Origin of the sequence: Guptibacillus spartinae (assembly GCF_028610625.1) — a bacterium.
GTDB classification, from domain to species: Bacteria; Bacillota; Bacilli; order Bacillales; family Guptibacillaceae; genus Guptibacillus; species Guptibacillus spartinae.
Genome location: NZ_JAQQWU010000016.1, coordinates 1 through 56,506 on the forward strand (window position 1 = coordinate 1; position 56,506 = coordinate 56,506).

63 protein-coding genes, 12 tRNA genes, 1 rRNA gene and 1 pseudogene (1 of these 77 cut by a window edge) are annotated in these 56,506 nt (G+C 40.8%); 10 read left to right on the top strand and 67 right to left on the bottom strand.

Annotated features, from left to right (window positions below):
* The 14 genes from PQ511_RS20095 to PQ511_RS20160 all read right to left on the bottom strand — a co-directional run.
* A 16S ribosomal RNA gene (locus tag PQ511_RS20095) occupies positions 1-101 on the bottom strand; the annotation flags it as partial.
* Between the two features lie 166 nt (positions 102-267).
* Positions 268-344 (bottom strand) — tRNA-Ile (locus PQ511_RS20100).
* Between the two features lie 8 nt (positions 345-352).
* Positions 353-426: transfer RNA gene (locus PQ511_RS20105), tRNA-Gly, on the bottom strand.
* Between the two features lie 8 nt (positions 427-434).
* A tRNA-Pro gene (locus PQ511_RS20110) sits at positions 435-511 on the bottom strand.
* A 24-nt stretch (positions 512-535) separates the two neighbouring features.
* A tRNA-Arg gene (locus tag PQ511_RS20115) sits at positions 536-612 on the bottom strand.
* A 10-nt stretch (positions 613-622) separates the two neighbouring features.
* Positions 623-708, bottom strand: a tRNA-Leu gene (locus PQ511_RS20120).
* Positions 709-748: 40 nt separating this feature from the next.
* Positions 749-833: transfer RNA gene (locus tag PQ511_RS20125), tRNA-Leu, on the bottom strand.
* Positions 834-841: 8 nt separating this feature from the next.
* Positions 842-917 (bottom strand) — tRNA-Lys (locus tag PQ511_RS20130).
* Between the two features lie 4 nt (positions 918-921).
* Positions 922-996, bottom strand: a tRNA-Gln gene (locus PQ511_RS20135).
* Positions 997-1,030: 34 nt separating this feature from the next.
* Positions 1,031-1,106: transfer RNA gene (locus tag PQ511_RS20140), tRNA-Asp, on the bottom strand.
* Positions 1,107-1,160: 54 nt separating this feature from the next.
* Positions 1,161-1,235 (bottom strand) — tRNA-Glu (locus PQ511_RS20145).
* Between the two features lie 7 nt (positions 1,236-1,242).
* A tRNA-Ser gene (locus PQ511_RS20150) sits at positions 1,243-1,333 on the bottom strand.
* A gap of 3 nt (positions 1,334-1,336) precedes the next feature.
* Positions 1,337-1,411 (bottom strand) — tRNA-Asn (locus tag PQ511_RS20155).
* 175 nt (positions 1,412-1,586) lie between these two features.
* Entirely contained in the window at positions 1,587-2,039 is a 453-nt protein-coding gene (locus PQ511_RS20160; protein WP_273853793.1) for a SprT family protein, read from the bottom strand.
* Between the two features lie 100 nt (positions 2,040-2,139).
* Here PQ511_RS20160 and cmpA point away from each other — a divergent pair, with 100 nt between their 5' ends.
* Positions 2,140-2,253, top strand: coding sequence for a cortex morphogenetic protein CmpA (gene cmpA / locus PQ511_RS20165; protein ID WP_226660038.1), 114 nt, complete (start codon positions 2,140-2,142; stop codon positions 2,251-2,253).
* 15 nt (positions 2,254-2,268) lie between these two features.
* Here cmpA and PQ511_RS20170 read toward each other — a convergent pair whose 3' ends face one another.
* The 15 genes from PQ511_RS20170 to acpS all read right to left on the bottom strand — a co-directional run bounded on the left by PQ511_RS20170 (position 2,269) and on the right by acpS (position 14,925).
* The gene (locus tag PQ511_RS20170) at positions 2,269-4,443 is read right to left on the bottom strand and encodes a Tex family protein (protein ID WP_420541741.1); all 2,175 of its coding nucleotides are present in this window, start codon (positions 4,441-4,443) and stop codon (positions 2,269-2,271) included.
* Positions 4,444-4,598: 155 nt separating this feature from the next.
* On the bottom strand, positions 4,599-5,201 hold the full coding sequence (locus tag PQ511_RS20175; protein ID WP_273853794.1) for a PP2C family serine/threonine-protein phosphatase: 603 nt from the start codon (positions 5,199-5,201) through the stop codon (positions 4,599-4,601).
* Between the two features lie 2 nt (positions 5,202-5,203).
* Complete coding sequence (sigB, locus tag PQ511_RS20180) at positions 5,204-5,995, bottom strand: RNA polymerase sigma factor SigB (protein ID WP_273853795.1); 792 nt, start codon at positions 5,993-5,995, stop codon at positions 5,204-5,206.
* Complete coding sequence (rsbW, locus tag PQ511_RS20185) at positions 5,964-6,419, bottom strand: anti-sigma B factor RsbW (RefSeq protein ID WP_048313049.1); 456 nt, start codon at positions 6,417-6,419, stop codon at positions 5,964-5,966. Before rsbW ends, sigB begins: the two co-directional genes overlap by 32 nt.
* A 23-nt stretch (positions 6,420-6,442) precedes the next feature.
* Complete coding sequence (locus PQ511_RS20190; protein WP_224599389.1) at positions 6,443-6,772, bottom strand: STAS domain-containing protein; 330 nt, start codon at positions 6,770-6,772, stop codon at positions 6,443-6,445.
* Between the two features lie 75 nt (positions 6,773-6,847).
* Complete coding sequence (locus PQ511_RS20195) at positions 6,848-7,858, bottom strand: PP2C family protein-serine/threonine phosphatase (RefSeq protein WP_273853796.1); 1,011 nt, start codon at positions 7,856-7,858, stop codon at positions 6,848-6,850.
* A 15-nt stretch (positions 7,859-7,873) separates the two neighbouring features.
* Entirely contained in the window at positions 7,874-8,275 is a 402-nt protein-coding gene (locus tag PQ511_RS20200) for an anti-sigma regulatory factor (RefSeq protein ID WP_194222496.1), read from the bottom strand.
* A 3-nt stretch (positions 8,276-8,278) separates the two neighbouring features.
* A complete protein-coding gene (locus tag PQ511_RS20205) occupies positions 8,279-8,635 on the bottom strand; it encodes an STAS domain-containing protein (RefSeq protein WP_273853797.1) in 357 nt (118 codons plus the stop codon).
* A 12-nt stretch (positions 8,636-8,647) separates the two neighbouring features.
* Positions 8,648-9,469: an STAS domain-containing protein gene (locus tag PQ511_RS20210; protein WP_273853798.1), complete on the bottom strand. Its 822-nt coding sequence runs from the start codon at positions 9,467-9,469 to the stop codon at positions 8,648-8,650.
* A gap of 276 nt (positions 9,470-9,745) precedes the next feature.
* Positions 9,746-10,096, bottom strand: a complete 351-nt coding sequence (gene ndoA / locus PQ511_RS20215; RefSeq protein ID WP_048312992.1) for a type II toxin-antitoxin system endoribonuclease NdoA — start codon at positions 10,094-10,096, stop codon at positions 9,746-9,748.
* Positions 10,097-10,100: 4 nt separating this feature from the next.
* Complete coding sequence (locus PQ511_RS20220; protein ID WP_048312993.1) at positions 10,101-10,385, bottom strand: CopG family ribbon-helix-helix protein; 285 nt, start codon at positions 10,383-10,385, stop codon at positions 10,101-10,103.
* A gap of 128 nt (positions 10,386-10,513) precedes the next feature.
* Positions 10,514-11,680: an alanine racemase gene (alr, locus tag PQ511_RS20225; protein ID WP_273853799.1), complete on the bottom strand. Its 1,167-nt coding sequence runs from the start codon at positions 11,678-11,680 to the stop codon at positions 10,514-10,516.
* Between the two features lie 231 nt (positions 11,681-11,911).
* On the bottom strand, positions 11,912-12,916 hold the full coding sequence (locus PQ511_RS20230) for a LolA family protein (protein ID WP_420541742.1): 1,005 nt from the start codon (positions 12,914-12,916) through the stop codon (positions 11,912-11,914).
* A 62-nt stretch (positions 12,917-12,978) separates the two neighbouring features.
* Positions 12,979-14,508: an NAD(P)H-hydrate dehydratase gene (locus PQ511_RS20235; protein WP_273853800.1), complete on the bottom strand. Its 1,530-nt coding sequence runs from the start codon at positions 14,506-14,508 to the stop codon at positions 12,979-12,981.
* A 57-nt stretch (positions 14,509-14,565) separates the two neighbouring features.
* Positions 14,566-14,925, bottom strand: coding sequence for a holo-ACP synthase (acpS, locus tag PQ511_RS20240; protein WP_273853801.1), 360 nt, complete (start codon positions 14,923-14,925; stop codon positions 14,566-14,568).
* A gap of 149 nt (positions 14,926-15,074) precedes the next feature.
* Between acpS and PQ511_RS20245 the strand changes: the two genes are divergently transcribed.
* Complete coding sequence (locus PQ511_RS20245; protein ID WP_273853802.1) at positions 15,075-15,836, top strand: rhomboid family intramembrane serine protease; 762 nt, start codon at positions 15,075-15,077, stop codon at positions 15,834-15,836.
* Between the two features lie 45 nt (positions 15,837-15,881).
* Here PQ511_RS20245 and PQ511_RS20250 read toward each other — a convergent pair whose 3' ends face one another.
* From PQ511_RS20250 to PQ511_RS20280, 7 genes are all read right to left on the bottom strand, one after another.
* A complete protein-coding gene (locus PQ511_RS20250) occupies positions 15,882-16,652 on the bottom strand; it encodes an STAS domain-containing protein (protein WP_273853803.1) in 771 nt (256 codons plus the stop codon).
* On the bottom strand, positions 16,639-17,295 hold the full coding sequence (locus PQ511_RS20255; RefSeq protein ID WP_273853804.1) for a cobalamin B12-binding domain-containing protein: 657 nt from the start codon (positions 17,293-17,295) through the stop codon (positions 16,639-16,641). Before PQ511_RS20255 ends, PQ511_RS20250 begins: the two co-directional genes overlap by 14 nt.
* A 4-nt stretch (positions 17,296-17,299) precedes the next feature.
* Positions 17,300-17,680 carry a hypothetical protein gene (locus PQ511_RS20260; RefSeq protein WP_273853805.1) on the bottom strand — a complete coding sequence of 127 codons (381 nt, stop codon included), beginning with the start codon at positions 17,678-17,680 and terminating at the stop codon, positions 17,300-17,302.
* A complete protein-coding gene (locus PQ511_RS20265; RefSeq protein ID WP_273853806.1) occupies positions 17,677-17,982 on the bottom strand; it encodes an antibiotic biosynthesis monooxygenase family protein in 306 nt (101 codons plus the stop codon). The genes PQ511_RS20260 and PQ511_RS20265 overlap by 4 nt, the downstream gene beginning before the upstream one ends.
* Positions 17,983-18,011: 29 nt before the next feature.
* A complete protein-coding gene (locus PQ511_RS20270) occupies positions 18,012-19,445 on the bottom strand; it encodes a PH domain-containing protein (RefSeq protein WP_273853807.1) in 1,434 nt (477 codons plus the stop codon).
* A complete protein-coding gene (locus PQ511_RS20275; RefSeq protein WP_273853808.1) occupies positions 19,438-19,920 on the bottom strand; it encodes a PH domain-containing protein in 483 nt (160 codons plus the stop codon). The genes PQ511_RS20270 and PQ511_RS20275 overlap by 8 nt, the downstream gene beginning before the upstream one ends.
* A 175-nt stretch (positions 19,921-20,095) precedes the next feature.
* Positions 20,096-20,992: a hypothetical protein gene (locus PQ511_RS20280; RefSeq protein WP_273853809.1), complete on the bottom strand. Its 897-nt coding sequence runs from the start codon at positions 20,990-20,992 to the stop codon at positions 20,096-20,098.
* A gap of 355 nt (positions 20,993-21,347) precedes the next feature.
* Here PQ511_RS20280 and PQ511_RS20285 point away from each other — a divergent pair, with 355 nt between their 5' ends.
* Complete coding sequence (locus tag PQ511_RS20285; protein WP_273853810.1) at positions 21,348-21,986, top strand: O-methyltransferase; 639 nt, start codon at positions 21,348-21,350, stop codon at positions 21,984-21,986.
* Between the two features lie 43 nt (positions 21,987-22,029).
* Here the strand turns inward: PQ511_RS20285 and PQ511_RS20290 are convergent, their stop codons facing one another.
* Entirely contained in the window at positions 22,030-23,019 is a 990-nt protein-coding gene (locus PQ511_RS20290; protein ID WP_273853811.1) for an NADPH:quinone oxidoreductase family protein, read from the bottom strand.
* A 130-nt stretch (positions 23,020-23,149) separates the two neighbouring features.
* Between PQ511_RS20290 and PQ511_RS20295 the strand changes: the two genes are divergently transcribed.
* Positions 23,150-23,734, top strand: coding sequence for a TetR/AcrR family transcriptional regulator (locus PQ511_RS20295; protein ID WP_273853812.1), 585 nt, complete (start codon positions 23,150-23,152; stop codon positions 23,732-23,734).
* Positions 23,735-23,743: 9 nt separating this feature from the next.
* On the opposite strand, the gene PQ511_RS20300 is transcribed toward PQ511_RS20295, so the two are convergent.
* The 4 genes from PQ511_RS20300 to uvsE form a co-directional block, all read right to left on the bottom strand.
* Complete coding sequence (locus PQ511_RS20300) at positions 23,744-24,097, bottom strand: VOC family protein (protein ID WP_273853813.1); 354 nt, start codon at positions 24,095-24,097, stop codon at positions 23,744-23,746.
* Positions 24,094-25,104 carry an S-adenosylmethionine:tRNA ribosyltransferase-isomerase gene (locus PQ511_RS20305; RefSeq protein WP_273853863.1) on the bottom strand — a complete coding sequence of 337 codons (1,011 nt, stop codon included), beginning with the start codon at positions 25,102-25,104 and terminating at the stop codon, positions 24,094-24,096. Before PQ511_RS20305 ends, PQ511_RS20300 begins: the two co-directional genes overlap by 4 nt.
* A complete protein-coding gene (locus tag PQ511_RS20310; RefSeq protein ID WP_273853814.1) occupies positions 25,104-25,814 on the bottom strand; it encodes an SDR family NAD(P)-dependent oxidoreductase in 711 nt (236 codons plus the stop codon). Before PQ511_RS20310 ends, PQ511_RS20305 begins: the two co-directional genes overlap by 1 nt.
* A 370-nt stretch (positions 25,815-26,184) precedes the next feature.
* The gene (gene uvsE, locus PQ511_RS20315; protein WP_273853815.1) at positions 26,185-27,150 is read right to left on the bottom strand and encodes a UV DNA damage repair endonuclease UvsE; all 966 of its coding nucleotides are present in this window, start codon (positions 27,148-27,150) and stop codon (positions 26,185-26,187) included.
* A gap of 148 nt (positions 27,151-27,298) precedes the next feature.
* Here uvsE and PQ511_RS20320 point away from each other — a divergent pair, with 148 nt between their 5' ends.
* Together PQ511_RS20320 and PQ511_RS20325 are read left to right on the top strand one after the other, a co-directional pair.
* Positions 27,299-28,156: a DegV family protein gene (locus tag PQ511_RS20320; protein WP_273853816.1), complete on the top strand. Its 858-nt coding sequence runs from the start codon at positions 27,299-27,301 to the stop codon at positions 28,154-28,156.
* Between the two features lie 152 nt (positions 28,157-28,308).
* A complete protein-coding gene (locus PQ511_RS20325) occupies positions 28,309-30,252 on the top strand; it encodes an oxidoreductase (RefSeq protein WP_273853817.1) in 1,944 nt (647 codons plus the stop codon).
* Between the two features lie 52 nt (positions 30,253-30,304).
* On the opposite strand, the gene PQ511_RS20330 is transcribed toward PQ511_RS20325, so the two are convergent.
* The 5 genes from PQ511_RS20330 to mscL all read right to left on the bottom strand — a co-directional run bounded on the left by PQ511_RS20330 (position 30,305) and on the right by mscL (position 33,605).
* Positions 30,305-31,060 (bottom strand): nucleotidyltransferase domain-containing protein, encoded by a 756-nt coding sequence (locus tag PQ511_RS20330; RefSeq protein WP_273853818.1) that lies wholly within the window; start codon positions 31,058-31,060, stop codon positions 30,305-30,307.
* An 89-nt stretch (positions 31,061-31,149) separates the two neighbouring features.
* Positions 31,150-31,479 carry a tRNA-binding protein gene (locus PQ511_RS20335; RefSeq protein ID WP_273853819.1) on the bottom strand — a complete coding sequence of 110 codons (330 nt, stop codon included), beginning with the start codon at positions 31,477-31,479 and terminating at the stop codon, positions 31,150-31,152.
* A gap of 45 nt (positions 31,480-31,524) precedes the next feature.
* Complete coding sequence (locus PQ511_RS20340) at positions 31,525-32,193, bottom strand: nucleotidyltransferase domain-containing protein (RefSeq protein WP_273853820.1); 669 nt, start codon at positions 32,191-32,193, stop codon at positions 31,525-31,527.
* A 72-nt stretch (positions 32,194-32,265) separates the two neighbouring features.
* Positions 32,266-32,970 carry an alpha/beta hydrolase gene (locus PQ511_RS20345; RefSeq protein WP_273853821.1) on the bottom strand — a complete coding sequence of 235 codons (705 nt, stop codon included), beginning with the start codon at positions 32,968-32,970 and terminating at the stop codon, positions 32,266-32,268.
* A gap of 95 nt (positions 32,971-33,065) precedes the next feature.
* The gene (gene mscL / locus PQ511_RS20350) at positions 33,066-33,605 is read right to left on the bottom strand and encodes a large conductance mechanosensitive channel protein MscL (protein ID WP_273853822.1); all 540 of its coding nucleotides are present in this window, start codon (positions 33,603-33,605) and stop codon (positions 33,066-33,068) included.
* 141 nt (positions 33,606-33,746) lie between these two features.
* On the opposite strand from mscL, the gene PQ511_RS20355 reads away from it, so the two are divergent.
* Positions 33,747-34,961: a DUF819 family protein gene (locus PQ511_RS20355; RefSeq protein WP_273853823.1), complete on the top strand. Its 1,215-nt coding sequence runs from the start codon at positions 33,747-33,749 to the stop codon at positions 34,959-34,961.
* 51 nt (positions 34,962-35,012) lie between these two features.
* On the opposite strand, the gene PQ511_RS20360 is transcribed toward PQ511_RS20355, so the two are convergent.
* The 6 genes from PQ511_RS20360 to PQ511_RS20385 form a co-directional block, all read right to left on the bottom strand.
* On the bottom strand, positions 35,013-35,762 hold the full coding sequence (locus tag PQ511_RS20360; RefSeq protein WP_273853824.1) for an SDR family oxidoreductase: 750 nt from the start codon (positions 35,760-35,762) through the stop codon (positions 35,013-35,015).
* A 111-nt stretch (positions 35,763-35,873) separates the two neighbouring features.
* Entirely contained in the window at positions 35,874-36,338 is a 465-nt protein-coding gene (locus PQ511_RS20365; RefSeq protein WP_273853825.1) for a thioredoxin family protein, read from the bottom strand.
* Complete coding sequence (locus PQ511_RS20370; RefSeq protein ID WP_273853826.1) at positions 36,335-36,772, bottom strand: disulfide oxidoreductase; 438 nt, start codon at positions 36,770-36,772, stop codon at positions 36,335-36,337. The genes PQ511_RS20365 and PQ511_RS20370 overlap by 4 nt, the downstream gene beginning before the upstream one ends.
* A 126-nt stretch (positions 36,773-36,898) precedes the next feature.
* Positions 36,899-37,999, bottom strand: a complete 1,101-nt coding sequence (locus tag PQ511_RS20375; RefSeq protein WP_273853827.1) for a M24 family metallopeptidase — start codon at positions 37,997-37,999, stop codon at positions 36,899-36,901.
* Positions 38,000-38,117: 118 nt separating this feature from the next.
* A complete protein-coding gene (locus tag PQ511_RS20380) occupies positions 38,118-38,657 on the bottom strand; it encodes a hypothetical protein (protein ID WP_273853828.1) in 540 nt (179 codons plus the stop codon).
* Between the two features lie 298 nt (positions 38,658-38,955).
* Positions 38,956-39,123 carry a hypothetical protein gene (locus PQ511_RS20385; protein ID WP_273853829.1) on the bottom strand — a complete coding sequence of 56 codons (168 nt, stop codon included), beginning with the start codon at positions 39,121-39,123 and terminating at the stop codon, positions 38,956-38,958.
* 162 nt (positions 39,124-39,285) lie between these two features.
* Between PQ511_RS20385 and PQ511_RS20390 the strand changes: the two genes are divergently transcribed.
* Positions 39,286-40,188 carry an aldo/keto reductase gene (locus PQ511_RS20390; protein ID WP_273853830.1) on the top strand — a complete coding sequence of 301 codons (903 nt, stop codon included), beginning with the start codon at positions 39,286-39,288 and terminating at the stop codon, positions 40,186-40,188.
* Positions 40,189-40,289: 101 nt separating this feature from the next.
* On the opposite strand, the gene PQ511_RS20395 is transcribed toward PQ511_RS20390, so the two are convergent.
* The gene (locus tag PQ511_RS20395) at positions 40,290-40,694 is read right to left on the bottom strand and encodes a DoxX family protein (RefSeq protein WP_273853831.1); all 405 of its coding nucleotides are present in this window, start codon (positions 40,692-40,694) and stop codon (positions 40,290-40,292) included.
* Positions 40,695-40,788: 94 nt separating this feature from the next.
* Complete coding sequence (locus PQ511_RS20400) at positions 40,789-41,553, bottom strand: divergent polysaccharide deacetylase family protein (protein ID WP_420541743.1); 765 nt, start codon at positions 41,551-41,553, stop codon at positions 40,789-40,791.
* Positions 41,554-41,674: 121 nt separating this feature from the next.
* Here PQ511_RS20400 and PQ511_RS20405 point away from each other — a divergent pair, with 121 nt between their 5' ends.
* Both PQ511_RS20405 and PQ511_RS20410 read left to right on the top strand, forming a co-directional pair.
* On the top strand, positions 41,675-42,409 hold the full coding sequence (locus PQ511_RS20405) for an arylamine N-acetyltransferase family protein (RefSeq protein WP_273853832.1): 735 nt from the start codon (positions 41,675-41,677) through the stop codon (positions 42,407-42,409).
* Between the two features lie 97 nt (positions 42,410-42,506).
* Positions 42,507-43,019: an acyl-CoA thioesterase gene (locus PQ511_RS20410; RefSeq protein ID WP_273853833.1), complete on the top strand. Its 513-nt coding sequence runs from the start codon at positions 42,507-42,509 to the stop codon at positions 43,017-43,019.
* Between the two features lie 333 nt (positions 43,020-43,352).
* On the opposite strand, the gene PQ511_RS20415 is transcribed toward PQ511_RS20410, so the two are convergent.
* From PQ511_RS20415 to PQ511_RS20470, 13 genes and pseudogenes are all read right to left on the bottom strand, one after another.
* Positions 43,353-43,682, bottom strand: coding sequence for a DUF1516 family protein (locus tag PQ511_RS20415; RefSeq protein ID WP_224599452.1), 330 nt, complete (start codon positions 43,680-43,682; stop codon positions 43,353-43,355).
* Positions 43,683-43,836: 154 nt separating this feature from the next.
* The gene (locus tag PQ511_RS20420) at positions 43,837-44,988 is read right to left on the bottom strand and encodes a mannitol-1-phosphate 5-dehydrogenase (RefSeq protein WP_273853834.1); all 1,152 of its coding nucleotides are present in this window, start codon (positions 44,986-44,988) and stop codon (positions 43,837-43,839) included.
* Positions 44,989-44,990: 2 nt separating this feature from the next.
* The gene (locus PQ511_RS20425) at positions 44,991-45,428 is read right to left on the bottom strand and encodes a PTS mannitol transporter subunit IIA (protein ID WP_273853835.1); all 438 of its coding nucleotides are present in this window, start codon (positions 45,426-45,428) and stop codon (positions 44,991-44,993) included.
* Position 45,429: 1 nt separating this feature from the next.
* The gene (locus tag PQ511_RS20430) at positions 45,430-47,562 is read right to left on the bottom strand and encodes a BglG family transcription antiterminator (protein WP_273853836.1); all 2,133 of its coding nucleotides are present in this window, start codon (positions 47,560-47,562) and stop codon (positions 45,430-45,432) included.
* A gap of 18 nt (positions 47,563-47,580) precedes the next feature.
* Positions 47,581-47,895, bottom strand: a complete 315-nt coding sequence (locus PQ511_RS23805; RefSeq protein WP_430622293.1) for a PTS sugar transporter subunit IIBC family protein — start codon at positions 47,893-47,895, stop codon at positions 47,581-47,583.
* Positions 47,896-47,916: 21 nt separating this feature from the next.
* Positions 47,917-49,347: pseudogene (locus tag PQ511_RS20435) on the bottom strand (PTS mannitol transporter subunit IIBC); the annotation flags it as partial.
* Positions 49,348-49,478: 131 nt separating this feature from the next.
* Positions 49,479-49,601: a hypothetical protein gene (locus PQ511_RS20440; RefSeq protein ID WP_273853838.1), complete on the bottom strand. Its 123-nt coding sequence runs from the start codon at positions 49,599-49,601 to the stop codon at positions 49,479-49,481.
* A gap of 28 nt (positions 49,602-49,629) precedes the next feature.
* Complete coding sequence (locus PQ511_RS20445; RefSeq protein WP_273853839.1) at positions 49,630-51,744, bottom strand: heavy metal translocating P-type ATPase; 2,115 nt, start codon at positions 51,742-51,744, stop codon at positions 49,630-49,632.
* Between the two features lie 102 nt (positions 51,745-51,846).
* The gene (locus tag PQ511_RS20450; RefSeq protein WP_273853840.1) at positions 51,847-52,560 is read right to left on the bottom strand and encodes a ZIP family metal transporter; all 714 of its coding nucleotides are present in this window, start codon (positions 52,558-52,560) and stop codon (positions 51,847-51,849) included.
* A gap of 130 nt (positions 52,561-52,690) precedes the next feature.
* Positions 52,691-52,897 (bottom strand): copper chaperone CopZ, encoded by a 207-nt coding sequence (gene copZ, locus PQ511_RS20455; protein WP_273853865.1) that lies wholly within the window; start codon positions 52,895-52,897, stop codon positions 52,691-52,693.
* Between the two features lie 21 nt (positions 52,898-52,918).
* A complete protein-coding gene (locus tag PQ511_RS20460; RefSeq protein WP_273853841.1) occupies positions 52,919-55,324 on the bottom strand; it encodes a heavy metal translocating P-type ATPase in 2,406 nt (801 codons plus the stop codon).
* Positions 55,325-55,337: 13 nt separating this feature from the next.
* Positions 55,338-55,664, bottom strand: coding sequence for a metal-sensing transcriptional repressor (locus PQ511_RS20465; RefSeq protein ID WP_273853842.1), 327 nt, complete (start codon positions 55,662-55,664; stop codon positions 55,338-55,340).
* A gap of 130 nt (positions 55,665-55,794) precedes the next feature.
* On the bottom strand, positions 55,795-56,506 hold the 3' portion of the coding sequence (locus PQ511_RS20470; RefSeq protein ID WP_273853843.1) for an arginine deiminase family protein. It continues 251 nt past the right edge of the window; the window shows 712 of its 963 coding nt (coding positions 252-963); its start codon lies beyond the right edge, outside the window — the gene reads right to left on this strand; it ends in the stop codon at positions 55,795-55,797.

Here is a 56,506-nt window from a genome sequence, read left to right on the forward strand (position 1 = left end):
CCGCTAAGATCAGGGAGCAAGCTCCCATCTCTTCGCTCGACTTGCATGTATTAGGCACGCCGCCAGCGTTCGTCCTGAGCCAGGATCAAACTCTCCGATAGAAAGCTTAATCTAGCTTTTAAAACATTTTGTTTCCGTAGAAACAACTACTTACATGGCGTTTCGTTCAGTTTTCAAAGATCAATTTTTCTTTCAATGTCGTTTTCAGCGACCAAACCATCATACCATGATGAGATAATCAATGTCAACAACTTTTTTTAGAAAAGATGGTGGGCCTGAGTGGACTCGAACCACCGACCTCACGCTTATCAGGCGTGCGCTCTAACCAGCTGAGCTACAGGCCCATCTTTAATGGAGCGGGTGATGGGGATCGAACCCACGACATCAGCTTGGAAGGCTGAGGTTTTACCACTAAACTACACCCGCGTAAATGATGGTCGGGAAGACAGGATTTGAACCTGCGACCCCTTGGTCCCAAACCAAGTGCTCTACCAAGCTGAGCTACTTCCCGACATTTTGTTAAGTAAAATAATTATGGTGCGCCCGAGAGAAGTCGAATCCCTAACCTTCTGATCCGTAGTCAGACGCTCTATCCAATTGAGCTACGGGCGCATATTCTATTTGGTGCGGTTGAGAGGACTCGAACCTCCACGGGGTCTCCCCCACTAGCCCCTCAAGCTAGCGCGTCTGCCATTCCGCCACAACCGCACATCGTAACTTGATGAAACGTTAGCATTAAAAAAGAAATTGGTGCGGGTGAAGGGACTTGAACCCCCACGTCGTAAGACACTAGATCCTAAGTCTAGCGCGTCTGCCAATTCCGCCACACCCGCAAATTAAGTGGTGAGCCATGAAGGACTCGAACCTTCGACCCTCTGATTAAAAGTCAGATGCTCTACCAACTGAGCTAATGGCTCAACATGGCTGGGCTAGCTGGATTCGAACCAGCGCATGACGGAATCAAAATCCGTTGCCTTACCGCTTGGCTATAGCCCAACATTTTATATAATCAGGTTTATTTTAATAGTAATGGCGGTCTCGACGGGAATCGAACCCGCGATCTCCTGCGTGACAGGCAGGCATGTTAACCGCTACACCACGAGACCTTTATAACTGATTACATATCATGTTGTTGAAACGTTTTATTTTCAAAATCATGTTGGTGACCCGTACGGGATTCGAACCCGTGTTACCGCCGTGAAAGGGCGGTGTCTTAACCGCTTGACCAACGGGCCATAAAAATGGCGGAGAAGGAGGGATTTGAACCCTCGCGCCGCTCGCGCGACCTACACCCTTAGCAGGGGCGCCCCTTCAGCCACTTGGGTACTTCTCCGTTTGGCTCCACAGGTAGGATTCGAACCTACGACCGATCGGTTAACAGCCGATAGCTCTACCACTGAGCTACTGTGGAATAATGTTTAAGTTGTTGTCTCCGTTATCGGCGACATTTACTATAATAACTCATCCAGCAAACAAAGTCAACAGCTTTTTGTAATTAATTTTTCACTATGTATTCGTTTGGGACGTGCTCTCCGAAGAGACTTTATTAATTTACCATATACAATCTAGGTCGTCAATAACAAGTTTCAATAAACTTGTATTAACTTCCCTCTGCACTTTCCGCATACGTAACGTGAAGTATCCATCTTTCTTTTCCTTCTATACTTCGTCTTACATTCTCTACACTCATAGTAATACTTGAATGCCTCTATTCTCCTTTGACCTGGCACCACCTGACAATATCGAGAGCCACCTACTTCTTTTAGAAGGCGTTTAAAATCTTGATCCTGATGTTTGTACCCTTTTTTCTGAAGGTGCAAATGATAATGGCAAAGCTCATGTTTAATAATGCCTACAAGTTCGTCTCTCCCGAACTGGTCATAATGCTTTTTATTGAACTCAAGATTGTGAGAGCGAAGCAAATAACGCCCTCCAGTCGTTTTCAATCGTGTATTGAATACTGCCTGATGGCGAAAAGCAAGCCCAAAAAACTTCTCAGATATCGTTTCAACTAACTGTTGCAATTCCCTTTCAGTCATATGCCTTTCTCCTTTCTCTTTCGAACACATACAAGCCGTTTCTCATAAACTAATGTACATCATCATTTACAACGTGTCATTACTTAAGGGGGAGATGAAGTTGCCTGTTTGGTTCAAGAAGCAATTGAAACAAGCTTACCTTGAGAAAAATCGACATCAAATCAAACTATTAAACCAATGCTGGTTTTTCTATAAAAGAAAGCACCACCCCTGAGGGCAGTGCTAGTACTTATGATGGTTGAAGCATTGTTAAAGCGATACGCTCGCGCTTAAGGTCCACTTGATCAACCCACACAGTCACCACTTGTCCGACGTGGACGACTTCCATTGGGTTTTTCACAAAGCGATTTGTTAACTTCGAAATATGAACAAGCCCATCTTGTTTTACTCCGATATCAATAAAGGCGCCAAAGTCAACAACATTCCTAACTGTACCTTCTAATTCCATACCCTGTTCCAGGTCTTCCATTTTCAAGACATCCGTCTTTAAGATCGGTTGCGAAAGTTCGTCTCGAGGATCTCGACCAGGCTTTTGGAGAGAAGCCACAATATCTTTTAACGTGATTTCACCTATATTAAGAGCCGCGGCCGTATCTTTCATAGACAAGTCAGAAAGAGACTCCACAAGTTTTTCTGTTCCAATATCCCCAAGCTTACAATCGATTCGTTCTAAGAGAGCTTTTGTAACGTCATAGCTTTCCGGGTGAATTTCAGTTTGATCAAGAGGCTGCTTCCCTCCCATGATTCTAAGGAACCCGATACACTGTTCGTATGTTTTCGCGCCTAGTCTTGGAACCTTTTTTAACTGCACTCGGCTTGTGAACTTACCGTCTTCATCTCGTTTTTTTACAATGTTCGTAGCAACCGCCCTAGACAGACCCGCTACGTACTGTAGAAGCGATACTGAAGCTGTATTCACATTAACGCCAACCTGGTTTACAGCCGTCTCTACAACAAAGGTTAGTTGATCATTTAATTTTTTTTGTGATACATCGTGCTGGTACTGCCCAACTCCCACCGATTTCGGATCAATTTTCACTAGCTCTGCCAGTGGATCTTGAATCCTTCTCGCAATAGAGACGGCTGAGCGTTCTTCGACTTGAAGATCAGGAAATTCCTCTCTTGCAAGGTCAGAAGCTGAATAAACACTCGCGCCTGCCTCATTTACAATAAGATAAACCACTTTTTGCTCAACTTCTTTAATGACATCTGCAATAAACTGTTCTGTTTCACGTGATGCAGTACCGTTTCCAATCGCAATCATTTCAATATTGTACTCATTGATCATTTTAATCACAGCCGCTTTTGACTTTTCAACTTCCGATTTCGGTGGTGTTGGATAAATGACCGATACGTTTAACATCTTTCCTGTATCGTCCACAACAGCTAGTTTACACCCCGTTCGATAGGCAGGATCCACACCAAGAACTCTTTTCCCTTTCAATGGCGGCTGTAGTAATAGATGCTTTAAATTCTCGGAAAAGATATGAATGGCCTGATCTTCAGCTCGTTCCGTTAACTCTTTTCGTATCTCTCTTTCTACTGAAGGTTGAATAAGTCGTTTGTAACTATCCGTAATAGCTTCTTCAAGGATCGCTACACAGTCTCGTTTCTGATTTTTAATGGTTTTTCGTTTTAAATAGTCGTGAATGGAATCAGTTGGAGGCGTAATGGATGCTCGTATAACTTTTTCCTTTTCTCCTCTATTAATGGCAAGAATCCGGTGTGGGACTATCTTGGATATGCCTTCTTGATAGGAATAGTACATTTCAAATATTTGTTTAGGATCTTCCTCTTCCGATTTAACCGTCGTTTGAAGGAGTCCGTGTTGAAATGTTCTCGCTCTTATCCATTTTCGAGCTTCAGGATCATCGGAAATCCATTCTGCGATGATATCCTGCGCTCCTTGAATAGCATCTTCAACTGTAAAAACTTCCTTTTCATCTGATATGTAATCCTTAGCAATCACTGATGGATGATCACTCCCATCTTCTACAATCCAACGGGCAAAAGGTTCTAACCCCTTTTCTTTAGCAATCGTAGCCTTTGTTCGCTTCTTTTGTTTATATGGACGATAGATATCTTCTACTTCTTGGAGCTTTGTAGCCGCTTTTAATTGCTTCTTTAGTTCATCTGTTAGTTTATCCTGCTCTTGAATAAGACGGATCACTTCTTCTTTTCGCTGATCCAAATTCTGAAGGTAGGTCCACGCTTCTTGTATATCTCTTAGCTGAACTTCATCGAGACCATCAGTTAACTCTTTACGATAACGGGCAATGAAGGGTACGGTATTCCCATCATTTAATAATGTAATTACTTCTCTTACACTTCGTTCAGCAAGCTTTAAATTTTGAGCAACTTTACGAAAATGTTCTGATTGCTTTTGCTCTACTGTCATTTCCAAAACAATTCCTCCTTAAGAGCCATTCCATATTAGTATCAGTTTACCGGATAAGTTGATTTGTTAAAAGCTTCCCTCTAAAAAACCATCATGAATCTTTTCCTTATTTTTAAATGAAAATAAAAAAAGTTCTTCCTATATAAAAACGGAAGAACTTTTTATACTGTTTTCCCTACAAGGAGAGTGATGTCATCATTTGTAGATGGAAGCGTATCGGTTAAATGTTGAAAAGACTCATGCACGGAATCAAAACGAGCAATCATCGAATAATTTTTTGAACTGATTTGAACGCCATCAGAGTATGCGACAAACGAAGAACCTGAAGGATAATCAATTGTTTGCACTTTCACTTTTTGAAGCTTACCTGACAGGTACCCTGAATACGAGATCGGGCGAAGAATTTTTCCATCTGGTCGATAGATGATCAAATTAATATTCCCAATTCCACTATACTCAAGTTGTCTTGTATTTAAATCAAGCTTAAAAACGGAAAGAACACATCCACGTTTACCTCTCATCTCTTCATTTGCACGATTCATTAACGATTCAACATCTTCGTCTTGGTGTTCCTTGACTGCATTAATAGCAGCTAGAGAAGAATCCTTGGCCATATCACCGCTGCCAAGTCCATCTGCTACAGCACAAATGAAATAATCAGATGTTTCAGCTACATAATAGCTGTCCCCACACATTTGATTGCCTGCCTTTGGCTTTTGATACGCTGCCACCGTAAGCTTTTCAAATTCATGATGATGAATCATGACTAGAAAGCCTCCGTTGGTTCAATTCGAATCGCTTGCCTTAGCTTTTCAAGCGCTCTTCTTTGTAGGCGGGAAACATGCATTTGTGAAATTCCGAGCTTCTCACCCGTTTCTTTCTGACTCATATTCTCAAAGTACGTACAATTCAAAATTTCTTGTTCTCTTTCAGTTAGAACTGCAAAAGCTTTCTTAAGAAGCATCTGTTGGTCTACTAGATCAAATCCTTGTTCTTGATCGCCAACAAGATCGAGTAAGGTAACGGTGCTTCCTTCTTGGTCTGCTTCAATTGAACTATCGACAGAAAGTGCTTGATAACTTTTGCCCATTTCCATTGTTTCAAGTACTTCTTCCTCAGACACATTTAAATACTCAGCAAGTTCGTCGACCTTAGGAGAACGTTGAAGTTCATTCGTAAGTTCTTCGACTGCTTTTTTAATACGAGGCCCAAGCTCTTTGATCCTTCTTGGAACATGAACGCTCCATGTTTTATCTCGAATAAACCGTTTGATTTCTCCAACGATGGTTGGGACAGCAAAAGACTCAAAGCTTCTACCGAATTCAGGGTCGTAACGACGAAGCGCTGCAAGTAATCCGATCATCCCGACTTGAGACAAATCATCGTGAATGCTTTTCCCTTTAGAAAACTTACGGGCGAGTGATTGAACGAGATCCTGATATCGCTCCACTAACTTCAGTTGAACAATTTCATCAGTCGGATCCTTTTGATATTGTTCAATCCATTCATATACCTCGTTGTTATTGTTATTGCGGGGATGATGAGATTGTGTCGGCATCTACTTCCACCCCATCTCTGTGGAGGAACTTCGTCATCATGACTACTACTCCGTCCTCTCCACTGATTTCCACTTTATCCATCAGTGATTCAATCAGAAAGAGTCCCAATCCTCCCTCACTGAGTTGTTCGACTGATTTATCACTATCTACTGGTCCTAGCTTTTCGGAAACCTTTGTATAGTCAAAGCTTTGACCACGATCTAAAACCATCATTTCTAGACGATCTTCATAGATACCAAAACCAATGGTGATTTGTCCTTTTTCATCTTCTTTATAAGCGTGGTTAACAGCATTCGTACATGCCTCTGATAGAGCAATCTTAATGTCTTCAATTTCATCGTAAGAGTAACCCATTCGGTTTGCAATTCCTGATACCGTCAATCTTGTTACACCAACAAATTCTGCTTGTGCAGGGATTTTCATTTCAACAAAGTCTGAAATGTTTATCACTTTGATCCCCCCTTTACGTCTTCAATGTCGATCACTTCATCAAGTCCAGTGATTTCGAAAAGACGCTGTACGCGTGAAGTCATTCCTGTCAATTTCAACGAGCTACCGTGCTCTTTAGATGATTTCAGCGCACCAACAAACACACCTAAACCTGTGCTATCCATATAATTAACATCACTAAGATGAACGAGCGTCTCATGACCTTCTTTACCAGTTAGCGGAAGTAGAGCTTCTCGTAACTGAGGCGCTGTGTAAGCGTCAATCTCTCCACCTATATGTAAATGATGTGTATTCTCATGATCTTCTTGTTTGATCTGTAAATTCATAATATTACCCCCTGTTAGGTTGCTTCTAATTTTTAGTTAAAACCATTATTTCCTTATTCCACTTTTAGAAAGAAGTTAAACCTCGCGTCGTAAAATAACAAGGGTGAAATCATCTCTGAGTTCAAACTCTTGCAAACGCTCAAGTTCACGGTAAACCTCTTCCACAATTTCTTGTGCTGAGAGGTGAATATATTTACGAATCAACGCTACGATTTCATCACGTTCAATAAAACCATTTGTCGAACGGCATTCAGTAACACCGTCAGAAAGCATGATAACCATATCATTTCCATTAAGTACCCGCTGGTATTCTTGATAGGAGGTTTTCTTTGATACTCCTAAAACAAGCCCTCTTGTAAAGAGCTCTTCAAATTCATCTTTTTGCGAATCGTAAAAAAAGCCCGGTTCGTGACCGGCCCCAGCGTAATAAAATGAATGAACCCTAGGATCATATAAACCATAAAACATGGTAATAAACATGTTAGGATCAACATTTTGTTCCACAACGCGGTTAAGGTTCTCAAGAACAGCTCCTGGCTGCATTCGCTGCTCAGGCGCACTGTCCATTGTATACTTAATCATACTCATACAAAGTGCAGCAGGAATTCCTTTACCGATGACATCGGCGATCGCTACACTTACGCAATCATTTTCATCTTGAACAAAGTGATAGTAATCCCCGCTCATTTTCTGGGCGGGTTTACTAATAGCACCAATCTCAAGACTCGGAACTTCTGGTTTATCCCCTGCAAGCAACGTTTGTTGCATATTTGCAGCAATTTCAATTTCAGATTCTAGCTGCTGCTGACGACTTCGAAGGCTTTGATGCTCTCGATAGGCAAACCCATACCCAATCATCATCTCAAGCAAAAAGTCATACGAGTTCTTAAGCGGCTCAGGAATATCAGGAAATAATTCCTCTAGAACACTTACGTGGAGACTGACTGCTTCTTCTGGGGATATCTTCTGTTCAATCATCTTCCGACTAAACTGCTGTCCCTTATATAACGTTTGTTCCGATTGCTCTTCTAAATAGTTTACTAATATTGCTTTATATTTTTGATATTGAAGATCTCGGTCGTCCATTATGCTCTATCCTCCTTAACGGAGCCATTTAATAGAAGTGATCACTGTTCCTTCGTTCTCTTTTGAATCAATTGTAAACTCATCCATTAATCGTTTAACTCCAGGAAGACCAGCTCCAAGACCACCAGAGGTTGTAAAACCATCTTCCATGACTTTTCTGATGTCTTTTATTCCCGGGCCCGAATCGGATGCTTCGATTTTAAGTCCTAATTTACCACCGTTTTCCACACGTTCAATGGCTACTTCGCCACTTCCGGCATAGAGGTATATGTTACGCGCGAGTTCAGAAATAGCCGTTGTAATACGAGCTTGATCGACCGTGCCGAAGCCAAGTTCTTTCGCAATATTTCTCCCAGACTGTCTCGCCTTCACGATATCCCATTCATTTCGAACTTCCACACAGGATTGGATATTCATAACTTATCCCCCCAATTCCTGTTGTAATTTCTCTAACCCCTGTTCTAAATCTAATGCAGTTGGGACATTTTTCATCATAATACCTAAATCAATTAGCGTAATAGCGACAGCAGGTTGAATTCCTGTCAGTACTACTTTTGCCCCCATTAAATTTGACATGCGCACTACATCGCCTAAAACTTTAGCAATGAAAGAATCAATCATATCAACAGATGTTAAATCAATTACAACGCCCTTTGCTCCTGTTTCGTGAATCTTCCCGAGCAAATCCTCCTGAAATTGAAGTGCAGTTTTGTCATCGAGATCAACTTGAATTGTAATTAATAAATATTGATTCAGTTTTAATATAGGAATTCGCATAGTCTTCCCCCCTTACTCAATCTCAATCATTTTGCGTTTTGTCATTTCTAATGCAGTTTTCATGCCTTTAAATAACGTGCTTTTCGTTGGGAATTGACCAAGATCAATCCCAAGGTTAACGATTGTTTGAGCAATTTCTGGTCTAATTCCAACTAAAATACATTGTGCTCCAACAAGGCGAACGGCTTCTGCGGCCTGTATAATATGATGAGCAACCATCGTATCAACAACCGGGACTCCGGTAATATCAATAAGCACCACTTGTGATCTGTGTTTTATGACACCTGTTAACAAATTCTCCATTATCAACTTTGCTCGTTCAGTATCAATGGTTCCAATTAGTGGCATGACACTAATATTTTCGAATACTGGGATAAGAGGAGCTGATAACTCTTGAAGAGCCACTTTCTGGATTGAAACAGTGTCTTCCCAATTTTTTGCACTTTCATTAATGAGCTGATTCACAATAGGGTCAATCCAGCGATCGATTTCATCATACATACTGTATACTTTTTCATTGGATTGATTCGCATCCAATAGCACGGCTAGAATAATTCGACGGAAGTTTTGCAACCCTTGTGTTATATAACTCAGTCTCCAACCAATCTTCATTAAATGTTCAGCAAACTCGGTCATTCGATCAGTTGGCTTATGAACATTTTGTTCGATATGGGTGTAAATAATTTCAAACAGCTCTTTGTTCGTTTCTTCATAAGCTGCATCCGTTATTGACTGTAGTCGATGCTCATCACGAACCCTTTCCATTTCATCCATCCATCTGTTATAGATTCGCTCACGACTTTCATTCAATAATTGTATAACTAACTTGTCCATCTTGCTCCTCCCTACGATCTTTCTACATTCATTTATCTTCTCATTACAAGAAATGTCTCGCAATCATTCTGCTTTTCTAGTCTTAGCACATTACATCATTTTCATCTTAACACACTTTTCGACATAACTAGAAAATTCCCTGCTATCCCTACTACTAATTGTTCGTATAGAGAAGGGATCAATATGTCCCTATTCATTTCTGTAGCTTTGTCATTATAAGAAACGATACAAAAAAAACTGCTCATAGGAGCAGCTTCGCTTGGTTATTATACGTTTTCAAAAATCAATAAGTCCAAGGCTGATCTGCAGGGCTTCTTGTACCCGTTGCATCATACCCTCATCAAGGTGAGTGATTTTATCAGTTAGACGCTGTTTATCAATAGTACGAATTTGTTCTAGCAGTATAACCGAATCACGTTCAAATCCATAGCGCTTCGCATCGATTTCGACATGAGTGGGAAGCTTTGCTTTTTGAATTTGTGCCGTAATTGCAGCAACAATGACAGTAGGACTAAAACGATTCCCAATGTCGTTCTGAATAATCAAGACGGGTCTTACGCCACCTTGTTCAGAACCTACAACAGGAGAAAGGTCAGCAAAATACACATCACCTCGTTTGACAATCAAGCCATTACACCCCGCTTACTAAGCGGTCCACGGTGTGCTCTGCTTCCTCCTCAACAAGAAAGGCTTCTGCTGCAAGGTTCAAGTTAATCTTAGCCATCTCCATGTACCCCTGGCGCATGGCGTCACGAATTTGTCGCTTCTTTCGTTCGCGAATATACATTGTCGTGGCCTGTGATATGAACTCGTTACGATCAAGCTGTTCCTGTTGAATAATACCATCCACCTCATTTAAAATATGTTGTGGGAGAGTTACAACAATCGATTTTTTGTTTGCCTCTGACACAAACATACACCTCCGAAGCACTGCTACTCATATTGTATTCCACCATTAATCTTACCATTGCACGCGACGCATTGCAAAACAACTTTCCACAAGACTATTTCACCATATTCTTGCAAAATCCTTCTTTTATTTTACTATTTTTTTAAAATTGTATTCATTACGCCTTTTTTTTCTCCATATTCTTTAAAAAGTCTCGGTACACGCGGTCCAATCATACAAGGAATTTCATAGTTTATCGTCTCAAGTCGCTCAGCAATGTCATCTATTGTAATTTCTTCTGAACCTTCTTTTCCAATCAGCGTCACTTTCGTACCGACCTCTATTTTTGAAGGCAAGCGAACCATGAATTGATCCATACAAATGCGTCCAACGATTGGAGCACGCTCCCCGTTCACCAAAACATACGCATCACTTAGCTTGCGTATCCATCCATCAGCATATCCAATTGGAATCGTTCCAATCCATTCTCCCTCCGATGTGTGATACGTAGAACCATAGCTTATCGGTTCACCAGCCATCATTTTCTTCACATGTACAACCTGACTGTATAAACGAAAAGCAGCATTTAATTTAAAAGGTTGAATGGATTTCATTTCTTGAGATGGACTCAAACCATACATTGAAATACCTAAACGAATTAAATTCCCTATTCGTTTCGGAACGCGAATTGATCCTGCGCTATTTCCAAGATGAACCCACTTTGGTTGTAAACCGTTTTCTTTAAGAAATGAAGCTAACTTTTCAAATTTATCTATTTGAATTTCAATAAATGGATTGCCTGGTTCATCAGCTGTTGCAAAGTGCGTATAAAATCCTTCTACATAAAAAGAAGAATGTGTTGCCAAGCACTCAATGAGCTGTTTAGCTTCATCTTCTTCCTTTATTCCAAGTCGCCCCATCCCTGTGTCAATTTTTAGATGGATGTTTAGTAGCGTCTTGCCCAAGATACTAGCAGCTTCCTCTAACCATTTTTCTTGAAAAACAGTAAGGGTTATGCCATTCCTAGCCGCTACTTCTGCATAAATTGGCGGAACCCACCCCAGTACAAGAATTGGAGCTTCAATGCCTGCTTCACGAAGAGCAATGGCTTCATCTAGAATAGCCACAGCTAAATATTCAGCACCAGCACGCAAAGCCTTTTGTGCTACAGCCACAGCTCCGTGTCCATAACCATTCGCCTTTACAACAGCCATAACTGAAACTTCATTCGATACATATTTTTTAAATGACTTTACATTCTGTTCAATAGCATCTAGATCTACCTCAGCCCATGTTCCACGGTAAAACTCCTGATTGTCCATTCCAACTTCCTCCCACAACAATACACTCTGCCCTCTATTTTAGGAGATTTTACGAAAAGCGCAAGCGGCTTGTTTTGTTCGGACAATTGCTGAAGCGACTCGAGGAACGCTGGACAAGAAAAAAGCAAGCGCCTCGTTTATCCCCGACTAGCTTAAGGGAGATCTCAATGTGAACCAGCTTCTTTCCAAAAAAGGTTCAGCCATTAATCATAGCTGAACCTCTTTGAAGTATTATTTAATTTCCGTCATGCCGTACACTGACCTCGCAACGGCGGCCATCTCTTCCTGAGATAAATCAGTTGACGCAAGGAAGAAATCAACCCCATTATGATGCCAGGACACTGTCGTATCTGTCATAATCCCCATTGTAAATCCTAAATCAATTGGTTGCCCATCACTAACGGTAACCGGAGCACTCGTTTCGAGGGCAGCCTCGCTTTTCTCTTCAATTAATGTGAATGATTTTTCACCAGTAAAGCTTAGCATCACTTTATTGGTTGCCACTTCTTTCTCATCCGTTAGCCCCGTTCCTTGTGGTTCATACATTGGATACACGACTTCAAAAGGCTCATTTGTCGTGGCTAATACCGGTACTTCTAGCTGAGCTGCTGTCATGTTTCGCTCCATATCAAAAGCACCTTTATCAAATGAAGCATTGAATTTCATATTCGAAAATTCAATATCAACAAGTGGCTTTTGATCCTGATTCATAATCGTTACTTTTTCTGGGGCAAGGTCTTTTTTATTTAATTGAATCGATTGAGTGGACAAGTTCTTATTCTGGTAATTTGTTTTCGTGGTAAACACATAATCATTTTCCTTCGCTTCAAATTGAGCGCCAGAATCATTTAAGATATCCTGTACGAGCGTATTATAGAGATAAGCCTGACTCCCGTTTTCAGGCCAATCACTTTGGAAACGAAAACTTTTATTTAAGGCAGGGGTAAGCACAAAAACCCCTTCATCGTTTCGTAAGATGATTTGACTTTGTTCTTTTGATTCATTTTTCAATTCCACTCGATAATAAGATGGCTTTTGGTACCAAATCTCCACATCATAACGCTGGGGTTCTTCTCCTGTTTCAAGCGTCATATTAGCATTAACTTTATAACCTTCCATTTCGTTCAGTTTCTTATCTAGATCCTTCACAACGTCTTCCTGACTTTTTTGACCGCAACCTGCAAGGGCTACAAGCATGAATATACTGATTAGTAGAACAGCACCGAACTTTTTCACTCTATCCCCAACTCCTTTGCCTCATTTAAAACGACAAAGGAGGTTCCTGTGTGGTGAAAAACCTATCCGTGATGTTGCTTCAGAAATGAATGCAGAACGGTTGGTATTGTAGCAATGACGTCTGTTGCCAGTACATCGAGAGTAGAATGAGCTGTTTGCACCAGAGTGTCTGCTGATTGGCCATGTAAATAAACCGCGTTGCTAATCCCCTCTTGAATGGATCTGCTGTGCATGACAAAGGCAAGTATCATGCCGGTTAACACGTCACCCGAGCCTCCTTTAGCTAGCGCCGGATTACCTGTTGTATTCACAAATTGACTTCCATCAGGGGCAGTCACAATCGTATAAGGGCCTTTCAACACAAGATAAACACCGAACTCTTTAGCAAATGCACGCGATATCTCAAACCGCTTGCTTTGCACTTCTTTAATCGACAAACCAGTTAACCTGGCCATTTCACCAGGATGAGGTGTCAATACAGTTGGTGCTTTTCTTGTTTTCAGACGTTCCTTCAATTCTGATAAGTGATACAATGCATCTGCGTCCAAAATAAGGAGCGAATCCGTCGTTAATGTCGTTTCAACGATTTGCTTACACCCCGATTTCCTTCCAAGTCCTGGTCCAACGGCAATACCATCAAAAGAGGCCAGATCCTCTGAAACCTCACCAGAGAAAAATCCACTGTTGGATGGCCACCCCTGAAAGATTGTTTCAACTACGGACCCTGCTGTCACCGAAAGGATCTCCTCTGGAACAGAAGCTTGTATTAAACCAGCTCCACTTCGATAGGCTGCTTTCGCTGTCATAATTGGAGCGCCAACCATTCCTCTTGATCCTCCAATGACCAGACCTTTTCCATGGCTTCCTTTATGAGAGGATGCCGATCGATTAGAAAGCGTGCGATGAACATCTGATTTTTCCCAGATCATTCGATCACATGATGAGAAAGCTGCTTGGGGAAGACCAATGTTAACCACCACTAATTCTCCATAGAAATCGGCATCAGGGTAAAGAAAGGCTCCTATCTTTGGACACTGAATCGTATACGTGAAATCAGCACGAATGGGATCGCACTTCTCATCGTATCCACCGTTAGCCTGTAAACCACTCGGAAGGTCCACTGATAATACCATCGCAGAGGATGAATTCACCTGCCGAATCACTTTATCATATGGTGATCGTACAGCCCCAGCTAGACCGATCCCTAATAGGCAATCAATGATAACGTTATACTGTGGAAGAGAGTCGACAAATGCTTTTCCATCTTCGTATGCCTTCCATTTGTAGGTGAGGTTCTGATAAATGTCTAGATGGATTTTAGCATCGCCCTTTACTTTAGATTGAGGTGGGATTAACCAAAGATCCACATCAAATCCAAGTTCTTTTAGATACCTTCCAAGTACAACGCCGTCGCCTCCATTATTCCCTGTCCCAATCAATAGAGCGATTCGCTCATTCTTACGGAGTTTGCTCTTCATTGCTTCAAATAGGGATTTCCCCGCATTCTCCATCAACATAGCACCAGCTATTCCAATCTCCTCCATGGCAAACCGGTCCGCTTCATACATTTCTTCTCCGGATACGATTCTCACAACAGGTCCCTCCTGACCGTGGTAAATTATATGAGGCAAGTCTTCATCATATGCAGACTAGCTTGACGAGCATTCAATAATGATTTGCGCTACCGCATGTTTCTTTGTATGCGATATAGAAATATGTACGATTTCAGTTGCATCCTTTGTTTCGATATATGGAGCCCCATCCGTCGATTTTTGGACGCAAATATCTTGCCAACTAAGCTTACCAATTCCTGTTCCTCTTGCTTTTGCATAGGCCTCTTTAGCCGCAAAACGCCCAGCAAGAAATTCAATCCTTCGATGGCCATTTAATAAGTGATAAGTAACTAACTCACTTTCTGTTAGAATACGTTTTGCAAAGGAATCCTTTCGTGTAACGGCTTTTTTTATGCGATCAAGCTCAATCATATCAATACCAATTCCTTTAATCATGACAAAACTCCTTCGTACTAAATCTTAGAAAGTTAGCATAGTGTTTTCAATAGTGATTTTTGATTGAGCTATGCTAAACTAAAAAGAAATAAACATTCTTCTTTCAAAAATTAGTCTTTGTAATAGCGTTCAAGAAAGGTGGTCGACCTATGTTTATACGAAATGAAGATTTTCGCTCATTTATTCGTTACTATCCTATCATCTCCATACTTATTGGTATACATATCCTCCTCTTCATTCTCGTAAACCTGTTTGGAATGTTCTCGATACTGAGGCTCGGTGTAGGTTACAATAGAGCAATTGAACTTGGAGAATACTGGAGACTCGTCACGCCAATCTTCCTTCATGGAGGATTTGCCCACGTCCTCTTCAATTCCTTTTCGCTCTACCTCTTTGGACCTGCTCTTGAACAAATGCTTGGAAAAGCTAAGTTCTTGATTGGATATTTCGGGGCTGGCATTATTGCAAATATCGCGACCTTCTATTTGCAAGATAGTAACTTTAGTCATGTCGGCGCTTCAGGTGCAATCTTTGGATTGTTTGGGATCTATTTCTACATGGCTTTTTACCGCAAAGAATTAATCGACCAGGCAAATTCTCAACTCATCCTAATGATTCTTGGAATTGGTCTTGTTATGACGTTCATCAGTCCAAATATTAACATTCTGGGGCACCTCTTTGGCTTTATTGGAGGAGCCGCCCTTGCACCGATTCTTCTAATTGGGGCAAAACCCTTTATTAACCGTGGAATTATTCGTGTAAGACGCACAGCAGATAGTGGAGAAATTCGCTTCAAACCAAATCGATGGCAGCGGAGAAAAATACGGCATGGTTCCTCTGGTGGAGGGAAAATTATCTGGGGTATTTTTATCGCTCTTGTCGTCCTAGGGTTTATTGCACGCTACTTATAGTTAACAATGTAAAAGACCAGTGATGATTACTTCATCACTGGTCTTTTACATTGGTGCCTCATTTAAATAATAATGAACGGCATTTTTTAAATTTCCTCTAATATCAAAATTTTGATTTAATACAAAATCATGATTGGCTAGATGCCGAGCATGATTAGGTTTAATGCCGCATAGAATTGGCGATACTCCGACGACCTCAAGCATACTACAGAATGAAATCAGTGCGAGCACACCACTAGCCTGTACATCACCAATCCCACTAAAGTCTAAGATCACCCGCTCATAATCTCCATCTTGAAGCGTTTGTAGCAAGTGATGTTCGTTCACATGAAAGAGGTTTTCCTCAAGCTCTCCAAACAAGGGAATAATACCAAGTGTTGCTGAAATGGGGAGAAAGGGGCTTGAAAGCTGCTTCACCTTCATTAAAGCTACTTCAAGCTCTTCTTTTTTATCGAGGAGATCAAAATTTGTATCAGCAAGTCTTTCCTGCTGTCTTTGAAGTGCCTCTGAAAGCTTTTCCAATCGTTCATCTTGCCTTACACATACCAGCTGCCCCCCGCCATTCATTGACCACTTAGCATAAACGTGAAACAAGGAATAAGGGGACTGTGCAGTACCCATCACCAATTCAACTTCTGATTCTTTTAAAAGGGGATTTAACATTTTGGCAGCTTTTTTACGACTATCCATATCGACTAGCTCTAAAAAAGAAGAACGTGGAGAGAAAGCTTCAGTGGCAAGCTTTGATTGTGAAAGAATATTTAGCTCTTCATCAACTAAAAAAGCTGGCAAGGGATGATCATTAATATCGAACATTTTTCATACTCCCTTTCCGCTCTTCCAGCCATTCACGAACACGATGTAAATCAGGAACTAACGTTGTATGTTCAGAACAATACTTAGCCAAATTGTACTGTGACGTAAGCCTCCCTCCAACTAAGACTTCTGGAGGGTTTTTCAACGCTTCAAGCTCAGTCACATAACGATTTAATCGCTCAGCATGATACAAGATTGCAACCGAAATTCCAACTACTGAAGCTCCCCATTTCTCCGTTTTTTCTACTGCGTATTCTAGAGGCAAGTTTGCTCCGAATAGCTTTGTTTGCCAACCATATTCTTGAAACAACAACGATATCATTTTTAAGCCTAAGTAATGCTGTTCTTGCTCAATGCAAAGAAAAAGAGCTTTCGGACCATTTTCGTTCTTATTCGTAATCTTCCTATAATGAGCATATCGAGAAAGAACATAATCACACGTAGTAGTAGCTAAGTGCTCGTCCGCAACTGATATTTCATTTTCTTCCCACAGCTTCCCAATGCGTTGCATGGCTTTCGTGAGAGCTTCAAAGGTTAAATGACTGTTTGCCATTAGTTCAGCCTGGTCTGTTATTCTTTCCCATGCTTGATCTTGATCCCCTTCAAGAAAGTCATCTGTTAACTTGTTGATATCTATCGTCACATGCTCACCTCTTTGTGTACAAAGAACTTTCAACTGTCAGTTCTTCAAGCTCTGCAATCCCTTTTTTTAACGTGCTGAGATAATCATCTTTTTCATCAAATGATTCTACTGCACCTATCTCATTCTCCAGGCGCTTAAAATTATCAATTAAGTGCTCGGTTTTCATTCCCCTTGCAGTTAGAATGTTGTTCAGCCACAAAACATAGTCAACAAAAAAATCATCCGAATCCAGATTTCTTGCTGAATTCAGGTGCTTAATATGATGATAATTATCTTCGCGACATTTCACACGTCCCTGTTCCCCAAATCTCTCCAACAATTCTGGCATATCACGGTAGATTCCCTGCACAACCCGGTCAATAATCACGTCAATTTGACTCGTCATTCAGCCACAACCTTAAAGCGCGATACCTTTGGTTTTATTGCTGCAAGTTCTTGATCTGGATATTTCTTTTCAAGGTCATGGATCTCTTTATAAGAAGGACTTTTAATCCAAGTTAAAAATGCTTCTTTCGTTTTCCATTTCATCTGCACCGTTAGTTCTGAAGGTTTACTTTCATTTTGAAGGAGCCTGAATGATTCAAACCCATCAAATTCATCCACTCGTCTAGAACGTGATTGATAAATGCCTATCACTTCATCCACTTTTTCTTCAGGCACATTAATGACAGAATTCACAATGTACATATATACCCTCCTTACCAATAAGTTATCCCTTATTTCTCAATTTTTTTAGAGCGGAAAGAATACCAATTTAAAAGCTGCTCTCCACTTGAACTTTCAATATCTTTCACCTTAAATTGTTTTCCAGCAAGGCTTGATAAGATCGACACTTTAAAAGTCGTTAATTGTTTGGGATTCTGGAGGATCGTTGTCTCCATCTCCATCGATTGAATATTTTTTCGAGCTACATATACGGTCGTTTTTGATATTTGTCTAAATTGAAGAAGAGCCACATCTTTTTTGATCCCAAAGCCTGCATCATGATAATGAAAATAACCAATAACACAGCAGATTGGCAACAACAAGAGCGAGTAAGCACCGTAGGGAACAAGATAAGTTAATACTCCTACTGGTATTATAACCGGGAGGAGGAAGCGTATGAGATATCGTTTTTTTGCTCGTAATGGCAAGGATGACCGTTCTTCATGGATCGCCATCTCCGGTAGGATTTCCCTCAATAGTGTTTTCACTCTTTTTCGTTTAACGAGAGGAAATAAAATGGTCGAAAACTGTTCTTCTTTTCCTCCTCCGCCACCGCTTTCTACATAAAGGGCAGAATAACCAAATGGTTGGCGAAGGATGCCTTCAACAACCCGAATGGCCTGAATGCGATGAACAGGAATGGTTAATTGGCGCTTCTCAAGAATCCCTCTATTAATAATGAGATCATTTTCATGACGAGTAAGAACGAAACCACCATATTTTAAAACCGTTCCAATGACTGAAAAAAACCATGATATCAAGAGAAGAAAGGCAACTGCAAGTAATAGTAATGGAACCGTAGCATCCAAGACTCGCTCGGTAACACTTTCATAAAAGCGGTTCGGAATGAAATCGTCCACTTGTGAAGCAATTGCAGCTACGAAAGAAAGAACAACACCTATCCCTCCAGAAGTCGATGCAGTAATGAGTAATTCACGCCAAGAAAGCTGATAAAGTACCGGCTGTTGTTTTTCCGCTTCTTCCATCGCTTCTTCCTTCACGGCTTTTCTTTTTTGGTAAAGTTCACTTCTTAATAATTCAGCGTCAGTTCGTCTTAACGCCGACATCACCACTTCCGGTTCCCCACCACCACCGGCTGTCTCAATTTGAACCTTTACGAGTCCAAAGGCACGTTGGATTAGTCCTTGAGAAAAATCAATCGATTGAATTCTCTCTCGAGGGATAAATCGTTTTTTACGAAAAACAAACCCCTGATGGATGCGTAGCTCATTGTTTTCAATGTGGTATGTATAAAAAAACCATCCTAATACCCCATTACCTAGTGTGAACAGAAGCAGTGAGCCTATAATCAGAAAATGCCACCAAGAGTACCCTTCTCCTCCCCCAACGAACACAAAGAAAATCAACGGAAGGGCCGCTTCTCTAGCTGCCTTTACAACGGATAACAGCATAGCTACCGGATGCAATCGCTTTTTTTCAAACATCTTCTTCCGCCACCCTTGCAAGAATGGAAATACGATTTCTTAACTCATCTGCCACATCGTTTGATAGAGCGGGGATTTCATGGGTCGTAGCGGCTGTTGAAATTGTTACCGAGGAAAGCTGATATGCCCTTAATAGTGGTCCTTGTCTCGTGTCTACATGTTGCACTCGAACCATAGGAATTAACGTTCGTTTCACTATGATGACGCCATATTTTAGTTCAATTTCGTGTTCAGTAACTTCGTATCTCCACCTTTTCCATCGAAGCTTTGGAAGCAACCATGTTTGGAGAAGGGCAAATAGAAGAGCAAGTGTACAACCTACCGCAAGTAGCCATATAGGGAGAGGTCGTAAAATGAAATGAACGACAAATAAACCACTAATGAAAAGAACGGCAATAAATGAAAAGATTCCGCCAGTTATTTGCCATACTTTTAACCCTTTGGGGTCTATTTTTTTTGAAGGTTCCAGTCGCATTCGTTTCCTCTCTTTCCATAGAATGATCATTTCATAATGATTAGAATAATTATATCATTCTTAGGTTGTGCCTTCTATTCCCCCGCTCGAGCTGAAAGAAAAGAAACAAACGATAGAAAATTTGACATCAAATAAAAAAACCTGAACCATTTAGGCTCAAGCTTCATTCTTGTTATTAAAAGCGATTGGATACGTAAGGTCGCTCTGACTCTCTCATACTAATGATTTCTTTTTGTTGATGGTCCCAGATTGCTAAGATTTTCGTGTCAGCATTATAAAATGTTAAATGTTGCTCTGAACACTGAACGAGCTCAGCACTTGGGATTGGAAATTTCTCTTGGCGCCCTGTTTTGGAACAGATGTAAACCAACTGATCGCTTTTCCCTGTTCTTCTGTTAATACCATGAACGATCAAATGTCCGTTCCAGGAATGAATGGTTCGTGGTGAGAAATCTAGCTTAAAGGTATGTTTAACCTGGTACGTCTCATCAAGAAGAAGGACTTGATCCTGGTAAGAAGAAGAAATTGATAGAGCAGCAACATATATGCCTTCTTCAGCAACCATCATGTTTACTGGAGAATAACCGGTTTCTAAAGGGATTACCTTCTTACCTGCATCACCAAAGGTTGTTAAAAGGGCTTCATCCCCTTCCACATGATAGGAGGAGACAAGAAGCTCGTTCCCTCTTCGTTTCAAATCACAAAAGATTCCATTCACATGCCACTGATGTGTCATACGTGGATCTTTCTTTGAAAATTCATAAATCCATCCATTCCATTCTTCGCCTTCACAAGCGATACAAATGGTTTCAGGGTATTCATAAAAACTTGGTTTGCCATTTACTTGGAACGTTCTCAATTGAGCAAGGCTGTGAACAAAGACATAAACCTCTACATGGTTGGGCGAAAGTTGCTTAGTAAACCAATAATTTTGATTGGAGTCTCTCACAACATTAGAAAAGCCTTCTTCACTCGCAATTGGTAGTTTGGGTACATTGACCCGCTCAGATGTTTGGGTAGTGCGCTTTTGCCCATCAGATTTTAGTGCTTTGCTCCCTTGCTCAAATGGCATTCTGAACTCTCCCTTCATAATCAGCTACCTTCTTCCATTTAGGCAAGTAGGAAAAAGGATAGATATTTACAACCGATCCTTGCTGTTATTACTAGTTTAACAAACAATTCGTCAAGGGGGTATTGGGAAATAACAATAACTTTCGTAGGATTATTAGGATGATTTGTTTCCTACTTTCCCAAGTATTGATCCTCCTTATAGGACTTTTTTCCTCACCTTATCTATTGAAGTAGATTGATAGATGATCAATCTCTTTTCTATGTTCATTCACAAGGGTGAGTTTAACCTTGACAGTCACCCTTCCCTGCATAACAATGAGTACGAATCCACTAATACTAGGAAGGATGAGATCCGCTTGGCACGTAACCACGATGAGTATATTCAACAACTATTCGGAAATGAAGACGAAGCACTGCACTCAGTCAATGAAAGTATTCGTAGAAATGGTATGCCTGCTATCTCAGTTAAACCAGAGGTTGGACGCTTTCTCTCTTTACTTGTCCGCATTGCTAGACCTCGAAACATAATGGAAATTGGAGCCCTCGGCGGCTATAGTGGGATGATGCTTGCAAGCGCACTCGATAAAGAAGGTTCATTAACATCACTCGAATTAGAAGAGTCGTATGCAAATGTGGCGAAAGATAATTTGAATCGAGCAGGGCTTGGAGACAAAGTAAAATATGTCATTGGCCCCGCCCTTCAAAACATGGATTCTTTACATAGTGCTGGGCAGCAGTATGACTTTTTCTTTATTGATGCTGATAAAGTAAATTATCCAAATTACTTTCAAGCAGCGTTAAAATTAGCCACACCAGGAGCGGTGATTGTAGCAGATAATACCCTCCAGGGGGACAGGGTTATAGATAAAAATGACACGAGTGAAAGTGTAGAAGCGATACGTACATTTAACGAACAAATCGCATCTGATGAAAGAGTGGAAGGGATCCTCCTCCCTCTTTGTGATGGACTAACGGTTTGTAGAGTAAAGTCGTAACTTACAAAAAGAAAAGAAGCAGAGCGATGCTCTGCTTCCTTTTTTAAAACGCAACAATTGTTCTGCCACGAACTTTTCCACTTAAAATATGGCTTAAGACATCTGGTAGTTCGTCAAGCGTAATTTCGTTTTGGATTGCCTCGAGATGCTCAGACGGCTTGTATTCATCTGCGGCTTTCTTCCAAATATCTTTTCTCTTTTCCATCGGGCAGTAAACCGAATCAATTCCAAGTAAATTAACTCCTCTTAATATAAATGGAAACACGGTCGTTGGAACCTTAGGACCACCTGTCAGACCACTAACAGCTACAGCACCGCCGTACATCGTATTACTCAGAACTGCCGCGAGCGTATCTCCTCCAACTGGATCGACGACGCCTGCCCATTTCTGCTTCCCAATTGGTTTAAATCCTTCTGGGGCAACTTCTTCTCTGCTAACAATCGTCGTTGCACCTAACTCTTTTAAATAGTTATGCTCAGAATCTTTCCCTGTGCTGGCAGCCACTTCATAGCCTTTTTTCGCAAGAATCGCAACGGCCATACTTCCTACTCCACCAGTAGCGCCCGTTACAAGAACCGTTCCTTTTTCAGGTGTCACTCCTGCCTGTTCGAGTTGATAAACAGAAAGCGCTGCAGTGAACCCTGCTGTACCGTAGACCATTGCTTCTTTAAGAGACAACCCATCAGGTAGTGGGACAATCCATTCAGATTTCACTCTAGCATATTCACTAAAGCCGCCATAATGAGAGACACCCAGCTCATAGCTTGTGACAATAACCCGATCGCCTTCCTTCCAATCTGGATGATCGGATTCAGCTACAACGCCTGCTAAGTCAATTCCTGGAACGTGAGGATAGTTTTTGACGATATTACCTTTTGGATGTGCCGCTAATCCATCTTTATAATTGACGCTCGAATAATGAACTTTGATTAGTACATCACCTTCAGGAAGGTCTTCCTTCGTTAGTTCCTGAATGGCTACTTGTGTATCTTCTTCAATTTTGTCGACTACTAACGCTTTAAATTGATTCATTTTCACATTCCTCCTTAAGCTTTCTTTCGGAACAAGCTTAACAGAAATTATTCTGACCGGTCAATTAATCTGAATTCTTTAATCATGCATCGAATTTATGTATAATAAGCTCAGTAAGGAGAGGAATACAATGAATCGTAAAGCAGAGTTGAAGCGGCAACAAATTATTAAAGCAGCGTATCAAGCCGTTTCTGACAAAGGTTACGAAGCTGTAACACTACAAGATATTGCGGATTATGCCAACGTGAGTAAAGGCGTGCCGAACTATTATTTCCAAAATAAAGAGGACGTTCTTGCGCATCTTCTCGCTCAAATTACAGAGCGAATTTATAAGAAAGAAAAAGAAGCGGTTGAAAAAGAAACTTCTGCACAGGAGATGCTTCAAGCTTATATCAACACTGTCTTTGTTAGCCCTGAGGAAAACGAAAAATTCTACCGTGTTTATTTGGATTTTCTAGCACAGGCTACAAAGAACAACCGTTATCGTGAAATTAACGCACGCTTTTACCAAAATTGCGCTTCTATTTCTAAGGAGATTTTAACGCAGGCAAGAAAGGAAAATGTCTTTGTCGTCATTGATTTTGATACGGCTGGACGTGCCATTCGTACAATGATTGATGGGTATATGATTCAATGGATGATGACAGGAGATTACACCCAACATCGTTCCTATAAACAGGCATGTTATCAAGCCATCACCACCTACTTATCCTAATGCGGCTCATTATTTGAGAGCCGTATTTTTTTCAATCCATTCCACCTCTTCTCCATTCGGCCCAATTGCATAAGCGACCTTTGTTCCGTGTAGCGTGTAGCGCTCTACTTTAGTAAACACCCTTCTGTATTCTTGTAAAAACAGATCAAGATTTTCTATTTCAAAAGCAAGGTGACCAGATAGCCTAACACGTTGTTTAGTAACTTGTTCGACCAGTTCGATCATCACCCCGTTTTTCTTTAGGAATACTGACCTTTCCTCATGTGAACAATACGTTTCTACCCTAGTAAAGCCTAATTCCTCATAGAAAGAAACGGAAGCTTGGAGATCAAGCACGTCAATTGCAGCGTGATGTAACCTCATTGACCCACTCCTACTATCAGATTGACATCACCAAATTCATGCCAGAGATACTCTTCTTGAAGGGCGACCTTATAGGCTTTATCCAACCTTTCTTCCGACACAAAAGCACAAAGCATATCTAAATGACTGGCTTCTGGTTCATGAAAACCAGTGAGGAGCCCATGAACAGCTTGAAGATTGGTTTGTGAACTGATGTATAGGTTTGTCGATCCTTTTCCATATTTCACTTCTGTATCAAATGCAGATTCAAGGGCGCGTACAACGGTGGTTCCAACTGCAATAACTCTACGCCCCTCTTTTAATGCTTTATTTACCGTATCAGCCGTTTTTTTAGGAATCGTATATTCTTCCCAATTTTCATATGGATTCGGAGACCAATTCTCCGTAAGCAAATCACTTATTCCTGTATGAAGTGTAAGGTAGGCAAGCTGAACGCCCAATGTTTCTAATTCGAAAAGCATTTTCCAAGTAAAAGCTCGACCAGCAGAAGTCATCTCAACAGAACCAGGAACCGAACTATAAACCGTTTGATAGGCTTCAAGTGGCCATGGGTCATGAATATATTCATAGCGAATTGGCACGCCAATTTGATAAATGTCATTTAGTAGTTCCGTTCCTCCTTTTGAAAAAGATAGATGATCATAAGCTCCCGCATTCTTCTCCATAATGGCGCTTAATGATTTCGAAAACCAAATCGTTTCACCATTTTCTGCAATCCCTTCAGCGACAATCACAGCCCATTTCTTATCGTCCATCCGTCTTGCAAGCCGAACAACCATTTTCTCCCCTTTTTCCGTAACCCCCTCTAATTCTGCAGGTAACGTACGACTATCATTGAAGACGATCACATCTCCTTCTTGCAAGAATGATCCTAGCTCGAAAAATTGCGCGTGCTTAACTTCTCCGTCCTCTAAAACCATCATCCGAACACCGTCTCTTCGTCCAAATCGATGTTCAGGCGGCACGTTCGCGTGAAGCTTTTCAGGTAAGTTAAAAGGGATTCCCATCAAAGATCACCATCCTTTAAGCGTTGAGCTTCCACTCTCACACCAGTATCATTCGATTCCGCTAAATGAAGAAAGACACTTGTTACACTCTCAGGTCGTGCCAATAAATAATCACAATCCGGTACAGCTTTCTCATGCATCGCTGTGTCCATCTCTCCTGGGTCGACCATATTTACTCGAATGCCTAGCCCGCTTAGCTCATCAGCCCAAGTCTCTGTCATCCCTTCAAGCGCAAATTTTGAAATACCATAGGCACCCCATCCAGCATAGCCTGTTCCTCCGGCTTCCGAAGTAACATTAATGATGGATCCCTTGTTTCTCCGGATCATTCCAGGTAAGACACGTTTCGTTACAAGAAACGGCCCTTCAGCATTGACCCTTATTACTTCTCTAAATTCAATTGGCGAATAATCCAATAAAGACGGAATTGGAGAAGGTCCCAGATATGATGCGTTATTGATGAGAACATCAATATTTCCATAAGCATGCTCCGTTACCGCCACAAACCGTTCAATCTCTTCTGCCTTTGATGCATCCGCAACGATCGCGATCACTTCTGTACCATTTCCAATCAGGGCATCTCTCACCTGAAAAAGCTCCTTTTCTCCTCTTGCACAAATTGAAAGCCGGTACCCTGCATCAGCAAAAGAAAACGCCAGTGCCCTACCAAGTCCTTTAGACGCTCCTGTAATCATTACCGTTTTCTCCATCGTTCTTTCCTCCCCTTTCTTTTTCCTATTTCTAGTTTATCGAGACAAATAAAAGTAGGCTTCGGGGATTCGTTGTAGAAAGGGCTACTGAATAAGTCCTGTATTCTTGTGAAATTTCTACATCTTTTGACTGAGTGATGGGATAAGAATCAGCTACATGAAAAGAATAGCCCCATCAAAATTAGGATAAAACCTGATAGAACGGACACGCTAAACTCATGTAAGGAGGGGATTTTATGGCCAAGGAGAAAAAGCGTGGTATGAAGAAAGAACTCTCTCAGGCAGTAGAACACGCCAATGCAACAAAACCTTCAACGAAACAAAGAAGTAAAAAGATCACAGAATAAAACCGGGCATGCATTGCCCGGTTTTACTTTATTTTAAATGTTGAAGCGTCAATGAGCTCAATATCATCCCGTTTCTTAATGTTTTCCATTAATTGAAATAAAGCTGCATCTTTTTGCTTTGCTTCAATCATACAATCGATTTGCCCAGTACTTCCTTTTACACTATTTAAGAAGGAGAAAAACCAATCAACATCTACATAATCAGCATGACTTCGAAATTCTTGTTCACTTTTTGGTGATGAAATGTGCATCTTCACAGGGAGTGGAGAGTTTCGCCACGTATCTACCACTCTCCCCCATTGCTCTTCCCACTCTTTCGTTTCATGACAAGCCAGATGGTGATGAAAGTCAAAAACCATCGGAACATTTAATTTTTCGCACAAATAAAGGGTGTCCAAAAGAGTAAATGTTGTATCATCATTCTCTAAAATAATGGTTTCTTGTATTTTCTGTGGGGTATACATCCAATTATGGATAAAGCGCTCAAGCGACAGTTCTTTGTCATCATAACCACCACCCACATGAAGAACACACCGATGAGTCGAATCGATCCCCATCCCTTCAAGAAGCCTGACGTGCAATGCGAGCATTTGAACAGAAGCTTGTAAAATTTCTTTTTTAGGAGAATTCAGTAACACAAAGTGATCAGGATGAAAATCAATTCTCATTTTTTCTTTTCTTGCAAAATCACCTAATTCTTTTAATTCATTCTTAATTGGTGTTAAATAGTCCCATCCTTCAAGTGCCTCATGGTTGGCAAGAGGAATTAAGCGTGAACTTAGTCGAAAGAAATGAATATCGTTCCCTTTGTTATGCTTTAAAAGTCTGAGGCAATTCTCCAGATTTGATTTAGCGATCCGTTCAAGCTTACGTATCGCTGCCTCTTTGTTTTTGATTTTCTGAAATTGAGCGTAAGTCATCGTCTGAGACGGAGAACTATTTATAAGTTCTGTACTCATGGCAACATAGCCTAGTCGAATGATTGTCATTTCGTTCTCACCTCTCAAAAATCTTTTTATTAGGCTGTCCATTTCCCTCTTTATCCATGAGAAATATCTACCGGTCGATTAGGCGTGAAAGCGTGGTACAATAGACGTAATACCTGGATGCGGGTAATAACGAAAAAGGGGTAATTGTATGGCAACTCGAATCATTACTGACAGCAGTGTTGACTTCCCTGAAGAACTGCTAACTGAATTGAACGTGACGGTCGTTCCACTCAACCTTCTCTTTGGTGATGAAGAATACAAAGCTGGAGTAGATCTTGATACACCTACGTTCTATCAGAAACTAAAAAAATCAAAAGAACTTCCTAAGTCTTCTGCCCCATCACCCCAGGACTTTCTTACAAAATTTGAAGAAGCAAGTCCCGAAGACGATATTCTTGTTATAGCGCTTTCTGGAGCACTTAGTAGTACGTATGATAACGCTGTTCTGGCTAAAAGAATGTTTCATGAGGAACATCCTAATCGCAAAATAGAAGTGATTAACTCTAAAACAGCTTCATCCGGACTTGGGATTATTGTTTATCATGCCGCAGAAATGGCGCGAGATGGGGAGAGCTTTGATTCTATAGTCGAACAAGCAAATGAATATACAGAAGATACCCTGACAATGTTTTTACTAGACACCCTTGAGAACGTTATCAAGGGAGGACGCCTTGATCGTGTAAGAGGAACGATTGCTTCTGCTCTAAATATTAAGCTACTTATGAAAGCAAGTGATGACGATGGATCGCTTGAAGTACTTGATAAAATTCGTGGTAATAAACGAGCCGTTCGTCAATTTATTCAGAAAATCGGTGAATACGGGCATAACCTGGAAGATAAAGTAATTGCAGTTGCTCATAGTAACTGCGAAGACAAAGCAAGGGCACTGATTGAGCAAATTCAAGAGCGTTATCCATTTAAACAAGTGATCCTGTCAACCATGGGGCCACTTATTGGAACCTACGCGGGAGAAGGTGGACTTCTCGTCGCCTTTAAGAAAAACTGAAAAGCACGTTTAGAAAGAGCGCCGAGGCGCTCTTTTTTTAATATGTATCCACATTCCTCATAAAAAAATAAATAAAAAAGCGCTTTCTTTACAGGAAATGAATGACCATTCATCGAAATGTGTTCAAAACGAAGAAGTGTGGTGAATGGTAAATGAAATGGGAAAAATTATTTGAACCTATTCAATTAAGACGATTAACGCTACCAAATCGAGTCATGATGGGGTCCATGCACCTTGGCATGGAAGGAAGTAAGGAACATGAGGACGCTCTCATCTCTTTCTATACTGAACGGTCAGGAGAGAATGGACCAGGTCTCATCGTAACGGGTGGAATTTCCGTTTCTCCCGAAGGTGATGGAGGGCACCATTTTTTAGGATTCTACCGGGAAGATGATCTTCGAGTGATGAGACGATTAACAGATAGCGTGCACGTGGCAAACGGACGCATTGCTGCACAACTTTTTCATGCTGGTCGATATGCCTATTCACAAATGAATGGTGTACCATCCGTCGCCCCCTCTCCTATACAATCGCCTATACACAGAGAAGTTCCTGAAGAATTAACTGAAATGGATATCCTTAATTTGCTTGAATCCTATGCAGAAGCAGGAAGAAAAGCAAAAGCTGTTGGCTTTGACGCTGTAGAAATCATGGGTTCTGAAGGGTACTTAATTAATCAATTCCTCTCACCAAGAACGAATAAACGATCAGATAAATGGGGGGGCAATTTTGAGAATCGTACTCGCTTTGCAACCGAAGTCCTGAAATCTGTTCGAGCAGCGGTTGGCGACGATTATCCCATTATTTTTCGGATGTCTGGGCTCGATTTAGTTCCTGATTCGTCAACACCAGAAGAAACGATTCAACTGGCAAAGAAGTTAGAAGAGCATGAAGCGGATATTTTAAACATCGGAATTGGTTGGCATGAATCTACTGTTCCGACAATTTCAATGATGGTCCCGCGTGCTGGTTTCATTGAACCGGCTCTCAAAATTAAAGAAGCCGTTACGATCCCGGTCATTGGCAGCAACCGCATTAATGATCCGCTTCTAGCAGAAGAATTGCTTTATAAGCTCGATATGGTTTCGATGGCTAGACCTTTCCTTGCTGACCCTTTTCTATTAGCAAAAGCGAAAAGCCAGGCGCTGGATCAAATTAATACGTGTATTGCCTGTAACCAGGCGTGTCTTGACCATGCTTTTGAAGGGAAAGCCGTCTCCTGTCTTGTAAATCCTCGTGCTGGAAGAGAGCATAAATGGACAATCAGAAAAGCAGACAAGAAAAAAACAGTTGTCGTAATTGGGGGCGGAGTGGCTGGAATGGAAGCAGCGAGAGCTCACGCTGAGCTGGGCCATACCGTTACGCTTTACGAAGCGAACGCAGCGATTGGCGGTCAGTTTAATCTTGCGAGAAAAATTCCAATAAAGAAAGAATTCGATGAGACCATCCGATACTATACAACTGAACTAAACCGATTAGGCGTTCAAATTAACGTTAACCACAAACCGAATGCTGATGAATTGCTCGCCCATTCGCCTGATCTTGTTGTTCTTGCCACAGGAGTTGTTCCAAGACAGCCTGTTATCTCAGGTATTCAGCACGCCATTCCGTATCCTGAAATTCTTTCTGGGAACCGAGAAGTTGGAAAGAAAGTCATTATTATTGGTGCAGGTGGAATTGGGTGCGATGTCTCCCACTTCCTGATTGAAAAAGGAATTCACGACATCCTTCTTCTTAGACGTAACGGAAAGATGGGTGAAGGACTTGGTAAAACGACAAAATGGGCGATGCTGCAAGACTTGAAGCAAAATGGTGTTACGTTTAGAACCAATCTTTCATACGAGGAAATCACTACAGAAGGAATAACCATTACAAATAGTGAGACGGGTGAGCACGAATTCCTTCAAGCAGACACTGTCATCCTTGCTGCTGGTCAGGAATCGAATATCCCTGAGGAGTACGAGAAACTATCAAAGAAAGGAATCGATATAGCCGTGATCGGAGGGGCTCGACTTGCTGGTGAGCTTGATGCCAAGCGAGCAATCTATGAAGGAGCGAAAATTGCTTTTGAACCCGAGACAATTTCCATTAAGTAACGACTATGACCGAAACAGAAAAAGGTGCCCACGGCACCTTTTCCTGCTTCCTTTATTTTAACTCAATCATTCGCTTTAAAAACGAGCTACTATAAGTTGTTCCATCAAGCTGATCAAGTATCCAGGCTTCCTCTTCTTTAAGCCAATCTCGTATGTAGCGTACTGCTTTTTCATGATCGTCAATTGTGATGTGTTGATAAATATCATTCGTTTTCTTAACATTCTTTTCTTCAAGTGTTCTATGTAATGTTTTTAACCCAAGTTGCGCTCGCTCCGGATGATAATGGTGGAGCAATACTCTGGAATAATGCGCCATCACTTGATGCAACAGATGCACCGACCAAATGTCATTCCCTCTTCTTCTGGACTTTTCATATTGAAATAAGAAAAATGCCGTATCATCCACATGATCAATAAAATCTTGTTTTGATAAGGTTAACTGTTCGTTAAAATGACGTAGACATCGATGAGGATCGTAAAGCACTCTGCAAAAATCTTTCTCAATTAACGATTCAGCTGTCACTGTAAACAAATCAAGGTGCAACAAATCCTCATACACGGCAATCACTTGTGGCGCAATAATAAAGATTTCATCATAGAACAGAAGTTTCCCATAAACTTCTAAATACTCTTTTCGCTTCTTTAGGAAAGCCTCCATGTCTTCCTCATTAATGAGACAATAGAGATCCACATCTGAATTCTCATCATGCTCGTTCCTGCCCATCGACCCTTTAAGAAAAATGGCTTTAACGAGGGAATCCTCTTTTAGGTGATTTGTTAGAACGCTTACCGCTTCTTCCTGTTTCAACTCCCCAACCCCAATCCATCATCAAAATCATTCATACCCCTAGCGGAAAGGCGAATAAATGAAGAAAAAAGAGTGACAGAGCACCCTTTTCATCCTAGCTTATCGCCATTCTTTACTTTTTGATCAGGCTGTATTAAAACCACACCGTCATCCCCGTAAACACCTAGCACAAGTACTTCTGACATGAAATCAGCAATTTGTCTAGGCGGAAAGTTTACGACAGCCATCACTTGTTTACCGACTAAATCCTCAGCCTGGTAAAGATCTTTGATTTGGGCACTGGACTTCTTTATCCCGATTTCCTCACCCAGATCAACTTTTAATTGATAAGCAGGCTTCTTTGCTTTTTTAAAATCGTTGACTTCAATCACTTCACCTACTCGAATATCAAGCTTCATAAAATCATCCAACGTTGCCATTCTGTCCACCCTGCCTTTTACTTCTTTAAGAGAATTTGTCTACACTTAATCAGATTCTCGTTCTATGAGCGAATTCCTGCTTAAGCGGTTTTGAACAAATCGTTTAACTGCAAGATGAATTTCATCTTCCGTTCGGGGGTTATGGCCAAATAAGTAAGAAGAATAAAGCTCTACAAGAAAGCGATCGGTCTCCTCGAATTGAATCGAATAGAGTTCTGAGAGGGTAAGCGGATATTGAGAAGTGGCAAAAAAACGTTCGATGCGAAGTATGTACATAAGATCATTTAGTAGTTCATAATGATTGATTGGTGAAACAAATTGGTTTAATTGACTATCAATCGACCGCAACAGGGTCATCACCCCACTCTTTATCACATTTCTTGATGGAAGAACAAATGGCGACTCTCCATAGATTTTTAATTGTTCAAAGCAAGGGGCTACATATTCTCTTGATCCGTCCGGCACCTCATTAAAATCTCTTAAACATACCTGCCTCACATCCAGCGATATCCCTGTAAATTCAGGTAGAGAAGACGATTTAATATGGGCTTCATTATAAAAACACCAAATATCTAAATCAGAATGCGGACCTGCTTCTCCCCTTGCAAAGCTTCCTGTGATCACGACGCCTTTTAGAAATGGGTTCTTCAATCGATCAACAAGACGTTTGGCGTATTTTTCAATCATTAGTGGAGTGATTAGGGCGTGTCGCATCTCATTTTCTCCTTTTCACCGAGAGCCTGCATGCACTAAGCCGGTCGGTATAATTAAATGTTGTTCCTTAATCTAGTGGTTTTCAACGCGTTTCCCTATTAAAAAGTGATAAACCGCATCAATGACCTCATCACGATCTTCTCCATGGCAAATCAAATGTTTGGAATTCTCCATTAACCTAATCTGTTTCTCATTTGAACGAATAAGTTCATAGATTCTATCCGCCGTTTTGTATGGCACCATCCCATCAAGCTTACCTTGAAGAATGATCGTAGGTGTTAACACATTTTCAAACGAAGGCTTAAGATGTTGCACTAGTTTACGAAATTCTAATGAAGCAACAAAAGGTGTCCTTTTCACCTTATGACTATAGCGAATAAACAATTCATTTCTACGAAGCCTTCCCCTACAAAGGTCGGTTACCATCCCTCCAATATCTTTCAACATTTGGATCGGATGAATATAATGAATGGCTGCGCTTAATAAAACTAACTTATCTACTTGATATTTTGTTGCTAAATAACCAGCGAGAACGCCTCCCATCGAAAAGCCTATAAGGTAAACGGTATCGCACTGGTCTAGTAAGTGTTGAAGATGGGCTTCAGCTGTGTCAATCCATTGCTGAAAAGTAATACCGCGAAGCGAATCGTGCTCTCCATGCCCTGGAAGGGTTGGAGACGAAACGATCCAATTTGTATAGTGGCGAAAATAATTGGCTAGTGGTTCAACTTCATATGGTGCCCCTGTAAAACCATGTATGAGCAAACAACCGATCATGCTCGTTCCCTCACCTTTCCTCCTGAAGTTTATTTTTATAATACCACCAGGAGAAAAAAGTTAACCGCTTAATACCCTCTTTTAAGACGGATGGCTTATTGCTTTGACGCATTCGATCCTTTGCCAAAATGAATCGTTAAAGCTGGACTCTGGTCTTCTTCTCGAAGTGACGTTGAACAATTTGGACAAATGACAGCTTTAGAAGGAATTGGTGTACAGCAATAGGGACATTCCTTTCGAGTCATCGAATTGATAGGATCCTGTCCAGGTTTACGCCATCTATTTAATTGTCGAACAACAAGAAACACAGAAAAGAAGATAATCAAAAATCGAATCGAAGTTGTAAGAAATACACCATAATTAATTGTAGCTGCTCCTGCTTCTTTCGCATCGGATAGAGAGGGATAATAGTGACCATTTAAACTAATATATAAATCTGCGAAATTGATTTGCGCTAGTAAAAGACCGACTGGTGGCAAAATAATATCCGAAACAAGTGATTCGATAAACCGACTAAATGCTGCCCCAAGCACAATCCCTATCCCCATATCAGCCGCATTCCCTCTAATAGCAAAATGACGAAATTCATTTAATAGACCGACGACAACCCACTCCTTTAACCTCGCTCTACACAATATGTATGCATTTTGCATACAAGCTATGAATTTTTTTAATGGTTGTAATTTTTTTATAATTTTTTATAAAAGCGTCTTAAGGCTGATAGATGCTATAATAATAATTTGCGACTATAGTCTAACATCAAGGAGTGAACAATCATGACATTTGCACTAGCCTGGTCAAAGGCTAATCCCTTAATTGAGGATCCGATGGCTGTCTTTGTCTATTTAACGGTTGTCGTTGGACTCATCTTTATGCTTGGCGAATCAAAGAACAACGTCTTGCAAAAGATTTTTCATTACGCACCTCCGTTAATTTGGACATACTTTATTCCAATGCTATCAACGACCTTTGCTATTATTCCTCAAGAGTCGAGTTTATATGGATTTGTATCCACCTATATTCTTCCTGTCGGATTATTACTGTTACTGTTATCTGCTAACGTTCCAGCTACGCTCCGATTAGGACCTAAAGCGTTACTTATGTTCCTTGCTGGTACAATTGGTGTTATTATCGGTGGACCGATTGCACTTGCTATTTTCCAACCATGGTTACCAGCCGATGCCTGGACGGGAGTTGCGGCGCTTGCAGGAAGCTGGATTGGTGGATCTGCGAACATGGCTGCCATGATCGAAGCAGTAAAAACACCGAAAGAAATCCTCTCCCCTATTATTGTTGTTGATACAGTAGTTGGTTATAGCTGGATGGGGATTATGATTTTCCTAGCAGGGTTCCAGCATAAATTCAATAAATGGAACAAAGCGGATGATTCTGTCATCCAAAGCGTAAATAAAGAAATGAATGATATTCAACGTAAGAACGAACGCCCTATTCAAGTTCCGCAGCTACTAGGTCTACTTGGACTTGCCTTTGGTGTTTCTTATATCGTATTAAAAATTTCAGAGAACCTTCCGCAGTCCGCCGTTCTTTCGACAACCACGTGGACGGTTATGATTATTTCAGCTATCGGTATTGCCTTCTCTTTCACCCCGGTTAAAAAGTTAGAGGGGTATGGCGCTAGTAAAGTCGGTTATACCGCCATTTATCTTTTACTTGCAACAATAGGGGCAAGAGCTGACCTTGCTTATGTAGTTGATTCACCTCAATACGTACTGATGGGGATTGTGTGGCTCAGTATTCATATACTTGTTATTTTCATTGCAGCTCGATTGCTACGTGCCCCGCTGTTCTTCGTAGCAGTAGGTTCACAAGGAAACATCGGTGGGACGAGCTCAGCTCCGATTGTTGCCTCTGTCTTTCAGCCTTCACTTGCTCCAGTTGGACTTTTGATGGGGATTGTAGGTAACGTTGTGGGTAGCTACGCAGCTGTTCTTTGTGCCCAATTGGCAAAAATGGTTGCCACGATGTTTTAGCTTCTAAAAAAATCCGTCCTCTTGTTTCTGAGGACGGATTTTTCTATACCTTTATCCTTGTGATGTAGGACGAACGAGTACTTCGTTAATGGATACACTGTCAGGTTGACCAACAGCATAATAGATGGCATCCGCAATGGCTTGTGGATCTAAAGGATCCAGACCATTAGGACCACGATTGTTTAACTTCTCCTGTACATCTTCATCTGTAATGGTGTTTGTTAATTCTGTTGCAACTGCCCCTGGAGAGATAATTGTTGCACGAATGTTGGAAGAAGGTGACATTTCTTTACGAAGTCCTTCTGTAATTGCTCGTACCGCAAATTTCGTACCGCAATATACTGCACCTGCTGGCATGATTTCATGACCTGCAACTGAAGATACGTTAATAATGTGACCAGATTTTCTTTCCTCCATATGAGGTAGAACACCAGCAATACCGTAGAGAACACCCTTTATGTTTACATCAACCATCTTATCCCACTCATCAATTTTTAGTTTATTCATGAAGGATAGTGGCATCAATCCTGCGTTATTGATGATAACATCGATTTGTCCATATTGCTCAATCGTTTTATCAGCAAGGTCTTGCATTTGCTCTCTTGAGGTTACATCCGTTTTTTGAATAATAGCTTCTCCACCGCTATTTGTAATTTCTTTCTTCAATTCTTCAAGGCGATCCTCGCGTCGCGCAGCAAGGACAACTTTCGCCCCGTCTCCTGCAAGTTTCTTCGCCGTTGCTTCGCCGATTCCACTACTCGCTCCAGTAATAATAACAACTTTTCCATTAATATGACTCATGATGATCCACCTTTCCTTTTATCTATATCTTTCTAGTTCCCGGTAGACTCACCGATAAACATTCGGATGTGTCCAAACAAAAAAAGCACCCGGCATAGGTGCTTTCACTTCTTATTTATTTTCTTTTATCCATTGCTTAAACGTTTCTTCGGTCTGAGTTCCAACAATGCGATCCACTTCTTTTCCATTTTTAAATCGAATAAGGGTTGGCGTGGATTCAATTTGATAGTCATTCCAACCTTGTTCAAATTCCAGTACATTGTACTTCTTTAGGTCAATATCCATATCTTCTGCGAGTGGCACAAGGATCGGAGAAGTGTTTTTACAATGAATGCAAGTTGGGCTATAGAAATAAACGAATGCATCTTCTTCTTTCGAAAGGGTTTTATCAAGCTCATCAGGGAGAATTTGATTCTGGTAAAGCGGATCATCGAGCTGATCAATTGTTGCAGGATCTAATGAGTCTTTCCCGTAAGGATTTCCCTCTGCTTTTTCACTATTGCTTAAATTTGTAACAAATGCGAGCGCTCCAAATAACACGATAATAATACCAAGAAAAATAATAGCTTTCTTCATGCATTTTTCTCCTTTTTTGTATGCTTATTTAAGAAAATCATGAGAATCGTAATGGAAAGAAAAGCAATGAATGCTAGAAACGGAATCGTGATAAACCCGGCATAATTAATATATTGTCCCGTACAAGGAACTCTTCCACATGCAGGTGCTGATTCTGCAAAGAAAGATGTCTTCTGAATCAAATAATGATAGAGAGAAACACAAGCTCCAATAACGGATAACGGTAAGACATATAGCCATTGGGAAGCCTCTTTTCTTACCATAGCAATACCGAGAATAATGACCAAAGGATACATAAGAATACGTTGATACCAACAAAGTTCACATGGTTCATATTTAAGGACTTCAGAAAAATACAAACTTCCAGCAAGGGCAAGAACAGAAACAGCCCAGGCTCCAAATAACAGATACTCACTTTTTTGCTCAGGTTTCACAGCTGAACCTCTCTTCTTTTTACACCAAAATGTAGTTCCATTATACACCACACCAGTCCATTTTTAAAAAGAAGAAACGTGACAATACCATTACAAAGCCGACTCCAAGAAAGAGTCGGCTTTGGCCTATTCAATGATTTGTAATTCTTTTGGATACTTCGTTAAAGTCTCGTATCCATTCTCAGTAACGTGCACATCATCTTCAATTCTCACCCCACCAACGTCCGGCAAATAAATGCCCGGCTCAATCGTGTAGGTCATCCCTTCTTGTAGCAAACTATCGTTTTTCTCACTCAAAGATGGAAACTCGTGTACTTCAATTCCGATACCATGACCGATCCGATGCGGGAAATAATCTCCGTATCCTGCATTTGAAATGACATTTCGAGCTGCAAGATCAATATCGCCAAGTCGAGTTCCTGGCTTTGAGACTTGAAGTGATTCCGTTAGAGCACGCAAAACGGTATCATAAATTTCTTTCTGTTTCTCATTCACTTCACCGAATGCCACTGTACGCGTAATATCAGAGCAATACCCGTTACATACAACCCCAAGGTCAAATAAAACGAGATCCCCTTTCTTCAATTGACGATCACCAGGATTACCATGCGGTTGGCCTGATTTCTCTCCAAACAAAACCATGGTTGAAAAAGACATTTCACGAATACCTTTCTTTTTCAATTCAAATTCAATCGTAGCGAGCACTTCCATTTCAGTTACACCTTCGCGTAAAGCTTTTACTCCGGTCTCTACCCCGAAATCTGCCAGTGCGGCTGCTTCGCGTAATACTTCAATTTCTTTCTCATCTTTAATTAGACGAAATTGATTCAGTCCAAGCTCTGCGGAATGATACTGTAAACCTGGAAAACGATCCTGCAATTCTTCAGCGCGCTCATAGGCAAGCGTTCCTTTTTCAATTGAAGCACTTTTAGGCTGAGAAACACCTCGTTCTTTCAAAGCCTCATAAATAAAATCAAAAGGATTTTCTGAATCACTATAGCCGATAATCTCATATTCCCATCCCGCGTCTCTGGCTTGGGAAGTTTCCATTCCTGGCACTACAAGAAATGGTTCATGATGAGGAACAATAAAAAGACCAAGTAACCGTTCATGCGGTTCACAATGGAAATTCGATAAGTAAAAAACATTCGAAGGTGAATGAATATAAGCAAAGTCTTGATTTTGTTCGCTAAGCCAATCTGTCATTTTCGATAAACGTGCGTTCATATTGCCACTTCCTTTTATAAAAATTAAACTTTTTCCCTCTCCTAGCTTATCATAAGTGAATTCCATTCACTTATACATCGCACAAAAAACCCTGCAATCTAAGCAGGGTTGCTCGTATCTATTCTAGTTCTTTCGCAAAGCTTGGCTTAATTAGCCCAGTGTCTTCGAAAACCTTACCCATCTTATCCTCAAACTTTGTGAAATGCTCGGCTGCCTTTTCTTGTACAGAAGGATCTTCAATGTCTGCTTGCTCAGCACGAATGTTATAAGCTTTTGTTAATTCATCAAATGAGCTATCAATTTCTTCTTTAGAATCATCTAATTCAGCTGGAACAGTTAACCCTTCGATGCCATCAACCGTTGCTTTACTAGCTTCAACAGCTGGACCTTTTAAATCCTCAAGTTCTTCTGTAGAAGGCTTGTCTGCTTCAGGGGTTTCATTATCAAGAAAAGCAGCTTTTGCTGATTCGTAAGCTACAATCTCGTCATTGTTTTCCTTTAACACACTCACCACTTCTGCTTGAAAATCAAGTAGGACACTTTTCGTATCGGCTTGCTCTGCTTCTCCACTTGTTTCACTTTCACTGTTTGTATTTGATCCACATGCTGCTACGATCAGAAGCATGGATAAACTTAAAACAGATAACAACTTCTTCATATGTCAAACCCCCTCTTGATGTGTACTTCCAAAAAATAGTTTAGCACTAAATTTTCATTTGTAAATGAGAATAAATGGATTAAAACCACTTCTTGATCCTAATGTTATATGGCCTTTGTATAATTATAAAAGTGGACAAATAAAAATAGCTGCCGGCGTTGGCAGCTAGGATCATCAAACAATTGGAGAAGGGGGAACTTCTTTGGCTTTGTTTGAATTATATAGGACAATTTGTGTCGGGGAACACCATGTCTCTTATCTACTATATTGATAATGATAATCTTTATCAATTAAAAAGTCAATAACTTTTCTTAAATGCAAGGGGCGGTGTCGATTCGTATGCACTCGTTTTCTTTTCACGACCATAACCACTTTTCACGGCTTCTGCTCTAAGAACAAGCGCAAATGTGGTAAACGATAAGATCAAAATAAAGAAAAACATCGCTATTTGTAACGTTTCAACCATTTTATCCACCTCATATGATCATTTATTTTTTTCATTATAGCACGCCTTAATGATAATGAGAAGCATTATCATTAATAAGATTCGCTTGATAAGACTGTTTTGTTGTGCAAGCGGTTTAATTCGTCTATGATAAAAAAAGTACCAATACAGGAGGATCTAACGATGCAACGCATAAACTTAACAGAAGATTTATCTTTTTCTCGTATTATTCACGGCCTATGGCGATTGGCTGACTGGAACCAATCAAGTGAAGAAACCCTTTCACTCATTGAGCATAACCTTGATCGAGGGATTACAACGTTCGATCATGCTGACCTTTATGGAAGTTACGAATGTGAAGAACTTTTCGGGAAAGCACTCGCGCTGAACCCCTCACTACGTGACCAAATGGAGATCGTAACAAAATGTGGGATTGTCATTGAATCACCCAACAGACCGACACACCAATCCCATCATTACAATACAAGTAAGGAGCATATTATTGCTTCTGCTGAGCAATCGCTCACCTCACTTGGTATTGATTACATTGATGTGCTTTTAATCCATCGCCCAGATCCATTTATGGATCCAGAACAAGTGGCTGAAGCCTTTTCTACATTAAAACAAGAAGGAAAAGTCCGTCACTTTGGCGTTTCAAACTTTAAACAACACCAGTTTAATATGCTCCAGTCATATGTGGAGCAACCTCTCATTACAAATCAGCTTGAGCTTTCTGCTTATAACCTTGAGAATTTTGAGGACGGTACACTTAACTTGTGTCAGGAAAAACGAATGAAGCCGATGGCATGGTCTCCTCTTGCTGGAGGGAATGTCTTCACTTCAAATGACGAAAAAGCCGTGCGTTTGCGTGAGACGGTTAAAAAGGTCGCTGCTGAAATTGGTGCAAAAGGTATGGACCAAGTTCTTTACGCATGGCTCCTTAACCATCCTGCAAACATTATGCCAATTGTGGGATCCGGTAAACCAGAACGCATTGATAGTGCAGTTGATGCCCTATCGTATACATTAACTCGTGATCAGTGGTTTGAAATCCTTACTAGTTCGATGGGGTACGATATTCCATAATTAGTACACCCATTCGAAATACATTCCTTTTAATTAACTATCAAAAAACGCCTCCTCATTTGAGGAGGCGTTTTTGTGAGTGAATGAAATTAAACAAACGTTTATTTAACGCTGTTGAGTACTTTCCTTTTACTGTTGATCACTTCAGATATCGCAAGTTTTCGGCTTCCAGTAAAAGCCAAAATCAGTGACAGGCCAAGAAGAGAAAGCGGAAATTCATATCCTCCTATTAGCCCCATCTGGAGCTTTGCCAAAACAATTGCCCCAAGCATCGTTAGTCCAAGAAGAATGGCCGATGGTATGACGAAGAGCCCAGCAATAAGAAATGCTCCCCCAATTGCTTCAACAATCGCTGCTGTATATGCAAGGACTGCAGGTTGACCAATCTTATCAAACATCGCAATCGTATGTTCCATCGCACCAAGCTTTTGTAAGCCATGAGCGAGCATGATCAATCCAAGTATGATTCGCCCTCCCAGCAAACCCCACTCCATTCGTTCTTTCACACTGGACACCTCACTTATTGTTTCCTAGCTAACGTATGAAGTGTCATAATGGATCAGTCATACCTCATTGAGTTTTGTATGTGCACTATCTTTGTTAAGGCATGCTCTCATCAATCATCTCAAATCCCGGAATCATCTGAGATAATGGCACAATGACCGCTTCATTTTTATACACTGGAATAAATTCGCTTAAAACCGCAACCATTTTCTCTCCGGCTATCCCCACATGACCGATTGCGATGTGAGCTTGATCATCTTTAAGCTTTCTCGCAAGTTCTTGAGCCTTCCTACTCATATGCTGAAGCGTATAAACATCGTCAAAGAACAGTTCGTTTTCAAGATAAGGCACCCCAATTTCATTTGCTAGCTCTGGGATTACGCTTTTCCCCGTTGTTTTGCTATCTAAATAATAAAGACCCCTTTCTCGACATACTTCAAGAACAATCCTCATTACTCTTTTATCAGCTGTGGCTTTCGAGCCCATATGATGATTTACACCAACTGCATGAGGCACAGCGTCAATTGCAGCCATTACCCGCTTCTCAATTTCGTCATCAGACAAGTCCGTTGTAATCGCGCCTGGTCCTAACCAACTCTTCTTCCCTTTCATTGGTTCCATCGGAATATGCACAATCACTTCATGTCCAAACTTATGCGCTTCTTCTGCATCTTGCTCAGTCGTTTCAAGAAAAGGCATGATAGCAACAGTTAAGGTGACCGGAAGTCTTAGCATTTCTTCCGTTCCCCCCATATCATTTCCGAAATCATCAATCACGATGGCAAGTTCCCGATTCTCTTCTGCGGATACATGAATCGGAACGAGCATCAGCAATACCAATACAAAACTCCACTTTTTCACTCTCTCACACCCTTTTTCTTTTAGTATCTCCTAAGGAAAATACTTCATGAATGGAGAAACCAATTTATTGCTTTTCAAAGCGATCTACATGAAAATAGAAACAGAAGAAAGGAGTTTATGTATGAAGGTAGAGCGTTATTTAGAACGAGTGAACATCAATCATGTACAGATAGACCTTCCTTCTCTTCAACTACTTCAGCAAAAACATATGCTTCATATCCCCTTTGAAAACCTTGATATTTCTCAAAAAAAGTGGATTGATTTAAATCTTGAAAAAATGTATGACAAAATTATAATAAGGAAACGCGGAGGACTATGCTTCGAACTAAATCCACTTTTCAACTGGCTTCTTACGCAGCTTGGATTTACAACTACTTTGATTACAGGAACTGTCGCAATCGATGATAACGGATGGGGGAAAGAAAATACTCACTTAACGAACCTGGTGAAAGTTGATGAAACGACCTACTTAGCAGATGTAGGATTCGGAAACTCGAGTCACTTTCCAATTCCTCTTTCAGGGGAGGTCGTTGATGATGGCTTTCATCGCTATCGAATTATTCATCGTAAGAATCAAATATATGACCTTCAACAAGCGATAGGCAAAGGATGGAAGACTCAAATTCGCTTTTCAACTGAACCTCGAACGCTGAGTGAGTATGAGCCACTAAGCACTTTTATTCAAACAGATCCTCGCTCACCATTTGCCAATCATACGTTAGTGACAATGGCGACAAACGATGGCAGAGTTACGCTTACAAAAGATTCACTTGTTATCACGAAGCACCATCAAAAAAAAGTTTTTGACGTAAACGAAGAGAAATGGAATCATTTATATGACAGCTATTTCACATAACCTCTTTCGTCCTTCATAAAGACAGAGGTTTTTCAGCTTTCAATCAAGGGCATAGTAAAGATAGACTACAAGAAAAGCATACTAAGGAGAGACAATTATGGAATCTAAATATATTCGTGAATCACGTGTTGTCAAAACAAGCCATGTATTCCCAGAAGCAACAAACAACCACAACACTTTATTTGGTGGCCAGCTGATGAGAGACATTGATGATATAGCTTCAATAGCGGCTATGCGTCACTGTCGAAGTGAAGTTGTCACAGCCTCAACTGACTCTGTTGACTTTTTACACCCCATTACTCCAGACGACTCGGTTTGTCTTGAAGCCTATGTGACGTTCACTGGAAAGTCTTCCATGGAAGTTTTCGTAAAGGTTATCGCGGAACACCTCTTATCAGGTGAAAGACATATCGGAGCTACAGCCTTTCTTACATTTGTAGCGCTGGATGAAAATAAAAAACCAATAGCTGTTCCAAAAGTCATTCCGGAATCAGCAGAAGAAAAAAACCTACACGAAACAGCACCAGCAAGGGCAGAAAAACGAAAAGAACACAGACAAGCCAGTAAAGAACTAGCCGGCCTCCTAACCACAGAAAAACCGTGGGAATAACAAAAGCGGAAGTGACCGTTTAGCCTCGACAAGCGCTGGAGCCTTATAAAAAGAACACGGTCTTTGTGTTCATTTCATATGGTGAAGCGATCGAGAGGCTGGTCACTGCAGCTAGATGAATCAAAAGCGGAAGGGCCCCGGTAGGCCCGAAAAGCGCTGGAGCCATATGAAAAGAACACGCCCTTTGTGTTCATTTCATATGGTGAAGCGATCGAGGGACTGGGGCCGTGCAGCTAGATGAGCCAAAAGCGGAAGGGCCCCCGGTAGGCCCGAAAAGTATAAAAAAACTCTAAAAAAGGCGACGTCCCACAAATGGAACGTCGCCTTTTCGTTTTAAATCCAGTTGTACCCAATTGAAATAATGACTAAAATAAGAACAATACACGCAACCCAAAGCATTTTTGTTGATTCAGCGCGTTTTCTTTTCCCTACAATCATTTCCATAACCCCGATTAATACAATCGCCAGGATTCCTTTTAGTACATAGATCAGTGGAAAACCAAGGATAAAGAGCATCCCTATGCCTGTACCAAGCATAATCAGATAAAATAAACGTTGAATCATAAGCGAGATCTTTTGCTTTGGAGCAAAATAACTGATCACTAAAAGCAATACAAGTATTGCCCATGAACCTGAATGAGACTGAAGTAAAATATTAAACATTCGTGTTCCCCTTCCCATTAAAAATGGATATGACTGATGTCATACCCTAATAGTAGAATTGTATTGAAGCTGGCACAAGTCTTAATGCAAAATAGTAACAAAAATATGCGAATTAAGTATAAAAAAGAGAAGCTCTAAGAGAGCCTCTCCTGTTTTAGCTATGTGCCATTTCTTTATAATGATGACGAATGAGGTTAAACAAAGTCTCTCCTTCTTTGACACCTGTATAAGTAATAATGGCGCTTGTAAGACCTTCATTCTTGATCGTATCCTGAATTTTCAAAGCCTCTTCATCTTCTTTTGGATCAAATCTCAATGCTGCAGCGATCCCTTTTGCAAGATAGTTCGGCTCTTTATTTAAATCAATCAGCTGCCGTGCCGGGCCAACAAGGCGGTCGTTAGGTCCAATTTTACGAATCGGAGCCCGTCCAACTCGAGTCACTTCATCCACTAAATGTGGGTTTAAAAAGCGACCAAGAATTTTATTAATATAAGCCTCATGTGTCTCTTTATCGAAACCGTGCTTATTTTGAAGCAGATCACCCGACTCTTCAAGAGCACTTTTAACTTCCTGGTAGATACCTTTGTCGTCTAATGTTTCTTTAATTGTCTCATACCCTGCCTGATAACCAAGATAAGCTGTCATGGCGTGCCCAGTATTCACTGTGAATAACTTCCGCTCAATGTAAGGCGTAAGATCTTTCACGTACGTAAGGCCAGCAATATCCGGGACTGCCCCGGCCATCATCGTTTGATCGACGACCCATTCATAGAATGGCTCGACCGCAACCATTAATGGATCTTCATGCGTTTGATTTGGAACAATGCGATCTACTGCAGCATCTGGGAAACCAGCGAACTGATCCAGCACATTACGCTCCGCTTCATCCATTTTTTCTTCAACGGCATTTCGAAGCATTGTACTGCCACCGATCATATTTTCACATGCAATCACGTTAACGGGAGCTTTTTTGTCTACAATACGCTTTGAAATCCCTTCTTTAATAGCTGAAGAAATCAACTTCAATACGGTTGGGCCAACAGCAGTTGTAATCAGGTCAGCTTGATAGATGGCATCCACTACCGCCTCAGGATCTTTTAAACTGTTAATGCCCCTTACACCATTCACAACAGTCTGCTCCTTATCCTGACCTAATATTTCTACTGTATAACTCTTTCGTTCATTAAGCTCGTTAATCACAGTCTCATTGATATCTACGAAACAGACTTCATATCCTGATTGCGAAAGAAGCTTGCCAATAAAACCTCTTCCAATATTTCCAGCACCAAAATGAACGGCAAGCATGATTAATTCACCTCGTTAAACATGGAAATTAACGTTTCTTTGGAATCCGCTTGAATCAACTCTTCTACATTTTCTTCTTCAGAACAAACAATGGCAATTTGAGAAAGGATCTCTAAGTGTTCATTGTCTTTACCCGCAATACCAATGATAATCTTCGCAATGTTGCCATCTCCAAAATTAACACCTTCTCGAAGCTGGATGATCGAGAGCCCTGAATGCTTTACTGCTTTCTTAGCATCTTCAGTGCCATGTGGAATCGCAACTGAGTTACCCATGTAAGTTGTTGTTATTTTTTCACGTTCTTGCATTTGTTCAAGGTAGCTTTCGTCCACATATCCGTTATCAACTAGAATTTGACCAGCCATGCGGATTGCCTCTTCTTTTGTTGCTGCTGTCTCATTTAGTAATACATTTTCTGTTGATAGAATTTCTTTTGCCATCTTAATCGTCTCCTTTTAATCCTAATTGTTTTTCTACATAACTTTTCATTTTATTGGCGAGGTACAATCCAATTGACTCTTGATTGCTCTCCGAAAAAAGCGCGATGCTTTCATCTGATTCAATGATAAGAGAACTAATGTAGCTCATGATCTCAATACTTTCCATCGGTGAATCTTCCGGTGCTAGTTGTAAAAGAACAGAGTCCATATCAATGAGAGAACCATCCATTGCTTTTCTCTGAATAGGTTCCATTAATCTGCTAATTGTAAACACAGGCTTCTTCACTCCAGGTGCCCTCGTATGAAACAACGCAAGTGACGTCTCGGGAATCCCCACTCCACTAATGGATTCTCGCTTCAGTAGCGCCTCTTTAACCTCCGATGAATCACGAATCGCATGAAGGGCTTCTAAACGACAACACTCTGCATCTAATAGCTTTTCTATCTCTCTGTGTTCAAATTGATTTACTCGAAATAAGTCTATTACCGAAGAAACAGTCGTGCTATATATTTCAGCTCTACGAAACCAGAGTTTCGCTTCATCGTTTGAATGAAATAAAGATTCCTTCTCCTTTTTAGGTTTCTCAACTGTGTTTCTTTTTTTCATCATCGACTTTTTTTGAAGTTTCGAGCGAATGCGCGTTGTCTCCTCTTCTGTTAAAAAAGGATTCACTTTTATATACTCGCCCTCATATTGAGGTAGAGGGATAGTGGAAACAATCAGGTCATAACCTTCAGGGTCTTCATCTTGGAGTTCAAATAAGGAAGCACTTTTTATCGTCTGTATTTCTGGTAGCTCCTGCTTCAACCGAGTTGCTAGCATTTTGGAGGTGCCGATCCCACTTGAGCATATGGCAAGAATATTCACCTCATGATGTTGATGGCGACCCTCAAGAGCTGATCCGAAGTGTAGAACGAGAAAACCAACTTCTTCGTCAGGAATAGATACGCCCGGGTAAATTTCTTTTAACGCTTCTTTAATTAGGTCGAATAAGTCAGCATAATCTTCTTTTATTTTTGTAAGTAAAGGATTATGGATATTCATGTTCTGCCTAACGCGATGCGTAGCAGGACCGAGATGTGTCACTAACCCCTCTAAAAGTGATTCATTCGTTTCTAAATCCGCATTGAGATGCTGATCTACGTAGCGGATTAACTTCTTTGTTTTCAAGAGGATGGGATAATTGGTTTCTTCTAAATAGTAATCTCCAGTGTTTCTTAACTTTGCTCCCCGTAAATGCATCGTAATATAACCAATCTCAGCTTCCGGTATTAAGACATTAAAAGATTCTTCAAGTTTTGTAGCAATTATAGCAGCAAAACCAAACTCTTTCGTAGTCTTCAAAGTTCCTAAATACTCTTCGTCAATCTCAATTTTCTCCCCTTTTTGAATACGCTCAACAGCCAATGTCATGTGGACAATTAATCCAATATAGGCACTGTCAGCGATCGTATAAGGGAGTTCATTATTGACATCATCTACGATTGTCTCAACTGTCAAAAGCTTATCTCGTTCAACTAACCCCAGCAATCGCTCGGAAGCAGATTCAAGAACATGTCCTTGAGATTTTTTTTGTATAGATTTCTTTAATAATGTAAAAAAATCCGAATCATTGAACTCAAGTGCAAGTAAGGAGCTCATAGCATGCCTCTTCAGGGCTTCACTCCCTTCCACCTGCACGCCATACCCTCGCCTACGTGTTAATGAAAGCTGCATACTTTCAAGCCATTCTTCCGCTCTATCTAAATCATGACTGATCGTTGCCACTGTCACTCTTAAATCATTTGCTAAACCTACTAACTTAATAGGATCAGCTGATTCTAAAAGTTTGCATAGAATCAGCGTCTCCCTTTCCTGTTGCGTATATTCTGTGATGGTTAGATCAACTAGATCGCTTTTTAACTCAGATCGACTAGATTCTTCACCATCAATTTGAATGCCTACTCCAGCTTTCTTTTTTAAGGTTAAATTATACTGTGTCAGAATATCTTCTACACCGACTAAATCTCGATGAACTGTTCGTTCACTAACCTCAAGTTCTTGAGCGACCCCTTTCACTGTATAGGAATCGTTGCTCTCTAAAAGGAACTGTAAAATCCGCCGTTCTCTTGCTGAAATAAACACGTGGTTCACCTCAAATTCCAGCTTTACCTATTTTTTTAACCGTTCAACGAGCTCTTCGTATTTCGGGCTATTCATAAAGTTTGCCACTGAAATATGCTCAGCATTAGGACGTTTCGCTTTTGCACGGTCGGTTAAGTCCTGGTGCGTGACAATTAAGTCGGCATCATCAGGTAAGTTACTAATCGATGTATTTGATACATCAATATCCTCTAGTCCCGCTTTTTTAAACTTATTACGAAGAACGGAAGCGCCCATGGCACTAGATCCCATCCCAGCATCACATGCAAAGACGACTTTATTAATTTCGTTATTTTCCACTTGTACTGGTTCTTCTCGCTTCACTGCTGTTTCACCTGCAGAAGTTAATTCAGATACAAGCTCATCATATTTTGGACTGTTCATAAAGTTTTTAACCGAAATGTGATTTGCTTCTGGAAGCTTATTCTTCGCACGATCGGTTAAATCCTGATGGGTGATCACTAGATCAGCATCGTTAGGTAGGTTGCTAATTGACGTATTTGTAACTTCAATGTCTGTTAATCCAGCTTTTTTGAATTTGTTACGCAATACAGATGCCCCCATTGCAGATGATCCCATTCCAGCATCACAGGCAAAAACGACTTTAGCGATTTGACCATAAGAAGATGTTTTTTCTTCTTTAGCTTCTTCTGTATTTGTTTTTAAGTTAGATGATACGCTACTTTTCTTCCCTTTCATTGCTTCCATTTTTTCAGTGGCTTCTGAAATATCTTCTCCGCTATCTTTTGAGCGTTTAAGAATAAAGGATGCCACAAGGAAAGAAACAGCGGTAGCAACAACGACGCCCGCTAGTACACCAAGATACCCTCCGCGAGGTGTCATAATCATTAGTGCAAAGATACTTCCTGGCGAAGGCGGTGCAATTAGCCCAGCACCGAAAATTGTTAAGGTAAAGACGCCACTCATTCCACCAAGTATGGCTGCTAATAGAAGAGCTGGCTTCATTAAGATGTACGGGAAGTAAATTTCATGAATACCACCAAAGAAATGAATGATTGCTGCACCAGGCGCCGTTTGTTTTGCAGATCCTTTTCCAGCAAACCAAAATGCAAGTAAAATCCCTAGTCCCGGACCAGGATTGGATTCTAATAAGAAGAGAATTGATTTCCCAGTATTAGCTGCTTGCTCAATACCAAGCGGGCTCAAAATACCATGGTTAATGGCATTATTTAAAAAGAGTACTTTCGCTGGTTCAATTAGAATACTTGCAAGAGGTAGAAGTCCTGCATCAACAATCACTTGTACTCCTGCTGCTAATGCTTTGTTCAGACCTAATACAACCGGTCCAATAGCTATAGATGCTAGTATTGTTAAGATACCGCCGATGATACCAGCGGAGAAGTTATTGACCAGCATTTCAAAACCAGACTTTATTTTTCCGTGAATCGCCTGATCAAATTTTTTAATCGCGTACCCACCAAGAGGCCCCATAACCATCGCACCTAGGAACATCGGAATATCTGCTCCGACGATAACACCCATTGTAGCTGTAGCACCAACTACTCCGCCTCGACCACCGTGGACAATTTTACCACCAGTGTAACCAATTAATAGAGGCAGCAAGTAAGTAATCATTGGACCTACTAACTCAGCTAAGCTCTCATTTGGCGTCCATCCTGTAGGTATAAATAAAGCCGTAATCAGTCCCCAAGCAATAAACGCGCCTATATTTGGCATGATCATACTGCTTAGAAAACTTCCGAACCGCTGAACTTTTACTTTGAATCCAGATTTCTCTGCGTTTTGTTCACTCATCGTATATCCTCCTTTTCATCTGCACATTAAAAGCGTTTTCATTTTGTTTGTTCAGTTGTAAACTGAATTTTAATAGAGGATCACTTTTATAGGACTCATATCCCTATGTGCGACTTTCTGTAGTTCTTATCTTACGAGCGTTTTGGATCATATACAATGAAATCAAAATGCAAATTCGGCGCAACACTTGTTGACATGATTAAATAAACACCTTTTAACAACTTGATTTCAGGTTCATTTTCTACAACATCCATAAAAAAAACCTCTGGATTCCCAGAGGTTTTACGAATGCTGAGGTTCAACTTCCTTCTCTATCATTCGTTTATCTTTTTCTTTCCGCTCCCATAAAATTGTTAAACTAATTAAGGTCACAAGAATTGTTGCGCCCATATCAGACAAAATAGCTATCCAAAGTGTTAATAATCCAGGAATTGTAAGCAGCAGGGCAATGAGCTTCAAACCAAGGGCTAGCGCAATATTGAGACGAATCGTGCGATTGACACGCTTAGCAATCGAAACCGCTTCTGGTAGCTTCCCTAGATGATCCTGCATTAAAACGATATCTGCTGTTTCAATCGCGCTATCCGTTCCTTTCCCCATTGCTATCCCAAGATCAGCTGACGCAAGAGCTGGTGCATCATTAATCCCATCACCAATCATGGCTACTTTACCTTTGGTTGTTAATTCTTTCACTTTAGCGACTTTGTCTTCAGGCAAAAGACTGCCGAAATAAGAACGTACCCCAACACGATTTGCCACTTTCTCGGCTGTTTTCTCATGATCCCCCGTTAGCATGACCGTGTTCTTAATTCCCGCCTGATGAAGTGCCTGAATAACAGAATGACTTTCCTCTCTGATTTCATCCGCTATACCAAACAGACCAAGAATCTTTTTCTCATCCGCTACAATGACAAGCGTTAACCCTTCACGTTTCATCTGATCGATTGATGTTTGGACATTCTCAGGAATCGTTACGTGCTGAACGCTTTTTTCATTTCCTACCCAATATTTTATTCCACCAACATCTGCTATAACGCCTTGCCCTGAGACTGTTTCAACGTTGGTTGCTTCAAATTCACGGTAAGGAAAATCAGCTACTTTCTTCATGATGGCTTTAGCCAACGGATGCGAAGAATGCTTCTCCACTGCAGCTGCTACCGATAAAAACTTCTCATCACTATAGTTTTCATATGTTTCAACATATGGAAAGCCTTTTGTAAGTGTCCCTGTCTTATCAAAAGCAAGCGTATCAATTTTACCGAGCTGTTCAAGATAAACCGACCCTTTTACAAGGATGCCGTTACGCGCATTTCTCGTAATACCGGAGATGTTCGCTATAGGTGACGACAGTATAAGGGCGCAAGGACAACCCACAATTAATACAGCAAGCCCCTGATAGAACCAATCAGTCCAAATCCCTCCAAAGAATAAAGGCGGAACAAGCATCACTAAAGCTGAGATAACCATGATAATCGGCGTGTAATATCTGGAAAAACGGTTTATGAATAATTCAGTTGGTGTCTTCGTTTCTTGTGCTTCTTCAACTAAATGCAATATTTTGGCGAGGGAAGAATCTTCATAGGCTTTCGTTATTTTAACGTGGAGAATACCCTCATTATTGATACTTCCACCAAAAACAGATTCACCTACGTTTTTTTCAACTGGCATCGCTTCTCCTGTAATGGCAGCTTCATTTACTGAACTATATCCCGCTGCCACAACCCCGTCTGAAGGAATTTTGGCACCAGATTTAACAAGTACAAGATCATCCGCTTGAAGGTCGTTAATCGCAACAACATGTTCTTTTCCACCTGTGATTAGAAGCGCTTCTTTCGGTGCAATTTGAAGAAGGGATTCCATCGATTTTCTTGCCTTCTCCATACCAAGTCCTTCTAAGTATTCATTTAATCCAAATAAAATCGCAACTAGCGTTCCTTCTTTCCACTCTCCGATGGAAACAGCACCAATTAACGCAATTGTCATTAAGGTTTCGATATTAAATGTAAGTTTCGTTAAGTTGCGAAGTCCTTTCACGAATGTTTGATAGCCACTTAAAATAATCGCAACAAGATAAAATGGAACGGCCGTAATCGCTGTAGTGGTATCCAAAAAAAGCGCGACAAGAAAGATGCCGGTTGAGATGCCTAGTAGCCATTTGATGTTGGAATGGTTGTGAGAATGTTCATGCGCATGCTCATCCTCTTCTTTCACTATAGAAGCATGATCGGAATCAAGGATTTTCTCCACCTGCTTAAGATTCACTCTTTTATCTACTTTTAATTTACCGGAATTGTATTGGATTTGAGCCGATTCGCCGTATTCAAGCTTTTGAATCTGTTGTTCCATGCCTGCAGCACAGTTGGGACAAGATAAGCCCTTAAGTCGATATTCTTCCATCGTGATTCACTCCTTTCTTCGCTTATTGATCTATTCTATTCAATATATGAGCATGTGTTCATATTAGCCTATGTACAATTTTACTGAATCTTTTGCACGTTGTCAAAAGAATTTATGAGCCACTTTAAGATAGAAAGATAATAGAAGTATTCCCAGACATGTATACAAGTACAACTCTCTCTTTGAAACTTTTCCAACCACTTTGCCAATCATTTCGTGAATGGCGACATAGGACAAAGAACCGATCGCAATACCCATAAATATCCCGTTAATCAAACTTGAATGATCCGAGATACCTCCGAACCACGCTGCGGCTGTTAAAACGATGGTGATAACACTGGCTGTGATGATCAAAACAATGCGATGAATCATGTTCATTTTCATTAGTATGTAAAGCGCCACTCCTTCTGGTAAATGATGAATGAAGAGGGCAAGAAACAACGATTCACCAATCCCTTCCTTTAATGTCATTCCAAGCGCGACGCCAACAGGAACATTGTGAGAAATAATGGCAAGAACGAAAGCTATCACTGGTAGATAGCTCATTTCACTGTACTTCATATGTATGGCTTGATCGGTCCAGACACACACAAAAACCGCCAATGAAGCCCCTGCTAGGAGGGCCCAAAATGAATAGGTACGAATACTTTCTGGTATTAACTCAAGCGAAGTGACACCAATAAGCATCCCACCGCAAATGAGGTAAAGAGCTTCAAGACGATGTTCATAATAGGTAAAGGCCATTCTCCCAGCAAACGAGCCAATCATAAGTCCTCCAAAACCTATCATAAAAAGAGTGAATAGTGATGTCATCATGATTGCATCCCTCCATCAATAAGGCGTATAGATCCACTTGTCCTATTAGCGCATTTTATTAATGGAGAGAACAACATATGTATAATAAAAAAGCGGAAGAAAGGTTTGACCCTTTCTTCCGCCTTTTTATTTAAACAATATCATACCCCTGTTCTTCCACCGCTTCATTCATTTCAGAAATCGAAACGTTAGAAGAGTCGAAGGCTACTTTTGCTGTACCTGCTTTTACATCTACCTCAACTTCTGATACACCTTCAAGTTCTTGTAAGGCATTGGTGACTGCTGCTTTACAGTGATCACAGGTCATACCTTCGATTTTTAATGTTGTTTGTTCCATCATGATTCTCCTCCCAATAAATTATAGTTTCACTCGTTTCAAACGAAGAGAATTGGTTACGACCGATACAGAGCTAAAGGCCATAGCAGCTCCGGCAACCCATGGGGCTAACAAACCTACAGCTGCAATTGGAATGCCAATTGAATTATAGAATAACGCCCAGAAAAGATTCTGACGAATATTTCGCATTGTTTTACGACTCAACTGAACTGCTTTCGGAATATTTTCAAGATCGCCGCTAAGAAGTGTAACATCTGCTGTCTCAATGGCGACATCAGTACCGGTACCAATTGCCATGCCTATATCAGCTGTTGCAAGAGCTGGCGCATCATTAATGCCATCCCCTACCATCGCCACTCGTTTGCCTTCTCCTTGTAACTCTTTCACCTTAGTAGCCTTTTCCTCAGGAAGCACTTCAGCAAACACTCCGTTTAGATTTACTTGCTGGCCAATAGCTTCAGCCGTGCGTTTGTTATCGCCTGTAATCATATACACATCGATTCCAAGCGAGCGCATTTCCTCAATAGCGTTTTTAGACGTTTCTTTCACTGTGTCTGCTACAGCAATCATCCCCTGAACCCGACCATCAAAGGCTACAAACATTGCTGTCTTTCCCGCATTTTCATATACTGTCATTTGTTCTTCATAATCAGTATAAACGATTTGCTCTCGTTCCATCAGCTTTCGAGTCCCCACTAAAACTTTGTTTCCATTCACAATTGCATCAATGCCGTGACCAGGAATAGCTTGAAATTGTTCAGCTTCAGTTACAATTATCTTCTGATTTCCACCATACTGAACAATCGATCTTGCTAGAGGATGCTCGGATGCCATCTCAGCGGCAACTAGATGCTCGAGCACTGTTGTTTCGTCGTTTTTGAAAGCAACAAAGTCCGTCACTTCTGGTTTTCCTTTTGTGATCGTACCGGTTTTATCCAGCAAAATGGCATCAATTTTATGAGTGGCTTCTAGAAATTCACCACCTTTAAACAGGATACCTTGCTCAGCTCCTTTTCCGGTCCCAACCATAATAGACGTTGGTGTAGCTAATCCAAGCGCACATGGACATGCGATTACGAGCACAGCAATTCCCCCTTCAAGCGCCTGGGGTAAATTGTAGGGATCAACAAGGAAATACCAAATTAAAAACGTCATCGCGGCGATGACTACCACAATAGGTACAAATATGCCTGAAATTACATCTGCTAAACGTTGGATCGGTGCCTTTGAGCCCTGCGCTTCTTCAACAATTTTAATGATTCCAGCAAGTGCAGTATCTTTCCCTACTTTTTCAGCCCGCATGGTTAACGTCCCATTTTCATTTATCGTAGAGCCAATCAAACTTGCGCCTACTTCTTTCTCAACAGGAATGGATTCACCTGTAATCATGGACTCATCTACGGATGAATTTCCCTTCTCGACGATACCATCTACAGGTATTTTTTCTCCCGGGCGAACAACGATTCGCTCGCCAACCTGTACCTGATCAACAGGTATTTTCACTTCAACACCTTTCCGAATAACACTCGCTTCCTTGGCCTTAAGATTTAGTAACTTCGTAATGGCTTGCGTCGTTCTCCCTTTTGCTAGATCTTCAAATAACTTTCCAACTAAAATGAGCGTAATCAGAATGGCACTTGTTTCAAAATAAAGGGATGGACTGTACCCAGCCGTTAAATAATCTCGAATGCCTTCAATGACGCTGTAAAAATAAGCCGCTGAAGTCCCGAGCGCAACCAGAACGTCCATATTTGCACTTTTATTTACTAATGCGCGATAAGCACCAGTATAAAAAGGAGCCCCTATCACAAATTGAACAGGTGTTGCTAAAAGAAACTGAAACCATGGTTCCATCAGAAGAGGAGGAACCGGGACCGATGCATCGCCAGGTAAATGGGCAAGCATCGTTAATAAAAGCGGGAGAGAAAGAAGAGACGAAATCAATAAGCGACGTTTCTTCTTTTTAATTTCCTCATCTTTATGGCTTTTTTGATCTTCACGATCTTCTTTAACCACTGCTTCATAACCGAGCTTTTTCACCTTCTGCAGAAGTTCATCCACTGACACTGTTCCTGGCTGGTACTCGACAACGCCAGACTCTGTTGTTAAGTTAACGGAAGCAAGCTCAACACCCTTCGTACGATTTAAGCCTTTTTCAATTCTTGTCGAGCAAGCTGCACAGGTCATGCCGTGAATATCAAGTTCTACCTTTTCTTTCCGGACACCATAGCCTAACTTTTCAATTTTCCCTACGATGTCTTCTGTGTTCACTTTATCGTCGTCGTACGAGATCGTTGCTTTTTCCATCGTTAAATTAACATTTGCTTCGACGCCATCCATTTTATTTAATACCTTCTCAATTCTTGATGAGCAGGACGCACAGGTCATCCCTGTCACATCGAGTGAGAGTTGTTTTTTCGATTCCATCTGGCTCACCTCTTTATTTAGAGAACTGCTGAATCACCTTCATTAATTCCTCGATTTGCTCATCTCCATTACCTGCTTGAACCGAATTAGCAACACATGTTTTCGTGTGACGTTCAAGAAGCGTGTAACCCACTTTTTTTAAGGCAGCCTGAATGGCAGAAAGCTGAATAAGGATATCAACGCAATACCGATCATCGCCTACCATCTTCTGAATCCCGCGTATTTGACCTTCGATACGCTTCAAACGGTTCTGAAGCTGCTGCTTCTCTTCATCTGTTCTCAGTTCAGTTGGCTTTTTGTCCGGCTGTAAAGGGATGTTTAATTCATCAGTCAATACCATCATCTCCTCTAATTTAACTTACCACCAATATACCCCCCTTAGGTATTACAGTCAACCAAAACACATTAAAAGAATCCCACATAGTTGAGGGATTCTTTTATGGATATAGAGTGAAATGGCATTTCTTTTTTCACACTCTTTCAAGCGGTAATGTCATGCAACGAATTCCCCCACCCCCGTTTTCTAACTCATCTACATCGATCTCAATCAGCTTTTTTTTACGGAGAGTGGCATGATTCTTAAAGATTGATTTATTTGCTTTCGTACTAATCAGTAAGGTCTCAGGATCTAGATTTAAGAAGTTAATATCTGCAACAGTATGTTTGACCTCTGATGTCCATTCGACTTCAAATCCATGACGCTCAAGAAAATCTCCCGTCATTTCATATCGAAAAGAATTCTCCGTGACAACCTGTACCGGAAGATAGCTCAAATAGCTTTTACCTATAAAGACATTCTCGCCTGCTACATTACAATTCATATCAAGATGCATTGTATCAGGACGTCTCGGAAGATCAATGACCCCAATTTCCTGAAATCCAGCTCTAAAGATACTTTCTTTTAGAGCTTCTATACTTTCAATGCTTGTCCGAATGCCTGAATTAATAAATACTGCATCCTTATTAAGTACCATCGCATCGCCATATTCAAGCGCCTTCAGGTTATTATTAGCTTCCATACGAAACGTTTTACGATCAAACCATTGTTGAAATAGCCGATGACTTTGAAAATACTCAGGTCGCCTCATGGAAGTTCCAGCTGCTCCCGGAAGAACTGTGTTCCCAAATACACAAGCAAGATCACGAACAAAAATACGATTGATTAATTTTTCATTTAGTAAA

Coding starts and splice junctions, on each gene's coding strand:
- PQ511_RS20160 (WP_273853793.1), bottom strand. CDS start 2,039: ATGACTGAAAGGGAATTGCAACAGTTAGTTGAAACGATATCTGAGAAG.
- PQ511_RS20175 (WP_273853794.1), bottom strand. CDS start 5,201: ATGATTCATCATCATGAATTTGAAAAGCTTACGGTGGCAGCGTATCAA.
- sigB (WP_273853795.1), bottom strand. CDS start 5,995: ATGCCGACACAATCTCATCATCCCCGCAATAACAATAACAACGAGGTA.
- rsbW (WP_048313049.1), bottom strand. CDS start 6,419: ATGAAAATCCCTGCACAAGCAGAATTTGTTGGTGTAACAAGATTGACG.
- PQ511_RS20190 (WP_224599389.1), bottom strand. CDS start 6,772: ATGAATTTACAGATCAAACAAGAAGATCATGAGAATACACATCATTTA.
- PQ511_RS20195 (WP_273853796.1), bottom strand. CDS start 7,858: ATGGACGACCGAGATCTTCAATATCAAAAATATAAAGCAATATTAGTA.
- PQ511_RS20200 (WP_194222496.1), bottom strand. CDS start 8,275: ATGAATATCCAATCCTGTGTGGAAGTTCGAAATGAATGGGATATCGTG.
- PQ511_RS20205 (WP_273853797.1), bottom strand. CDS start 8,635: ATGCGAATTCCTATATTAAAACTGAATCAATATTTATTAATTACAATT.
- PQ511_RS20210 (WP_273853798.1), bottom strand. CDS start 9,469: ATGGACAAGTTAGTTATACAATTATTGAATGAAAGTCGTGAGCGAATC.
- PQ511_RS20220 (WP_048312993.1), bottom strand. CDS start 10,385: ATGTTTGTGTCAGAGGCAAACAAAAAATCGATTGTTGTAACTCTCCCA.
- alr (WP_273853799.1), bottom strand. CDS start 11,680: ATGGACAATCAGGAGTTTTACCGTGGAACATGGGCTGAGGTAGATCTA.
- acpS (WP_273853801.1), bottom strand. CDS start 14,925: ATGATTAAAGGAATTGGTATTGATATGATTGAGCTTGATCGCATAAAA.
- PQ511_RS20245 (WP_273853802.1), top strand. CDS start 15,075: ATGTTTATACGAAATGAAGATTTTCGCTCATTTATTCGTTACTATCCT.
- PQ511_RS20250 (WP_273853803.1), bottom strand. CDS start 16,652: ATGTTCGATATTAATGATCATCCCTTGCCAGCTTTTTTAGTTGATGAA.
- PQ511_RS20260 (WP_273853805.1), bottom strand. CDS start 17,680: ATGACGAGTCAAATTGACGTGATTATTGACCGGGTTGTGCAGGGAATC.
- PQ511_RS20265 (WP_273853806.1), bottom strand. CDS start 17,982: ATGTACATTGTGAATTCTGTCATTAATGTGCCTGAAGAAAAAGTGGAT.
- PQ511_RS20270 (WP_273853807.1), bottom strand. CDS start 19,445: ATGTTTGAAAAAAAGCGATTGCATCCGGTAGCTATGCTGTTATCCGTT.
- PQ511_RS20275 (WP_273853808.1), bottom strand. CDS start 19,920: ATGCGACTGGAACCTTCAAAAAAAATAGACCCCAAAGGGTTAAAAGTA.
- PQ511_RS20280 (WP_273853809.1), bottom strand. CDS start 20,992: ATGCCATTTGAGCAAGGGAGCAAAGCACTAAAATCTGATGGGCAAAAG.
- PQ511_RS20290 (WP_273853811.1), bottom strand. CDS start 23,019: ATGAATCAATTTAAAGCGTTAGTAGTCGACAAAATTGAAGAAGATACA.
- PQ511_RS20295 (WP_273853812.1), top strand. CDS start 23,150: ATGAATCGTAAAGCAGAGTTGAAGCGGCAACAAATTATTAAAGCAGCG.
- PQ511_RS20300 (WP_273853813.1), bottom strand. CDS start 24,097: ATGAGGTTACATCACGCTGCAATTGACGTGCTTGATCTCCAAGCTTCC.
- PQ511_RS20305 (WP_273853863.1), bottom strand. CDS start 25,104: ATGGGAATCCCTTTTAACTTACCTGAAAAGCTTCACGCGAACGTGCCG.
- PQ511_RS20310 (WP_273853814.1), bottom strand. CDS start 25,814: ATGGAGAAAACGGTAATGATTACAGGAGCGTCTAAAGGACTTGGTAGG.
- uvsE (WP_273853815.1), bottom strand. CDS start 27,150: ATGACAATCATTCGACTAGGCTATGTTGCCATGAGTACAGAACTTATA.
- PQ511_RS20320 (WP_273853816.1), top strand. CDS start 27,299: ATGGCAACTCGAATCATTACTGACAGCAGTGTTGACTTCCCTGAAGAA.
- PQ511_RS20325 (WP_273853817.1), top strand. CDS start 28,309: ATGAAATGGGAAAAATTATTTGAACCTATTCAATTAAGACGATTAACG.
- PQ511_RS20335 (WP_273853819.1), bottom strand. CDS start 31,479: ATGGCAACGTTGGATGATTTTATGAAGCTTGATATTCGAGTAGGTGAA.
- PQ511_RS20340 (WP_273853820.1), bottom strand. CDS start 32,193: ATGCGACACGCCCTAATCACTCCACTAATGATTGAAAAATACGCCAAA.
- PQ511_RS20345 (WP_273853821.1), bottom strand. CDS start 32,970: ATGATCGGTTGTTTGCTCATACATGGTTTTACAGGGGCACCATATGAA.
- PQ511_RS20355 (WP_273853823.1), top strand. CDS start 33,747: ATGACATTTGCACTAGCCTGGTCAAAGGCTAATCCCTTAATTGAGGAT.
- PQ511_RS20360 (WP_273853824.1), bottom strand. CDS start 35,762: ATGAGTCATATTAATGGAAAAGTTGTTATTATTACTGGAGCGAGTAGT.
- PQ511_RS20365 (WP_273853825.1), bottom strand. CDS start 36,338: ATGAAGAAAGCTATTATTTTTCTTGGTATTATTATCGTGTTATTTGGA.
- PQ511_RS20375 (WP_273853827.1), bottom strand. CDS start 37,999: ATGAACGCACGTTTATCGAAAATGACAGATTGGCTTAGCGAACAAAAT.
- PQ511_RS20380 (WP_273853828.1), bottom strand. CDS start 38,657: ATGAAGAAGTTGTTATCTGTTTTAAGTTTATCCATGCTTCTGATCGTA.
- PQ511_RS20385 (WP_273853829.1), bottom strand. CDS start 39,123: ATGGTTGAAACGTTACAAATAGCGATGTTTTTCTTTATTTTGATCTTA.
- PQ511_RS20390 (WP_273853830.1), top strand. CDS start 39,286: ATGCAACGCATAAACTTAACAGAAGATTTATCTTTTTCTCGTATTATT.
- PQ511_RS20405 (WP_273853832.1), top strand. CDS start 41,675: ATGAAGGTAGAGCGTTATTTAGAACGAGTGAACATCAATCATGTACAG.
- PQ511_RS20410 (WP_273853833.1), top strand. CDS start 42,507: ATGGAATCTAAATATATTCGTGAATCACGTGTTGTCAAAACAAGCCAT.
- PQ511_RS20415 (WP_224599452.1), bottom strand. CDS start 43,682: ATGTTTAATATTTTACTTCAGTCTCATTCAGGTTCATGGGCAATACTT.
- PQ511_RS20420 (WP_273853834.1), bottom strand. CDS start 44,988: ATGCTTGCCGTTCATTTTGGTGCTGGAAATATTGGAAGAGGTTTTATT.
- PQ511_RS20425 (WP_273853835.1), bottom strand. CDS start 45,428: ATGGCAAAAGAAATTCTATCAACAGAAAATGTATTACTAAATGAGACA.
- PQ511_RS20440 (WP_273853838.1), bottom strand. CDS start 49,601: ATGGATGTTGTAGAAAATGAACCTGAAATCAAGTTGTTAAAAGGTGTT.
- PQ511_RS20445 (WP_273853839.1), bottom strand. CDS start 51,744: ATGGAAGAATATCGACTTAAGGGCTTATCTTGTCCCAACTGTGCTGCA.
- PQ511_RS20450 (WP_273853840.1), bottom strand. CDS start 52,560: ATGATGACATCACTATTCACTCTTTTTATGATAGGTTTTGGAGGACTT.
- copZ (WP_273853865.1), bottom strand. CDS start 52,897: ATGGAACAAACAACATTAAAAATCGAAGGTATGACCTGTGATCACTGT.
- PQ511_RS20460 (WP_273853841.1), bottom strand. CDS start 55,324: ATGGAATCGAAAAAACAACTCTCACTCGATGTGACAGGGATGACCTGT.
- PQ511_RS20465 (WP_273853842.1), bottom strand. CDS start 55,664: ATGGTATTGACTGATGAATTAAACATCCCTTTACAGCCGGACAAAAAG.